Below are 56,131 nucleotides of genomic sequence, written 5' to 3' on the forward strand. Positions count from 1 at the left end.
CTTCCCCTTGCCGGGTGTGCAGAGGACTTTCACCCCCAAGTCATCCGGCTCGCCACCACAGCGGGTCGGACAGCGCCAGTCACGGCGCTACGCGCCATGCCTGGCGCACCAAAAAAGGCACCGGGAGGAAACTCCCGGCGCCTTTTGCATTCGTCGGCGGCGACGCTCCGCGGGGCAACTCAGCGCGAAAAGAGAGAACTGCCGCTCACAGGCAAACTGGCTCCGCCTCCAGTTCCACGCCGAATCGCTCGAACACGTCGTGCTGGATCGCCCGTGCCAGCGCCAACACTTCCGTGCCGCTCGCGCCACCGCGATTCACCAGCACCAGCGCCTGTCGCTCATGCACGGCCGCCGCGCCCATCGCGCGGCCCTTCCAGCCGCATCGGTCGATCAGCCAGCCGGCCGCCAGCTTCACCCGCCCATCCGCTTGCACATACGACACGACTTCCGGCTCGCGACGCTTCAGCGCCTCGAACTGGGCGGCATCGATTACCGGATTCTTGAAGAAGCTCCCCGCGTTGCCCAGTTCGAGCGGATCGGGCAGCTTCGCACGCCGCACGGCGACGACCGCATCGAAAATGGCTTGCGCGGTCGGCTGCGTGGCCGCACCCTCGGCTTGGCCAGCGCTCGCCGCAGGACCGCGCGCCGCCAGCTCGCGCGCGAGATCCGCGTAGCCCGCGCGCGGCTGCCACGCCTTCGGCAAACGGAACGTCACCGACGCAATCACGAAGCGCTCGCGCCCTTCCCGCTTGAAAAGGCTGTCGCGATAGCCGAACCGGCACGCATCGCCGTCGAGTTCGACGGCCTCGCCGGTCACGAGCTCGATCGCCCGCAGCGACGCGAAGCGTTCGCACATTTCGAGCCCGTACGCGCCGATGTTCTGGATTGGCGCCGCGCCGACCGTGCCAGGTATCAGCGCGAGATTCTCGAGGCCGGGCATGCCCTGCGCCAACGTCCACGCGACGAACTCGTGCCACGGCTCGCCGCCAGCCGCCTCGACATACCACGCATCCTGATCCTCGCGCACCACGCGGCGCCCGCGCAGCGCCACCAGCAGCACGAGCCCGGCGAAGTCGCCGGTCAGCATGACGTTGCTACCACCGCCCAGCACGAGGCGCGGCAGGCCCTCGACGCGCGGATCGCGCACCGCGGCGAGCAACTGTTCCTCACGCTCGATCCGGCACGCGAACTGCGCGCGCACGTCGAAGCCGAACGTGTTGTGGACCTTCAGCGGATAGCCGGCCATGAGGGACGCGACGGCGGGAGCGGCAAGAGCGGATTGGGACATCGGAATGGCAACAGGGCAACGACGGGAAGCAACAGGAAACGACAAAAACCACCAATGACGCGCCTGACGACACGAGCGGCGCCGCCCGACGCGGGATCGCCCGCCGTCGCGACGCCGCGCGGCGGCCTTGGGCAAAAGAGAGCGGCGTCGGTAAAATGACGTCCGGTCCGTGATTATAGCGAGTGCCTCGCGCTCAGCCGACCGGCTGTGTCGCGCACTGCCGCACTATTGGGAGAAAGCAATGCCATCGTTTGACGTCGTCTGCGAAGCGAACATGATCGAAGTCAAGAACGCGATCGAACAGTCCAACAAGGAAATTTCGACGCGTTTCGACTTCAAGGGGTCCGACGCGCGCGTCGAACACAAGGAAAACGAAATCACCGCGTACGCCGACGACGACTTCAAGCTCGGCCAGGTGAAGGACGTGCTGCTGTCGAAAATGGCCAAGCGCAACGTCGACGTGCGCTTCCTCGACTACGGCAAGATCGAGAAGATCGGCGGCGACAAGGTCAAGCAGGTCATCAAGATCAAGAAGGGCGTCTCGGGCGATCTGTCGAAGAAAATCGTGCGTCTGGTGAAGGACAGCAAGATCAAGGTGCAGGCGAGCATTCAGGGCGATGCGGTGCGCATCACCGGTGCGAAGCGCGATGATCTGCAAAGCGTGATGGCGATGCTACGCAAGGACGTGACCGACACGCCGCTCGACTTCAACAACTTCCGCGACTAAGCGGCACGGCGCGCCTGGCTTGCAACGAGCCTGCCGCCGGACCCGGAAGCGCTTCGCATCGGGCCATCGGGCCGGGCGAAGCGCTCAGCCCACTTCAAAGATCGTTGCCCGCCGCCGGACCGGCTGCCTTCTTTTTGTCGCCGATACGGCTCTCCTGCCCCCGCATCAGCTTCGCAATATTGCCGCGATGCCGCCACACGAGCAGCAGGCTCATCACCAGAACCGCGAGCGCGACGATGCGCGGCCCGAACAGAAACACGTAGAACAGCGGCGCGAACAGCGCCGAGCACAGCGCCGCGAGCGACGAGTAGCGCGTAAAGAACGCGACGATCAGCCAGGTTAGCAAGGTCGCGACGCCGAGCGTCGGGTTGATCGCGAGCAGCACGCCCGCGGCGGTCGCGACGCCTTTGCCGCCCTTGAAGCGGAAGAAAATCGGATACAGGTGACCGAGAAACACCGCAAGCGACGCAATCGCGATCGCGCGCTCGTCGAGCCCGTAATGCGCGCCGAAATGCACGACCAGCCATACCGGCAGCCAGCCCTTGAAGGCGTCGCCGATCAGCGTCAGAATCGCGGCCTTCTTGCTGCCGCTGCGCAGCACGTTGGTGGCGCCCGGGTTGCCCGAGCCGTACGAGCGCGGGTCGTCGAGACCCATCGCGGCGCTCACGATCACGGCAAACGACAACGAACCGATCAGATAGGCAACGACAGCGACGATCAGGTTTTGCATCTGGGACTCTTATAAGGATCGCGGTCTGACATTCGATACCCCAACCGCAACAGGGCATGCCCGTCGAATCAGGGCGGCGCACATTTTACCGAACGCGTCCGCGCGAAAAACATTCAGGCAAACGTCAACCCGCTCATCGGCGTCAGTCCACGCTCGCGCATTGCACCGGCTTTGCCGCGAGCAGATCGGTGAGCACCTTCGGCTCGATGCTGACGAGAAAGCCGCGCCGCCCGCCGTTCAACCAGATTTTGTCCATCTCGAGAATGGTCGACTCGACATACACCGGCATCTGCTTGCGCGTGCCGAACGGCGACGTGCCGCCGATCAGATAACCCGAATGCCGGTTCGCGACCTCGGGCTTGCACGGCTCGACGCGCTTCGCGCCGATCTGCCGCGCGAGGTTCTTGGTGCTGACGGTGCGATCGCCGTGCATCAGCACGATCAACGGCTTCGCGTGCTCGTCTTCCATCACCAGCGTCTTCACGACGTGATGCTCGTCGACGCCGAGCTGGCACGACGATTCCGCGGTGCCGCCATGCTCGACGTAGTCGTAAGGATGCTCGCCGAACGTGACGCCGTGACGGCGCAGCAACTGCGTGGCGGGTGTTTCCGACACATGTCTGGATTTGCTCATCGGCGCATTGTAATGGCGAGTTTGCACAACGGCTATTTGCCGGATGGCCAATTGTGCGGGTTCGACACTTGTGGCACGATCGTTCGAAAATATGCCGGCGCGGTGCGAGATACTGCGCGCAGGGCCACGAATTGGTAAAGAGGAGACAGTGTTGAAGCAGGCTTCATCCATCCGTTCCACGATCGATATCCCCGCGCTGCTCGCCGCCCTGCCCGCGCGCATCGGCGACATTCCGGCGCTCGCCGCCGCGCGCGATCCGCGGCATGTCGCGCTGATCGAAGATGCGCGCCGCCTGACCAACGCGCAACTGCGCGAGGCCGTCGAAGCGGCCGCCGCGCTGCTGCGCGACTGGGGCGTGCGCGGCGGCGATCGCGTGATGATCGTCGCGGAGAACAGCATCGCGCAAATCGTGCTGCTGTTCGCGACCGCGAAGCTCGATGCGTGGGCGCTCGTGTCGAACGCCCGACTGTCGGCCGCCGAACTCGATTCGATCCGCGCGCATGCGCAACCGCGCGTCGTCGCGTATGCGCTCGAAAGCTCGCCCGACGCACGCCAGCATGCTGAGCGGCATCGAGCGACACCCGCACCCACGCTGTCGCCGGACATCGGCGCATGGTCGTATGCGGTGGACAGCAGCGCGCAAGCCGAAGCCGTCGAAGCCGCCAGCGACCGCCAATGCGCGGCGCTGATCTACACGACCGGCACCACCGGCACGCCGAAAGGCGTGATGCTGTCGCATCGCAATCTGCTGTACATCGCGGCCGTGTCGAGCCGGCTGCGCCAGGTCGGGCCCGACGACGTCGTCTATGCGGTGCTGCCGATCTCGCATGTGTACGGCTTCGCGTCGGTGTGTCTCGGCAGCCTGCATGCGGGCGCGACGTTGCGGCTCGCGCCGCGCTTCGTGCCGGAAGCGGTGCGCCTCGCCCTCGCCGCCGAGCACGTCTCGATCTTCCAGGGCGTGCCGGCGATGCACGCGAAGCTGCTCGAACATCTGCACACGCACGGCCACGCATGGTCCGCGCCGCGACTGCGCTTCGCGTACTCGGGCGGCTCGCCGCTCGACGCCGCGCTGAAGGCGCAGGTCGAAGCCGTGTACGGTCTGCCGCTGCACAACGGCTACGGCATGACCGAAAGCAGCCCGACCGTGTCGCAGACGATGGTCGACGCACCGCGCGCCGATTGCTCGGTCGGCGAAGTCATTCCAGGCGTCGAAGTGAAGTTCGTCGGGCTCGGCGGCGCCGAAGCCGCGCCGGGCGAGATCGGCGAGCTATGGGTGCGCGGGCCGAACGTGATGCTCGGCTATTACCGCAACCCCGAGCAGACCCGCGCGACCGCCACCGAGGATGGCTGGCTGAAGACCGGCGACCTCGCGCGGCAGGCCGCGGACGGCGCGTTGCATATCGTCGGGCGCAGCAAGGAGCTGATCATCCGCTCGGGCTTCAACGTGTATCCGGCCGAGGTCGAGCACGTGCTGAACGCGCATCCGCAGGTCGTGCAGTCGGCGGTGATCGGACGCGCGGTCGAGGGCAACGAGGAGGTGATCGCGTTCGTCGAACTGGTTTCCGGCGCGACGGTCACGCCCGCGGAGTTGATCGCGTGGTGCGGCGAGCGGCTCGCGCCGTATAAGCGGCCAGCCGAGCTGAAGGTGCTCGCGGCGCTGCCGGCCGCATCGACCGGCAAGATTCTCAAGCACCGGTTACGCGAGTTCGTGTGAAGCGCGCGGGCACCCACGCGCTTCACGTCGTGCTCACCCGCGCGGATGATGCTGCGCATGCAGCGATTTCAGCCGCTCTCGCGCGACGTGCGTGTAGATCTGCGTCGTCGAAATATCGGTGTGACCGAGCAGCAATTGCACGACGCGCAGATCCGCGCCGTGATTGAGCAGATGGGTCGCGAACGCGTGCCGCAGCGTGTGCGGCGACAACGGCGCATGGACGCCCGCGGCCTGCGCGTGTCGCTTGATGATGTTCCAGAACTGCTGGCGCGTCATGCCTTCCGCGCGTGTCGTCACGAATAGCGCATCGGCCGCGCGCCGGCCGAGGAGCGCCGGGCGCGCCTCGCGCAGATAGCGCTCGATCCACGCGTGCGCCTCTTCGCCGAACGGAACCAGCCGCTCCTTCGAGCCCTTGCCAGTGACGCGCACGACGCCTTCGTTGAGTCCCACCTCGACGGTTTTCAGTGTGACCAGTTCGGTCACTCGCAAGCCGCTCGCGTACATCAACTCGAGCATCGTGCGATCGCGCAAGCCGAGCGGCGTGTCGATGTCGGGTGCGCCGAGCAACGCTTCGACCTGGACCTCGCTCAACGTCGAAGGAAATCGCGGCGGCTGCTTCGCCGAGCGGATGCGCAAGGTCGGATCGGCGGCCGCGCGATGCTCGCGCACCGCCCATGCGTAATAGCGGCGAAACACCGACAGCCGGCGGTTCGCCGAGGTCGCCTTGTCCTTTTGCCGCGCCGCGCTGTAGGCGCTCAGGTCGGCTTCGCTCGCGGTGTCGAGCGAAGCGTTGCGCGCGTGCGCGAGCCATTCGCAGAAGAGCCGCAAGTCGCGGCGATACGCTTCGAGCGTGTTGCGCGACAGGCCATGCTCGAGCCACAGCGCGTCGCAGAAGGCGTCGATCGATGCGGCGCTGGTCAGCAGCAGCGGTGATGCGGCGGCCGTGTCTTCGACGTGTACAGCGGTATTGGTGGTGGTGCTGGTGCTCATACGTACGGCACACCTTCATGCGCGAGCAACCAGCGCTTCACGTTGCGGAAGAAGCCGTCGCCGCCATCATGCGCGAAGCCGCCGATGCCGCTCGAACTCACCACGCGGTGGCACGGAATCACGATCGGAAAGAAATTGGCGCCGCACGCCTGGCCGACCGCGCGCGGCACGCTGCCGAGCTGCTTGGCGAGTTGTCCGTAAGTCAGCACGACGCCGGGCGGGATGTCGCTGATCGCCTGCCACACGCGCCGCTGGAACGCGGTGCCGCACTCGGCGAGCGGCAGCTCGAATTTCGCTGACGCGTGCTCGAAATAACGCTCGATCTGTTCGGCCACCTCGCGTGCGAGCGGCGTGTCGGGCGCGACGTTGGGCGTCGAGTCGGGCAGATAGACGATCTCGCGCACGGCTTCGCCTTCGAGCCGGATGCCGATCTTGCCGAACGGCGCATCGATCACTGCGTTGAACATGATTGCCTGCTCCTCTAGGGTCTGTTTACATATGGAACGCACGTGCGAATGCCCGCTATCGGCCGCAGGGCAAGGAGTAAGGAGCGCTGCGTGGCCGCGCCACGTGAGCGACGCACGACGCCGCCATGCGGCCGATAGCGGGCATTCCCCTGGAATGAAATTCAGAACTGGGGTTGCCGCGAGAAGGGCCGCTCGCTGCGTCATGCTCCTTGCGAATACGTCGAGTATTCGCGGCGTCGCAATCCTTGCGAGCGGCCCTTCTCGCGGCAACGCACGTGCGTTCCATATGTAAACAGACCCTAGCGTGCCAGATCGCCGGCACCGAATTGCCACGACTTTACGCCGCTTCGAGCGCCCACTCCACATGCTCGCGCACGACCGCCGACGGATCGTCGGCTCGCTGCCTCAAAGCCAGCACGATCGCGCCACGGGCATCGAGGTCCAGACTTCCGGGCGCGGCGCGCAACGCGTTACCCATGCCGACCGCGAGATTGCGCAGCCAGCTCTCGTAGCCGATGCGGCGAATCGCGCTGCCCTGCATGCGCGTATCGAACTCCTCGGCGCTCCACGCGAACAGTTCGACCAGCGACGCGCGATCGAGCCCGTGCCGCACGTCGAAATCGGCGACCGGTGCGGCCTGCGCGAACTTGTTCCAGGGACACACGAGCTGGCAATCGTCACAGCCGTACACCCGATTGCCGATCAGCGGCCGCAGGTCGAGCGGAATACTGCCCTTCAGCTCGATCGTCAGATACGAGATGCAACGCCGCGCGTCGACCTTGTACGGCGCGACGATCGCACCGGTCGGACAGGCGCCGATGCAGCGCGCGCAGCTGCCGCAATGCGAGCCCGGCGTTTCGGGCGCGGCCTCAGGTGAGGTTTCGGCGTCGGTAGGCAGCGGGACGTCGACATAGATCTCGCCGAGGAAAAACAGCGAGCCGGCGTCGCGCTGCAGCAGCAACGTGTGCTTGCCGCGCCAGCCGATGCCGGCCTTCTGCGCGAGCTCGACTTCGAGCACCGGCGCCGAATCGGTGAACACGCGATAGCCGAACGGCCCGATCACCGCTTCGATCCGGTCGGCCAGTTGTTGCAGGCGCTGGCGCATCACCTTGTGATAGTCGCGGCCGCGCGCATAGATCGACACGACCGCCGTCGACGGGTCCGCGAGCCGCGCGTGCTCGGCCGCGCGCCAGTCGCGCGCGCGGGGTGTCGCGCGTGAGGCGGGTTGCGTTACGTCTTGCGGCATGCTTTCAGGCGCGCTTTCATGTCCCTCTTCATGCGCCCCTTCAGCCGCCTCTGCTTCCAGCGTCTGCGCAGGCAAATAGGCGATGCGCGCGGTGATCACACGTCGCGTGCCAGCCACAAGCTCGGCCGGCCGCGCGCGTTTCATGCCGTGTTTGGCCATATAATCCATCTCGCCGTGGCAACCCGCTTCGAGCCACGCTGCAAGCGGCGCTTCGGCGGCCGACAGATCGGTATCGCTAATGCCGATCGCCCCGAAACCGAGTTCACGGCCCCACGTCTTGACGTCGAGCGCGAGCGCACGAAGCGCCGCCTCGTCGAAACGGGACGTTGCGCCAGAAGCTCGCGCGGCATCATCGGCCGATGCGGGCGTGCAGAAAACAGGGGACTTCGGACTTCGGTTCATCACGCCATTTTACGAGAATGCCTGTCAATCCCGATCACGCGCCCCTACCGTCCGCTCCCGTGCTGCTCGAACGCTCTGTCGCGCTCGCGGACGAAGCCGCCACGCAGGCGTTCGGCGCGCGCTTCGCACAGGCGATCGAAAGCGTGCGCGCGGCCTCGCATCAGGCACAGCCAGCCCAGCCTGGCACCGCAAGCGGCCCCGCGTTCCACGGCCTGCAAGTCCAACTGGTCGGCGACCTCGGCGCCGGCAAAACCACGCTCGTGCGCGCGACCTTGCGCGGCCTCGGCCACACCGGCCGCGTGCGCAGTCCGACCTACACGCTCGTCGAACCGTATGTGCTCGAGCGGCCCGCCGGGGAACTCGCGCTCTATCACTTCGATCTGTACAGATTCACCGATCCGGCCGAATGGGCCGACGCGGGCTTTCGCGAATATTTCGACAGCGGCGCGGTCTGCCTCGTCGAATGGCCGCAACGCGCGGGAGCGCTGCTCGGCGTGCCGGATCTCGTCTTCTCGCTCGGGCTCGTCGGCAACACAGACGCAAACGCGGACGCACGCGTACTCGTCGCACGCGCTTATAGCGAATCAGGAAAGGCATGTCTCGAAAGATGTTAATCAAACCATTCCATTCGATCGAATCGGCGGCGGGCGCAACGCATAACTGGCGGCGCCGGCAGATCCTGCGCGCCGGTGCGTCGACGCTGGTGCTCGGCCTCGTCGCCCCGCGTCTCGCGTTTGCGAGCTCGGTGCTCGGCGTGCGCGTGTGGCCCGCGCGCGACTACACGCGCGTGACGATCGAATCCGATCAGCCGCTGCAGAACACGCAGCAACTGCTGCAGGGACCGGACCGGCTCGTCGTCGATCTGAACGGCCTCGACCTCGATCAGGCGCTGAAGGAGCTGGTCTCGAAGATCACACCGAACGATCCGCAGATTTCGTCGGTGCGGGTCGGGCAGTATCAGCCGCACGTGGTGCGCATGGTGTTCGACCTGAAGGGCTCGGTGAAGCCGCAGGTGTTCGCGCTGCCGCCGGTCGGCGCGTACAAGTACCGGCTCGTGTTCGACCTGTATCCGGCTGTCGCGCCCGATCCGTTGATGGACCTGCTCGCGCAGACCGAGCGCAAGCAGCAGGCGCTCAACGAAGAAAACAGCGCGCCGCCCGCGACGCTTGCCGGCCCCGGCACGGCGCCGCCGGTCGACAACAGCGAAGCGTTCTTCGAGCACTACGCGCAGAGCGGTGGCGCCGGCAATGGCGCCGCGGGCGTACCGCATGCGCCCACGCATGGCACGACGGCGCCGTCCGCGCCGGTCATTGCCGGCAGGCAGGCGGCGCCGTCCGCGCCCTCCGCGCCGCCTGCCACACTGGCGCGCAACAAGGGTGGCAACGCCAACAGCAACAGCACCGCACGCGGTCTCGACAGCAACGACGACAACCTCGGCGACAGCGGCGACACCTACGCATTCACCACACCGAAGTCGAGCCGCAGCAACACCGTGCGACTGCTCACCGTCGCAATCGATCCGGGTCATGGCGGCGAGGACCCGGGCGCGATCGGCGGCGCAGGCACCTACGAGAAGCACGTCGCGCTCGACATCGCGAAGAAGCTGCGCGCGAAGATCGACGCGCAGCCGAACATGCGCGCGATGATGACGCGCGACGCCGACTTCTTCGTGCCGCTGAACGTGCGCGTGCAGAAAGCGCGCCGCGTCGGCGCGGACCTGTTCGTGTCGATCCACGCGGACGCGTTCACGACGCCCGAGGCGAAGGGCTCCTCGGTGTTCGCGCTGTCGGAGCACGGCGCGTCGAGCGCGGCCGCGCGCTGGATGGCGAACAAGGAGAACTCGTCGGATCTGATCGGCGGCATCAACATCAAGTCCGACGACGCCACCGTGAACCGCGCACTGTTCGACATGTCGACCACCGCGCAGATTCGCGACTCGATGCGCTACGGCAACTTCGTGCTCAAAGAGATCGGCGACATCAACAAGCTGCACAAGGGCTCGGTCGAGCAGGCCGGCTTCGCGGTGCTGAAGGCGCCGGACATTCCGTCGATCCTCGTCGAGACCGCGTTCATCAGCAATCCGGACGAAGAGCGCCGCCTCAACGACGACGCGTATCGCGACAAGATGGCCAGCGCGATCCTGACCGGCATCAAGCGCTATTTCGCGGCGAATCCGCCGCTCGCAAAGAGCCGCATGACGTGATGTCGGCACACACGAAGCAATCACAAAACGGCCCTCCGGCCGTTTTGTGATTCACGCTCGCAACCCGTGGCGCAACGGTTGCTCAGCGTGCCGGTATCAAGCGCTGCACGACCCAGCCGCCGAACACGTTGACCGCGAGCCCCGCCATCACGAGCAACGCGCCCGCCACCTGCATCGCAGACAGTTGCTCGCCGAGCAGCAGCGACGCCGACGCGAGTCCGACGATTGGCACCAGCAGCGAGAACGGCGCGACCTGGCTCGCCGGATAGCGCGACAGCAGACGGCTCCACAAGCCATAGCCGAGCAGCGTCGCGATAAACGCCAGATAGACAATCGCGAAGATCGACAGCGCGCTGATACCGGTCAGCGCGGCGGCGATCTCGCGCGGCCCTTCGAACACGAACGACGCCGCGAAAAACGGCAGCGGCGGAATCAGGCTCCCCCACACGACGAGTCCGACCAGATCGACCTTGCCGACCTTCTTCGTAACGATGTTGCCGAGTGCCCACATGCACGCGGCGCACAGCGTCAGCAGGAAACCAGCGACGGACATCGTGTGGCCGCCTTGCAGGCCGATCACCGCGAGCCCCGCCGCGGCGACCAGCAGACCCGCGACGTTCGGCAAACGGAAGCGCTCGTGCAGAAACAGCGCCGCGAAGATCAGCGTGAAAAACGCCTGCGCCTGAAGCACCAGCGATGCAAGCCCCGCCGGCATGCCGACGTACATCGCCGAGAACAGGAACGCGAATTGCCCGAACGAGATCGTCGCGCCGTAGGCGAACAGCCACCGCCACGGCATCTGCGGCCGCTTGACGAAAAACACCGCCGGCACCGCAGCGAGCGTAAAGCGCAGCGCGCCGAGCAGCATCGGCGGCACGCCGTGCAGGCCGACCTTGATCACGACGAAATTGACGCCCCACGCGAGCACGACGATCAGCGCGAGCAGCAAGTCCCTGGGCGACATCCGGGTCTCCAAAGAAATGGTTCGATCTGGCAGTGTAACGGAGGCCGCAAATTCGCTTCGGTGCGCCCGCTCATGGCGAGCGTGCGCCGATGCCGTCGGCAGCGCGCGCGCGCAGTAGAATCGACCATTCGAGTCTTCTCCTTCCACTTTCCCGTCGAGCCTGCCCATGACTTCCTCGATCAAAGCCGTCCTCAAACCGCACTTACGCGACATCGGCAATCTGACCGTGCGGCGTGTCCTGCCTGCGATGGCGGCGCGCCTCGTCGGCCCGTTCATTTTCTTCGACCACATGGGCCCCGCGACCCTCGAACCCGGCAGCGGCCTCGACGTGCGCCCGCATCCGCATATCGGCCTCGCGACCGTCACCTATCTGTTCGACGGCGCGATCATGCATCGCGACAGCCTCGGCTCCGAGCAGAAGATCGTCCCCGGCGACGTCAACTGGATGACGGCCGGGCGCGGCATCGTCCATTCGGAGCGAACGCCGCCGGAAGACCGCGCGCGCGGCCAGACGATTCACGGCATCCAGACCTGGGTCGCGCTGCCGCTCGCCGATGAAGACGCCGAGCCGTCGTTCGCGCATCACGCGGCCGCGACCTTGCCGGTCGTCGAGCGCAACGGCGTGACGCTGCGCGTAATCGCGGGCACCGCGTTCGGCGCGGTGTCGCCGGTCGCGACGTTTTCGGGCACGCTGTACGTCGCCGCCGACTTCACGCCGGGCAGCGCGTTCGCGCTCGAACCGGAGCACGAGGAGCGCGGTGTATATCTGGTGGAAGGCGATCTGGAGATCGACGGCACGCCGCTCGAAGCGGGCCAGATGGCCGTGCTCGCGCTCGACGAAACCGTCACGCTCGCGAGCACGCACGGCGCGCGCGCGATGCTGCTCGGCGGCGAGAAGCTCGACGGCGAGCGCTTCATCGAATGGAATTTCGTCGCGAGCTCGCGCGAGAAAATCGAAGCCGCGAAGCTCGCGTGGACCAATCAGGAAATGGGCCACGTGCCCGGCGAAACCGAATGGATTGCGCTGCCGCAGCGCAAGTGACGGCGCTGGGCCGCGCGCGAATCACCGCATTGAATTCGCGCGATTCGGCCCCACGTAGCGCCTGTTCACAAACCGTTTCTATCGACGAGGACGCAATGGACACCACTCTGGCCACTTTCGAACAGGACGTCATCAAGGCGTCGATGCTGGCCCCCGTGCTGGTCGATTTCTGGGCGCCGTGGTGCGGCCCCTGCAAGAGTCTCGGCCCGATGCTCGAAAAGCTCGAAGCCGAAGCCGCCGGCAAATGGAAGCTCGTGAAGGTCAACGTGGACGAGAACCACGAGCTGGCCGCGCACTTCCAGGTGCGCAGCATTCCGCACGTGATCGCGTTCGCCGACGGCCAGGCCGTCGATCAGTTCGTCGGCGTGCTGACGGAAGGACAGCTGCGCGAGTTCCTCGACCGGCTCGTGCCGCAAGGGGCGCCGGCCGCGCGCATCGAAGCGCAGACCGCGCTCGCCGAAGGCCGCCGCGACGACGCCTACGACCTGCTGCAAGCGGCGCTCGCTTACGACCCGGGCTTCGACGACGCGCGCATGGACCGCATCGAGTTACTGCTCGAAGACAACCGCATCGATGAGGCCCGCAACGAAGTCGATCTGCTGTCGCCGAAAACCACGCAAGGCATCGACGCGCGTTTCAACGCGATCAAGACGCGGCTCGACGCGGTGGACGCCGCCGCGGACCTGCCGCCCACCGATGCGCTCGAAGCGCGTGTCGCCGGCCACCCCGACGATCTCGAAGCACGCTTCGATCTCGCCAATGCGTTTATCGCGCGACGCAAATACGCGCAGGCGCTCGAACATCTGCTCGCGATCGTGCAACGCGACCGCGCGTTCCGCGACGATATCGGCCGCAAGACGATGTTGTCGGTGTTCGATCTGGCCGCGCATCAGCCGGAGCTGGTGTCGCAGTGGCGGCGCAGGCTGAGCGCGTCGTTGTATTGATCGATTGTGATGTTTTGCCCGATGGCAGCCTGGGTCAGCGCGGTTGAAACCGCCGCCCGGGCTGCCATCTAAACCGTCGCCTTCTTCGCCAGCTCCCGCAACACGTACGCTGCGGCCGCAAAACCAAAGCTCGCGGTCACGCACACGCTGGAGCCAAACCCCGCGCAGTTCAAGCCGACCGGCCCCGTATGCCCCGGCGACGTGCTCACGTGCTCGGCTTCTTCATCGATATCGCAGACGGCCGCTTCCGGATAGATCAGCGGCTCGTCGGAATACACGGCGTTCACCTTGAACTTCGCCTTAGGCCCGCGCGGAAAGCCATGCTGCTTGCGCAACTGCCCGCGCACCTTCGACAGCAGCGGGTCCTGGATCGTCAGCGCGAGATCGTCGATGCGGATCCGCGTCGGGTCGAGCTGACCGCCCGCGCCGCCGACCGTGATCAGCGGCTGCTTGCGCTCGACGCACCATGCGATCAGCGCGGTCTTCGTGCGCACGCTGTCGATCGCGTCGATCACATAGTCGAAGCCGCCGCCGAGCGTGGCCGCGAAATTGTCCGGCTCGACGAAGTCCTCGATCAGCCGCACCTCGCAGTACGGATTGATTGCCGCGATGCGTTCGGCCATCGCTTCGACCTTCGGTTTTCCGTAGTTGCCGTCGAGCGCGTGAATCTGCCGGTTCGTGTTGCTTTCCGCGACGTTGTCGAGATCGATCAGCGTCAGCGTGCCGAGCGCGCTACGCGCAAGCGCCTCCGCGACCCACGACCCCACCCCGCCGATGCCGATCACCGCGACGTGCGCACCCTCGAATGCGGCGAGCGCGGGCGCGCCATACAGACGGGCGATGCCGCCGAAACGGCGCGCGCGGTCGGCGGTTTCGTTCGCGTCGAGGCTGGTAGTAAGATCGGATTGCGCGGCGGTGCTGGACATGATGGCAGGGCTCGAAAACACAGGCGGAACAAAGCAGGCGGCGGCGCTTTGGCAAATCGCCTGGGCAAATTGCTTTGGCAAATGGGGCGCGCAGCCCGTATTTTGCCTGAACACGTGAAAACAGCCGCGCAGGACCACGAGCAGCGACGCAATATTGCAGGCTTGCGCCGGCGCAACATGCGCCGCGCCATACGTTGCTCCGCTCGCGCGCAAAAACCTGACGCCTTAGCTATACTTGGCCCACACTGTAGCGTTCGCATAAGAATATGATCTCACTCGCCGAGCTTCGAAAAAACTACTCGCTGGGCTCACTGGACGTTGCCGACGTCAACCACGATCCGTTCCGTCAATTCGACACGTGGTTCCAGCAGGCCATCGACGCCAAGCTGCCCGAGCCGAATGCAATGACGCTGGCCACGGTCGACGCGCGCGGCCGGCCTTCGGCACGCATCGTGCTCATCAAGGGCGTCGACGAACGCGGTTTCGTATTCTTCACCAACTATGAAAGCCGCAAGGGCCGCGAACTGAACGTGAACCCCTACGCGAGCCTGCTGTTTCACTGGATCGAACTCGAACGCCAGGTGCGCATCGAGGGCCGCGTCGTCAAAACGAGCGAGGCAGACAGTGACGCGTATTTCGCGTCTCGTCCGCTCGGCTCGCGGATCGGCGCATGGGCATCGAATCAGAGTCAGGTGATTGAAAGCCGTTCGCAGCTCGAAGTACGCGAACGCGAAATCAGCCTGCAATATGGCGAAAATCCTCCGCGTCCGCCGCACTGGGGTGGCTACCGTCTGGTGCCCGACGCGATCGAATTCTGGCAGGGGCGGCCGTCTCGGCTGCACGATCGTCTGCTTTACACGCGCGCGGAAGAAAGCGCCAACTGGCTGATCGCACGCCTGTCGCCCTGACCGGTCGATGACCGGACGAATGAGGCCGGCGGCGGCGCCAACGTAGCGGCGCGCGTCGGCGGGATTGCGTTGCGCGGCCCGCGGAATGCGCCGCGCCATGTCGCGATCCACATAGCTTTGCTTTAAATCAACGAACACGGAGAGATCACATGTTCTGGGAGAAAAAGCTGGCGCAGTGGGTTGAAGATGTCAAAACCACAGCTAACCTGCCCGCACGCCTCGTGCTGTGGGACGGTCAGCAACACGACTTCGGGCAGTTCGCCGCGCCCCGGGTCACGCTACACGTGAAGAGCGCAACCGCGCTGCCCTATCTGCTCGAACCGAGCCTCGACAATCTTGGCGAAGCCTATGTCAAAGGCAAGATCGACATCGAGGGCAAGCTGTCGGACATCATCAATATCGGCTATCAGCTCGCGCGCAGCACCGTGACGAGCGCCGGCAAGCTCGCGCGCGTGCGGCGCTACTTCAATCACTCGAAGACGTCGGATAAGAAAGCGATCCAGTATCACTACGACGTGTCGAACGAGTTCTACAGGTTGTGGCTCGACGAGAACATGGTCTACTCGTGCGCGTACTTCGAGACCGGCACCGAAGACCTCGCGACCGCGCAACTGAAGAAAATCGATCACATTCTGACCAAAATCCAGCTGCAGCCCGGGCAGCGTCTGCTCGACATCGGCTGCGGCTGGGGCGCGCTCGTGCTGCGCGCCGCGCAAAAGTTCGGCGCGAAGTGCGTCGGCGTCACGCTGTCGCAGAACCAGTTCGATCTCGCCACCGCGCGCGTGAAAGCGGCGGGCCTCGAAAACCAGATCGATATCCGCCTGCAGGACTATCGCGACGTCAAGGGGCAGTTCGACCGCATCACGAGCGTCGGCATGTTCGAGCACGTCGGCCGCAAAAACCTGCCCGGCTATTTCCAGAAGATGCACGATCTGCTCGCCGACGACGGCATCGCGATGAACCACGGCATCACGTCGAGCGACGCCGATAGCGGCGAAACCGCGCTCGGCGGCGGTGAGTTCATCGACCGCTTCGTGTTCCCGGACGGCGAGCTGCCGCACATCAGCCTCGCGCTCGAATCGATGCAGCGCGGCGGGCTCGAACCGGTTGACGTCGAAAGCCTGCGCCGTCACTATGCGCACACGCTCGACATCTGGGCGGAAAATTTCGAAGCCCACGCAGACCAGGCGCGCAAGCTCGTCGACGACGAAAAATTCCGCATCTGGCGCGTGTATCTGGCCGGCTGCGCGTATGCGTTCGAAAACGACGACGTGTCGATTTTCCAGGTGGTGTGCCGCAAAGCCGGCCGCAGCGCGAAAACCCTGCCGTGGTCGCGCCGCTACATGTACGAAAAACCGCTGTGACCCGGCTGTGACCCGGGTTGTGACCGGTCGCGCCGCGGCGGCGTGCATGGAGCGCGCGCCGCGGCGCAATTCTGATGAACAGCAGGCCGGACATTGATGGACCAGAGCAGGACGAGTGACGTTGAAGAGCCGTTGAACGGCAAGGACGGCAGCACGGACGATGCGGCGCATCAGGCCGCGCAGCAGTTCGATCTGTTCGGGATGCCGGTGGAGGCCGCGGCAGAAGCGCCGGCCATATCCGCACGTGAAGCCGATTCGGCCGCAAGCGCTGCCGCGCAGCCAGAGCACAAGCGCACGCCGAAGACCACAATATCCAACGCCGCCGCGTCGCTGTTCGAAGACGACACCCGGCCCGACAGCCCCGCTCCTGAACCAGACTGCGCCCCGGCCTCCGCCGACGCCCCGAAAAAGCGCCGCAGCCGCGCCGTGCTCGCTGCACCGCCGTCGCCGGAGCTGCTCGCGCTCGCGGCGCAATTGCCGCCGCAGATCCACCTCGGCACGTCGACATGGTCGTTCCCGGGTTGGACAGGCATCGTCTACGGCGACGACTACAGCAACAGCAAACTGTCGCGCGAGGGCTTGAGTGCGTACGGCGCACATCCGCTGCTGAAGACGGTCAGCATCGACCGCTCGTTCTACCAGGCGTTGACGGTCACCGAATACCTGCGCTACGCGCAGCAGGTGCCCGAGCACTTCCGCTTCATCGTCAAGGCGCCGATGACGATCACCGACGCCACCGTGCGCGCCGAGCGCGGCGAGCCGGTGTCGCTGAACCCGTGCTTCCTGAACGCGCGGATGGCGATCGACGATTTCGTCACGCCCTGCCTCGAAGGCCTCGGCGCAAAGGCCGGCGCGCTGGTGTTCCAGTTCTCGCCGCTGCCGGACCAGATGCTCGCGCAGCCGGCGGTATTCATCGAACGACTGGGAGAGTTTTTCGACGCGCTGCCCGGGCTGCCCGACGGCAGTTGCTACGCGGTCGAGATTCGCGACGCGAGCCTGCTCACGCCGCGCTTCATCCGCATGCTGAAGACGGCTGGCGTGCGCTACTGCGTCGGCGTTCATGCGCGGATGCCCGATCCGCTGCGCCAGGCCGCGGCGCTCGCGCTGCTCGATGGCGAGCCGGCCGGTCCGCTGATCGTGCGCTGGAGCCTGCACGGCGGTTTCAAGTACGAACAGGCGAAGGCGAAGTACGAGCCGTTCAACCGGCTCGTCGACGAAGATCCGGCGACGCGCGCGTCGCTCGCCGAACTGGCCGCGCGTTACGCGCTCGCTGGTCAGCCGGTCGTGATCGCGGTCAACAACAAGGCGGAGGGATCGGCGCCGCTCAGCTGCGTGAAACTGGCCGAAGAAATCGTCGAAGCCTGCGTGCGTGTCACGCAGGGACGCGGCGATAACGGCGACGAGGTGCCATCGCGAGCACAGGAACCGCAGTGACGAACAGCAGCGGGCGGTCTTACGCATCCGCCCGTTGCCGACTCCAATCCCCGCGCTGCGCCGTTAACCCGCCTTGATCCGATGCGCGAACTTCTGGCGGAATTTCGCGACTTTCGGCGCTACCACGAACGAGCAGTAGCCCTGATTCGGATGCTGCGCGAAATAGTTCTGGTGGTAGGCCTCGGCGGGCCAGTAGTTGTCGCCGAGCGGCAGCACCTCGGTCACGAGCTTGCCGTCGTAGATGCGCTGTTCGCCGATCTCGCGAATCGCCTGCAGCGCGGTTTCGTGCTGCGCGTCGGAATGCGTGAAGATCACCGAGCGGTATTGCGTGCCGACATCGTTGCCCTGCCGGTTCAGCTGGGTCGGATCGTGGATCGCGAAAAAGATGTCGAGAATCTCGCGATAGCTGATCTTGGCCGGATCGAAGTCGACCTTGACCACTTCCGCGTGACCGGTGTCGCCGTCGCAGACCTGCTCGTAGCTCGGATGGCGCGCGTGACCGCCCGCATAACCCGACTCCACCGCATTGACGCCCTCGACGCCCAGATACACCGCTTCGAGGCACCAGAAACATCCACCGCCGAGCGTTGCTATCTCGTTCATAAGCTTCACCCCAGGATCAGATTCACACAATGATCGGCAGCCGGCCTGCGTAGCGCCGCCGTATCTGCCACCGCATCCGAATATATGGCCGAACACGCGTTCTGAAAGGCGCAGTCAGGCACGAGTCAGGCACCCGTCGCGCAATGAGCGCAAATCCGGCCGTGCAGATATCGAGTATAGAAACGCCGGCACGCGACGTGTGAATAACCGTGCCTCACTCACGCAAGCGCCGCGCCCGCGCCTCGATCCAGCACGATCGGCAAATTTTCGGGTGCAGCCTTTCGAGGAGATCGTCGATGCAACCGCCCGGCTGCCACGCGCCGCACGCATTGTGCTGCGGCGCGCGCGGCGATTGCAGTTAAAATTGGCGGAAATCAACGATTTTCACCATGACTTTCGAAACATCCGCTTCCCGCCGCGCGGGTATACGCTTCAATTCGCGCTTCAATTCGCGCCTTGATTCGCGCTGCAGTCGGTCTTTCACACGGCGCGCGACGGGGGCCTCGCCCCGATGAAGCGCGCGAGCCCACCCAACTTCGACCCGTCCGCGTTCAAACAGGCGCTCAGCCAGTTCGCGACCGGCGTCACCGTGATTACGACGCGCGCCGCGTCCGGCCAACTGATCGGCATCACGGCCAGTTCGTTCAACTCGGTGTCGCTCTCTCCGCCGCTCGTGCTGTGGAGTCTCGCGACGCGCTCTGCGTCGATGCCGGTGTTCCGCGCCAACAGTCACTACGTGATCAATGTGTTGGCCTCGACCCAGCTCGATCTGTGCAAGCGCTTCGCGACCGTGAAGGGCGACCGCTTCGAGGGCGTGTCGCACGCGGCGGGCGACAGCGGCATGCCGGTGCTCGACGGCGCACTCGCGTGGTTCGAATGCCATAACCGCAGCCGCTACGAGGAAGGCGACCACGTGATTTTCGTCGGCGAAGTGGAGCGCTGCGGTGTGCATGAAAATGCCGCGGACATGCTGCCGCTCGTGTTCCAGAGCGCGCAGTTCCACGGCCTGAAGCCGCTTTGAGCGGCGCGGCGCTTCCTTGGCGTCTGTAGCGCCTGTCGCTCGGACGCGTCGAAAACGGCGCGCCCCGCCCTCATCATCCTGAACGGTCGCTATGCGTGGCTCCGTGCCCGCTGTTCTTCTTCACGAGCGACACCGGCACGCCCGAATCTTCCTTCAGCGTTTCGAGCACGATGTTCGAGCGGATGTCCATCACCCCCGGCGCCTTGTACAGGCGATTGAGCACGAAGTCCGAATAGTGCTTGAGGTTGTGCGCGAGCACGCGCAGCAGATAGTGGGTTTCGCCGGTCACGACGAAAGCGCCGACCACTTCGGGCCAGTCGCGCAGCGCTTCGGCAAAACTCTCGTGCCAGTTCTGCTGATCGTTGCGCATCGATACCTGCACGAACGCTTCCAGCTCGAACCCCAAAACTTCGCGGTTCAGGCACGCTCGGTAGTGTTCGATGACGCCCTGCTCTTCCAGCAGACGCAGGCGTCGCAGACAGGCCGATGGCGAGAGCGAGATGCGCTCCGCCAGGTCGAGATTGCTGATCCGTCCTTCCTGCTGAAGCACCGTCAAGATACGGCAATCGGTGGCGTCGAGCGAGATCGCGTTCATATTCGGTCTCCCTTTCCTGTTTGACTCAAATTATGTTCCAAGACACGGCTGGTAAGGAGATTTTTTCGCAATCACATTTCACAGCTTGACCTCTATCATTTAGAGATCGCTACCAACCGCCGACACCGCCATGCGAGCACTCTGGGACATCACCCCCGCCGTCGATACCGCCACGCCCGTCTGGCCGGGCGACACGCCGGTCGGCATCGAGCGCGTCTGGCGCATGGAGGCTGGCTCGCCGGTCAATGTCGCGCGTCTGACGATCTCGCCGCACACCGGCGCGCATACCGATGCGCCGCTGCACTACGACGTCGACGGCGCCGCGATCGGCAACGTGCCGCTCGACGCATATCTCGGTTTATGCAGAGTGATTGACTGTATCGGCGCGTCGCCTGTTGTGACGCCACAACATCTGGCCGGCTCGCTCGACGACTTGCCGCCGCGAGTCTTACTGCGCACTTACAGAAAAGCGCCGACGCGCGAGTGGGATAGTGCGTTCTGCGCGGTCGCGCCCGAGACCGTCGACCTGCTCGCCGCGCGCGGCGTGACGCTGCTCGGCATCGATACGCCGTCGCTCGATCCGCAGGAATCGAAGACGATGGATGCGCATCACCGCATTCGCGCGCACCGGATGGCGATTCTCGAGGGCATCGTGCTCGACGCGGTCGAACCCGGCGACTACGAGCTGATCGCGCTGCCGCTGAAGCTGACCACGCTCGACGCGAGCCCGGTGCGCGCGGTGCTGCGTGCACTGCCCGGCTCGCGCTCAGCCACGCTCCCCGGCGAGCGATCAACCCGACAACCCAACCCATCGAACCACCATGAACCATCGTGATGAAGCCGTGGCGCTCGACAGCGCCGACCCGCTCGCAGCGCTGCGCGAACAGTTCGCGCTGTCGCCGACGACCATCTATCTCGACGGCAACTCGCTCGGCGTGCCGCCGGCCGCCGCCGCGCAGCGCGCGCAGACCGTGATCGCCGCCGAATGGGGCGAAGGACTGATCCGCAGCTGGAACAATGCCGGCTGGTTTGCGCTGCCGCGCCGACTCGGCAACAAGCTCGCGCCGCTGATCGGCGCGGCCGAAGACGAAGTCGTGATTACCGACACGATCTCGATCAACCTGTTCAAGCTGCTGTCGGCCGCCGTGCGGCTCGCCAATGCGCGCGATCCGAAGCGTCGCGTGATCGTGTCCGAGCGCTCGAACTTCCCGAGCGATCTGTATATCGCGCAGGGCCTGATCGAGCAGCTCGATCGCGGCTACGAGCTGCGCCTCGTCGACGATCCATCCGAACTGCCCGGCGCGATCGGCGAGGACACCGCGATCGCGATGATCACGCACGTGAACTACCGCACCGGCTACATGCACGACATGGCCGCGCTGACGAAGCTGATACACGACAGGGGCGCGCTCGCGCTGTGGGATCTCGCGCATTCGGCGGGCGCGGTGCAGGTCGATCTGAACGGCGTCGGTGCCGACTACGCGGTCGGCTGCACGTACAAGTACCTGAACGGCGGTCCCGGTTCGCCCGCGTTCGTGTGGGTGCCCAGGCGTCACCAGAACGGGTTTGCGCAACCGCTGTCGGGCTGGTGGGGGCATCGCGCGCCGTTCGAGATGAACCCGACGTATCAGCCCGACAACGGCGTGGGCCGCTACCTGTGCGGCACGCAGCCGATGGTGTCGATGGCGCTCGTCGAATGCGGGCTCGACGTGTTCCTGCAAACGTCGATGCAGGCGGTCCGCCAGAAGTCGCTCGCGCTGACCGATCTGTTCATCGAACTCGTCGAGACACGTTGCAGCGAATTTCCACTGAAGCTCGTGACGCCGCGTGAGCATGCGCAGCGCGGCTCGCACTTGAGCTTCGAACATCCGCACGGCTACGAGGTGATGCAGGCGCTGATCTCGCACGGCGTGATCGGCGACTATCGCGAGCCGCACGTGCTGCGCTTCGGCTTCACGCCGCTGTACACGCGCTTCGTCGACGTATGGGACGCCGTCGAAATCTTGCGCGACGTGCTCACCCGCGAGGCCTGGCGGGCCCCTGAATTCGCCCAGCGCGGCGCCGTTACCTGAGGACGACAGAATGACCGATCACATGCACACGCCGGGCTTGCCAGAAGAACCGGCGGCACAAGGCTGCCCGTTCGGGCACGGACGGACGGCGTCGGCGCCGTCCGCGAGCGCGGCCGACAGCGGCTGGCACGACGCGCAGCTCGACTTCTCGGAGTCGATGAGCTACGGCGATTATCTGTCGCTCGGCACGGTGCTGGACGCGCAGCATCCGTTGTCGCCGGATCACAACGAGATGCTGTTCATCATCCAGCATCAGACGAGCGAGCTATGGATGAAGCTCGCGCTGTACGAACTGCGCGCGGCGCTCACGGCCGTGCATCGCGACGACCTGCCGCCCGCGTTCAAGATGCTTGCGCGCGTGTCGCGAATCATGGAGCAGCTGGTGCAGGCGTGGAGCGTGCTCGCGACGATGACGCCGTCCGAATACACGGCGATGCGGCCGTACCTCGGCAGTTCGTCGGGCTTTCAGTCGTATCAGTACCGGCAGATCGAATTCCTGCTCGGCAACAAGAACGAGCAGATGCTGAAGCCGCACGCGCATCGCGCCGACGTGTACGCGCAAGTGAAGGCATCACTCGAAGCGCCGTCGTTCTACGACGAAGTGGTGAGGCTGCTCGCGCGCCGCGGCTTCAGGATTTCGCCCGCGCGGCTCGAACGCGACTGGACGAAGCCGACCGAACATGATGCATCGGTCGAAGCGGCGTGGCTCGAGGTGTATCGCAATCCGTCCGAGCATTGGGAGCTGTACGAGATGGCCGAGGAACTCGTCGATCTGGAGGATGCTTTCCGCCAGTGGCGCTTCCGCCACGTGACGACGGTCGAGCGCATCATCGGCTTCAAGCAGGGCACCGGCGGCACGAGCGGCGCGCAGTATCTGCGCAAGATGCTCGACGTGGTGCTGTTTCCCGAGCTGTGGCACGTGCGGACGATGCTGTAGCGGTTAGCGCGCGTAAGGCACTTCCCGGGCAAACCTGGCATCCTGGCGGGGAACAAAGAGCAAGCCAACACTATTACGCGAGTTCGGAGTTATCCGAATCTTGAGAGATGGTCAGCATGGCAGCATCGGAACCCCATAAAAACATCAGAGGGTTTCGATATGCCCGGTGCCGATGACGACGAAGGACTGAAGGTTGTACTGAGTGCTCAGCAACTCGCGGCTGTGCTATCCGGCCAGTCGATCAATCTGAGATACGAAAATTTGTATCAATTGATTGGTGGCCGCTTCCATGAAGATTTCGACTTGTTCGGAAACACAATTGAGGAATTGGTTTTGTCTTTTACATGCGAATGCACACCGGAAGAGATTAACGCGACGGTGGCCGAGATAGACCGGTTCAAGAGCGATCATGCGGGGAACCTTGACGCAGCATTTGAGGAAAATTTTGGCTACCAGTGCAATCCGACCGTGTGGGAGCAGACCACCGAGGCTTTTCTCGACAAGCTTAAGCGTCTTCTTCTGAGCGAGTAGCCCGCACTTCCACCCACCGGACGGCCCCACACCGTCTGGTAGGGCCTCCGCCTACTTCCATTTCACCCGGCAACCGACAATGCCTGACACCCGCTAGCGCGCCGTGTAACCACCATCGATCGGCAAACACACCCCGCTGATCATCGACGCCGCGTCGCTCAACAGAAACAGAATCGGCGCGGCGACTTCCGCCGATTCGGCAAAGCGCCTGAGCGGAATCGCCTGCAAAGCGGGATCGCGTTTGACAGGATCGCTCCACGCCAGCACCGCCATCGGCGTCAGCGTGACCGTCGGGTTCACGCTGTTCACGCGAATTCCGTACGGCCCCAGCTCGATGCACAACGCGCGCGTGACCGCATCGAGCGCGGCCTTCGACGCCGAATAGCTCAGATGATCGTCGAGCGCGACGAGCGCGGCCTGGCTCGACACGTTGACGATGCTGCCCGCGCGCCCCGCGTCGAGCATGCCACGCGCGACGTGCTTCGCGACCAGCACCGCCCCGCGCGCATTCACCGCCATCACGCGATCGAAGCTTGCGGCCGTCGTTTCCACCGCGCGTTCGAGCAACGCGATGCCCGCACAATTCACCAGACCGTCGAACGGTGCGAGCGAGGCCATTGCTTCGTCGATCACGGCTTCGTCGCTGATGTCGAGCCTCAACGGCTCGCAGCCGGTTTCCTCGGCGAGCCGCGCGAGCTCGTTCACGTTGCGCGCGGCCGCGACGACCGACGCGCCGCTCGCGCACAGCGCCTCGACCGTCGCGCGGCCGATGCCGCTGGAGGCGCCCGTCACCAGAATCGAGCGGCCGGAAAAATCGAAAGTAGCGTTCATGATGATTGCAAGCGATGCATGACCGGCTTCAACGCCGGATAGAGGTCCGTGTACACACCGAAGCGCTCTTTGTATAGCGCCATGCGCCGTGCCTCGGGCTGCGCGCGCTCGATCAGCGTGACCCAGCCGCCTTGCGCCGCTTCGCGCGACACGAGACCGACGCCGAGCGCGGCGAGCAGCGCGGCGCCCATCGCGGCTTCGACGTCCTGCTCGATCGTGTAGACCGGATAGCCGGTGACGTCGGCGATGATCTGCATCCACAGGTCCGAATGCGCGGCGCCGCCGACCACGATCAGCTTGTCGTCGAGCGATTGCGCGCCTTTGCGCCCCGCCTCGATGTTGTGCTTCAGCGCGAACGACACGCCTTCGAGCACGGCGCGATACAGATGCGCGCGCGTATGAAACAGCGACAGCCCGACGAACGCGCCGCTCGCTTTCGCATCCCACACCGGGCTGCGCTCGCCCATCAGATACGGCAGGAACAGCACGCCGTCGGCGCCGGCCGGCACTTGCGCGGCGCTCTCTTCGAGCAGCCGATGCGGATCGCCATGCGGTGTCGCGCGCGCGGCCTCGATCTCCGCGTGACAGAACTGCTCGCGATACCACGTGACCGACGCGCCCGCGGTAATCGCGCCGCCGAATACGTAGATGTCGTGCTGCCCGTTGAAAACGTGCGGCATGCTGATCAAACCGTGCCGTGCGTCGACACGCTGATTGATGTAACCCCAGCACATGCTGGTGCCGATCATCGCGACGTGCTGCCCCGCGCGCGTGACGCCGGCCGCGAACGTCGCCATTGCCGCATCGACGCCACCCGCGACGATCGCCGTGCCCGCGTCGAGCCCGAGCTGCGCGGTCCATTGCGACAACAGCCCGCCCACCACCTCCGACGATTCGACGAGCCGCTCCGGCATCATCGTCGCGGGAATGCCGAGCATGTCGAGCGCTTCGTCCGACCAGTCGCGCCGCGCGATATCGTAGACGCCGCCGATATTGCCGGCCGAGCTGTGATCGACGGCGACCTCGCCGGTCAGCATGTAGATCACGTATGCGTTCGGCGGCAAAAAATAGCGCGTATGCGCCCACACGTCCGGCTCGTTTTCGCGCAGCCACAACATCTTCGTGTAACCGTAGTAGCTATCGACGCCGTTGCCGGTGATCGTATAGAGCCGTTCGAGATCGACGTTCTCGCGCACCCAGTCGACCTGCGCGGTCGCGCGCCGGTCCATCCAGATCAGGCACGGCGCGAGCGGCCGCATGTCGTTGTCGACCGCAATGCCCGAACCGCCGTACAGGCTACTCACGCACAGTGCCTTGATCGCGCCCGGCGCGATGCCGGCCGCCTTCGCCTCGCTGACGCACGCGGCCACGCATTCGACCACGGCCTTCAGCCACACCGCGGGCCACTGCTCGGCCCACAATGGCTTCGGCGTATCGGGCTGATAGCTCGACGCATGCTGCGCGACGATCGCGCCGTGCTCGTCGACCAGCAGCGCCTTCGTGCTCTGCGTGCCGATATCGACGCCGATGACGTAGTTCATAGAGTCTCCGTTGAAACGCCGCGCCCCAGATTCACGCGCGCGGCTTCATCAGCACTTTGATCGAATCGAGCGAGTTCGCGATCCTGATCGCTTCGTCCCATTCTTCCAACGAAAAGCCGTGCGTGACGATGCCCTTCGACGTAACGAGTCCGCGCGCGAGCAGATCGATTGCGATCGGATAGCAATAGGGCCCAAGATGCGCGCCGCGCACGTCGAGTTCCTTGCGATCGCCGATCACCGACCAGTCGAGCGTCGTATCCGCGCCGAACACCGAGAATTCGACGAAGCGCCCGAGCTTGCGGATCAGGTCCATCCCCTGATTCACCCCAATCGGCGCACCCGTCGTTTCGATATAGACGTCGCAGCCGTAGCCGTCCGTCAGTGAATGGATGATCGCGAGCGCGTCGTCCTTCCGAGGATTGATCGTCACGTCCGCGCCATATTCGCGCGCGAGTGCGAGCCGTTCTTCGACGAGATCGATCACGACGAGCCGCTTCGGCGTCTTCAGATGCGCGACCTGCGTCATCATCAGACCGAGCGGCCCCGCGCCCGCGATCACGACCACATCGTCGAGTTGCAGATCGCCGCGATTGACCGTGTGAATCGCACACGCGAGCGGCTCGATGATCGCGGCGTCTTCGAGCGAGATGCCGTCGGGAATCTTGTGCACGATCGCGGTCGGGGGAATGCGCATGTATTCGGCCATGCCGCCGTCCGCCACCTCGCGCTGAAAGCCGAAGATGTTGTGCACTTCGCACATCCAGTACTGGCCGGATTTGCAGTAGCGGCACTTGCCGCACGGCACGATCTGCTCGGCGATCACGCGCTCGCCCTTCTGCACGCCGAAATGCTCGGCCGCGCCCTCGCCCAGTTCCTCGACATAGCCGAAGAACTCATGACCCGGAATCACCGGTGCCTTGACCCACGGGCTCGGGCCGCCCCAGAACATCTTCGCGCCCGAATGGCATTTGCAGTCGCTCGCGCAGATGCCGCACGCGGCGATTCGGATCACGAGTTCGTGCGCGCGCGCGCGTGGTTTCTGTACCTGCTCGACTCGATAGTCTTTCGGTGCATGACAGACGATGGCGGTCATGTTCTGCTGGTCGGATTGAGTCGTCATTGCATGGTCCTGCGAAATGAGGGACGTGGGGAAGCGAGCGTTACTTTCTGCGGTCGCGGCTGATATAGATTGCGAGCAGAATGATTCCGCCCTTGATCACGTTCTGCACGTACGGATTCACGCCGACCATGTTCAGGCCGTTATTCAGGACGCCGAGTAACAGCGCGCCGATCAGCGTGCCGATGATCGAGCCGCGCCCACCGGAGATCGACGTGCCGCCCATCACGACGGCGGCGATCGCGTCGAGTTCGAAACCGACGCCCGCGTTCGGCTGGCCGCTCATCAGGCGCGCGGTCAGCACGATCGCGGCAAACGCGGACGTCAAACCCGCGATCGTGTAGACGATCAGCTTCACGCGCGCCACACGCACGCCGGACAATCGCGTCGCCTGCTCGTTACCGCCGATCGCATACACATAGCGGCCAAACGGCATCCGTTCGAGCAGCACCCACGCGATCAGATAGATCACCGCCATGATCACGACCGGCGCCTGGACGCCGAGAATCTTGCCGCTGCCGAAGAAGCTGACCCAGTCGGGCAGACCGTCGATCGGGTAGCCGCCCGTGTAGATCAGTGCGAGGCCGCGCGCGATACCCATCGTCGCGAGTGTGACGATGATCGGCGGCATGCCGGCGAACGCGACGAAAAAGCCGTTGGCCGCGCCAAAGCCGAGACCGACCGCGAGGCCGACCGCAAGCGCGGCCACCCCATTCATGCCGGCGACCATCAGCCCGGCCGACAGCGTGCCCGAGAGCGCCATCACCGAGCCGACCGACAGATCGATGCCGCCCGTCAGGATCACGCAGGTCATGCCGACCGCGATGATCGCGTTGATCGACACCTGGCGCAGCACGTTCTCGATGTTCGCGGCCGACAGAAAGCTGTCGCTCGCGAACACCATCACGATGCAGACGACCAGCAGGCCGATGAACGGATAGAACAGCGTCGAGCGCTTCAGCGCGGCCCAGGTGAAGCGCACCGGCGCACCCGGCGTGTCGCTGTTGACACTCGATGTTTTCGGCGCAGAGAAAGGATTAGGCATGTTCATGAGAGGCTCCGAGCGAACCGGCGGTCGCATAGGTCATCACGGCGTTCGAATCGATCGCGTCGTCTTCGAGCAGCGCTTCGATGCGGCCCTGCCGGAATACGGCGACGCGGTCGCACATGCCGACGATCTCCGGCAACTCGGACGAGATCATGATGATCGAGTAGCCGCGCGCGGTCAGTTCGCGCATCAGCAGATAGATTTCGGCCTTAGCGCCGACGTCGATGCCGCGCGTCGGTTCGTCGAAGATCAGGATGTTGGTGTGGTGATTGAGCCAGCGCGCGATCACGACCTTCTGCTGATTGCCGCCCGACAGCGTCGCGACTTCGGTGTGCATGGTTGGGGCCTTCACGCCGACGCGCTTCATGATGTCGGCGGTGGCGCGCGCTTCGCTACGTTGGTCGATGAAGAAACGTAGCGACCGGTACTTGCCGAGGTTGTTGATCGAGATGTTCTGCTTGATCGAGAACTCGGTAATGAGCCCTTCGGTCTTGCGGCTCTCGGGCAGAATGCCGACGCCCGCGCGCAGCGCATCGGCCGGGTCGGCGAGCTTCGCGGCCGCGCCGTTGACGCGAATTTCCTTCGCGTATGCACGGTCCGCGCCGATCACCGCGAGGGCGGTCTCGGTGCGCCCCGAACCGACGAGTCCCGCGAAGCCGAGAATCTCGCCCTCGCGCAGCGTGAAGCTCAGCTCGGGGCTGTCTTTGAACAGCTGCAAGCGCACGACGTCGAGCACGACCTTCGCGTCGGCGCGCGGCGTCGGCTTCGGCGGAAAGCTGCTTTCGATGCGGCGTCCCACCATCATCTGCACGAGCCGGCTCACGTCGGATTGCGCGACCTCGGTCATGCCGACGTACTGGCCGTCGCGCAGCACCGTGATGCGGTCGCACACCTCGAAAATCTCTTCGAGGTGGTGCGAGATGAAGATCATCGCGACGCCCTGCTGCTTCAGCTCGCGCATGATCGTGAACAGATGCGCGGCCTCGGCGGGCGTCAGCGTCGCGGTCGGTTCGTCGAGAATCAGCACGCGCGCATCGAGCGACAACGCCTTGCCGATTTCGACGAACTGCTGCTGCGCTACCGACAGTTCCCGGATCTGCACCGACAGATCGATCGCTACGCCAAGCCGCTCAAAAATCCGCGCCGCCGCGCGCCGCATTCTGCCGCGTTCGAGCAGACCGAAGCGGTTGCGCAATTCACGGCCGAGAAACATGTTCTCCACCGCGTTCAGATACGGAATCAGGCTGAACTCCTGAAACACGATACCGACGCCCGCGGCCACCGCGTCGTGATAGTTCGCGAAGTGGCGTTGCTCGCCGTCGAGCGTGATCGTGCCTTCGTCGGGCTGGTAGATACCGCACAGAATCTTCATCAGCGTCGACTTGCCCGCGCCGTTCTCGCCGAGCAGCGCGTGAATCTCGCCGCGCGCGATCTCGAGGTGAATGCCTTGCAGCGCCTTCACGCCGGGAAAGCTCTTGCTGATGTTGTCGAGCTTCAGAATCGTGTCCATCGCATGTTCCTGTGCCGCGCGCCACCGCGCATGATCCGCACGCGCGGCAGCCTGCGCTTGCGTTACCAGCTGAAGCCCTTAGCGTTGCTCTTGTCGATCATCTTCACGTCGACCGGAATCGCTTTCGGCACATTGGCGCCCCACTTCTTCGCGAGCGCGATGCCGAGCGCGATGCGCACCTGGTCGGCCGGGAATTGCGCGGACGTCTCGACGAATTTCGAATTCGGCTTCTGGATCGCGGCGATCGCTTCCGGTGCGCCGTCGACGCTCGTCAGCTTGATGTCCTTGCCCGACGATTCGATCGCCGACAGCGCGCCCATCGAGCCGCCGTCGTTCACGCTGAACACGCCCTTCAGATTCGGATGCGCCTGGATCATGTTCTCGGTGACGGACAACGCGGTCGCGCGTTCCTGCTTGCCGTTCTGCGTATCCACGAGCTTCACGCCCGGCGACTTCGCGAGCGCCGCCTTGCAGCCGCGCACGCGTTCGAGAATCGGCACGACCGGAATGCCGTCGAGAATCGCCACTTCGCCGCTGCCGCCGATCGACTTCGCGAGGTAGTCGCACGCCATCACGCCCGCGTCGTAGTTCTTCGAGCCGACGAACGAATCGACCGGACCGTTCGCGTTCGCATCGACCGCGACCACGACGACGCCCGCCTTCTTCGCCGACATGACCGCCGACTGGATGCCGGTCGAGTCGGTCGGATTGACGAGCAGGATGTCGATCTTCTTTTGCAGCATGTCTTCGACGTCGCTGACCTGCTTGCTGACGTCGTGATGCGCGTCGGTGACGATGACCGTCGCGCCAGTCGACGCGGCCGCGTCGTTCAGCGCTTTCTGCATCGTCACGAAGTACGGGTTGTTCAGTTCCTGGAACGTCATGCCGATTTTGAGCGGCGCGGCCTGCGCAGTCTGCGCGGCCGACACAGCGACTAGCGAGAAACCGAACGCGAGCGCGGCGACACGGCGCGCGAACATCATCGAAGGGTTAAGTGAAAGAGTAGACGGCTTCATGGTTGTCTCCATTTTTTTGAAGTGAGCACGCCCCCTCGCGCTGTGGGCGCACAGCGCGATCGATGCGTGTTGAAACGCGGGTGGAATAAAGCTGTGAACTACCGGATGGGCACTATGTGACCGGGTACGCGACGCCGCTACGCGAGAAGCCCGGCGCGAGCACGATCGCCGGCGCGTTGTCGATGCCCCTGCCATGCGCGGCCGCCTGCTCGGAAGCATCGCGGCTCGCATCGTTCAGTTGCTGATAACGGCGAAACGTCGACGGCGCCATGCCCTTCATCGCAAGAAACTGCCGGTTGAAATTCGACAGGTTGTTGAAGCCCGCCTTGAAGCAGATGTCGGTCACGCTCAGTTCGCCATCGGTCAGCAACTGGCACGCGAGATTGATGCGCATGCGGTTCACGTACTGCACGAACGGCAGCCCGGTATGGCGACGGAAATAACGCGAAAACGCGCTGACGCTCTGGCCGGCGAGTTGCGCAAGCTCCGACTCGCGCAACTCGTTCGCGAGGTTCTTGCCGATATACGCGAGCACGTGATTGATGCGGGTCGCCGCGAAGCTGGTCGGATCGGCCTGATAAGCGGGACTCGCGAGCGTGTCGCGATCCGGCGCGTTGATCAGGATCTCGAGCATCGACATGAACAGCACGAGCCGGCGCAGCCCGCGCGCCGCGAGCAGTTCGAGAAAGAGCGGCTTGATCTGCGCGGACGTCTCCAGCCCGAACGACAGGCCGCGACGCGCATCGGCGAGCAACGCCTCGACCTGACGCCACTCCGGAAAACTCTCGAGACAGTTCGATACGAACTCCTGGCCGAATTGCACGACCAGATTGCGCTGCACGACGCTCTCGCCTTCGGGCACGTCGCTGACCCAGTTGTGCGGCAGGTTCGGCCCCATCAGCACGAGGTTGCCGGGCGCGAAGCTGCCGATGTGATCGCCGACGAACATCTTGCCGGTCGTCGCGACGATCAGATGGATTTCGTACTCCGGATGAAAGTGCCAGCGCACTGTGCGATACGGATAGCCATGCGACCACACTTTGAACGATTCGTCGTGGCGTACGGCCACGATTTCGAGATCAGGTTGCACTTGTCTGCCTCCATGAAGCGGCGCGCGGGAGGCACCGCCGATCTTGATCTTGTAAAGCGAAAAGTAACCGCCAAACGCGTTGGCGACCACTTTAAAAGAAACCGCGGACCGATACTTTTTTGTATTCGGGTTAGCCCCGACGCGTGCGCGGTCAAATTTGATGCAACGCAATATGAGTGGCGCGACCCGTTTTCTCTCCTCGGGCCCTCGTCGCTGCCGCCGGCGCATCGCCCATGCCGCGCTGCGCCATCAAAAGCCCGCCCCCTTGCCTTGACTTTCGTTTCTCCGGGTACGATCATTCGCTCACATACAGAGCAAATGCTCTGCACGCACAGAACGCGCGCCGCGAGCGCCGCGGACAAGTTTTTGGAGACACAACATGAACAGCGGGCAAGGCAGCGGCGCGGCCGCACACGTGATCCTGCACATCGGCGCGGGATCGTTTCATCGCGCGCATCAGGCGTGGTATCTGCACCGGCTGAACGAAGCGAGCACGGCCGGCGAGCCGCGCTGGTCGCTGAGCGTGGGCAATATCCGCGGCGACATGAACCCGGTGCTCGAAGCGCTCGCCGCGCAGAACGGCGCCTACACGCTCGAAACCGTCACGCCGCAAGGCGAGCGCGCCTACGAGACGATCCGCTCGATCGAGCGCGTGCTGCCATGGAGCGAAAGCCTCGACGGACTGATCGAAGCGGGCGCCGATCCGGCTTGCAAGATCATCGCGTTCACCGTGACCGAAGGCGGCTATTACCTCGACGAACACGACCGGCTCGACACCGCGAATGCCGATCTCGCCGCCGACCTCGCCGGCGGCCACACGACGATCTACGGCGCGCTCGCGGCGATTCTCGACGCGCGCGTGAAGCGCGGCGCGGGACCCGTCACGCTGCAGACCTGCGACAACCTGCGCAGCAACGGCGAGCGCTTTCATGCGGGCATGAGCGAGTTTCTCGAACGACGCGGCGCGAACGAACTCGCGCAATGGTTCGACGACAACACGTCATGCCCGTGTTCGATGGTCGATCGCATCACGCCGCGTCCGACGCCCGACGTGCGCGAGCGCGTGAAGGCCGCGACCGGCGTCGACGATGCGAGTCCGGTGATGGGCGAGGCGTTCATCCAGTGGGTGATCGAAGACCGCTTCATCGCGGGACGGCCCGCCTGGGAGAAGGTCGGCGCGGAACTCGTCGATTCGGTGCTGCCGTACGAGGAAGCGAAGATCCGCATTCTCAACGCGACGCATAGCTGCATCGCGTGGGGGGGCACGCTGGTCGGCCTGAACTACATCCACGAAGGCACGCTCGACGCCGACATCCGCCAGTTCGCGTACGACTACGTGACCGAGGACGTGATCCCGTGTCTGACACCGAGTCCGCTCGATCTCGAACGCTATCGCGACGTCGTGCTCGAGCGCTTCAGCAACCCGCATATCCTCGACACGAACCAGCGCGTCGCCGCCGATGGCTTCTCGAAGTTGCCCGGCTTCATCGCGCCGACACTCGCCGAATGCTTCGAGCGCGGCGTCACGCCGGCGGCGAGCGCGATGCTGCCCGCGTTGTTCTTCCGCTTTCTGGAACGCTGGCACACGGGCAAGCTGCCCTACGCGTATCAGGACGGCGTGATGGAAGAGCGCGTCGCGCACGCCTTTTTCACGGCGCCCGATCCGCTGCGCGCGTTCGCGGCCGACCGGCTGCTGTGGGGCGGCATGGCGCAGACGCCCGAGCTCGAAGCGGCGCTCGCGGGCGCGCTCGCGCGGGTCGACGCATGGCTCGTCGAACGCGGCGCGACTAGCCAGGCTTAATGCGCATGACAGCGCGCGCGATGAACCGCTAAAGTAGCGCATCCCCAACGACGAAGGTTTCGCTCCCATGTACCTAGGCATCGACCTCGGCACGTCCGAAGTGAAAGTTCTGCTGCTTGCCTCCGACGGCCGCGTGATCGGCACCGCAGGCTCGCCGTTCACCGTTTCGCGTCCGCACCAGCGCTGGGCCGAGCAGAATCCCGAAGACTGGTGGGCCGGCACGCGCACGGCGCTCGCCGCGTTGCGCGCGCGTCATCCCGACGAATTCGCGCAGATTCGCGGCATCGGCCTGTCGGGGCAGATGCACGGCGCGGTGCTGCTCGACGCGGAAAACCGCGTGCTGCGGCCCGCGATCCTGTGGAACGACATGCGCAGCGACAAGGAGTGCGCGGAGCTGACCGAGCGCGCGCCGGAACTGCACAGCGTCGCCGGCAATCTGGCGATGCCCGGTTTCACGGCGCCGAAGCTGCTGTGGGTCGCGCGTCACGAGCCGGAGATTTTCGCGAGGACTGCCTGCGTGCTGCTGCCGAAAGACTATCTGCGCCTGCAACTGACGGGCGGCAAGGTGTCCGATCCATCGGACGCGGCCGGCACATTGTGGCTCGACGTCGCGAAACGCGATTGGTCCGATTCGCTGCTCGCTGCCTGCAACATGACGCGCGCGCAGATGCCGGCGCTGCGCGAAGGCAGCGCGCCGGCCGGCACGCTGCTGCCGGAACTCGCGCGCGAATTCGGCCTGCGCGACGACGTGATCGTCGCGGCCGGCGGCGGCGACAACGCGACCAGCGCGATCGGCATCGGCGCGACGCAACCGGGCGACGGCTTCGTGTCGTTGGGCACCTCGGGCGTGCTGTGCGTGGTCGGCGACAGCTTCCGCCCGAACCCGGCCTCCGCCGTGCACGCGTTCTGTCATGCGATCCCGGACCGCTGGCATCAGATGAGCGTGGTGCTGTCGGCGGCGAGCTGTTTGCGCTGGGTCTGCAAGCTGACGTCGACCGACGAGCCGACGCTGCTCGCCGAAATCGAGGCGCTGCCCGCCGAGGCCTTGACCACCGCGCCGCTCTTTTTGCCGTATCTGTCGGGCGAGCGCACGCCGCACAACGACCCCTATGCGCAAGGCGTATTCTTCGGCATGACTCACGCAACCGACCGCGCGCTGCTCGGCTACGCGGTGCTCGAAGGCGTGACGCTCGCGCTGACCGACGGCCTCGACGCGCTGCGCGCGGCCGGCACCGAGGCGAAGGTGTTGTCGCTGCTCGGCGGCGGCGCACGCAGCGACTACTGGGCCCAGTTGCTCGCCGATGCGCTCGACACCGTCACCGTCAAGCACGGCGGCGGCGAAACCGGCGCGGCGCTCGGCGCGGCGCGTCTCGGCTGGCTCGCCGCCGGTGGCGAGCCGGCCACCGTGCTGACCAAGCCGCCTGTCGAAAAGGAGTTCACACCGAATCCGCGCCGCCACGCGCAATTGCGCACGCGGCTCGAAGCGTATCGCGCGCTGTATCGCCACGTACGGCCGCTGTTCGATCCCGCGCGCGCACCGCTCGCCTGAGCGTCAACCGCGGCCGGCGCGCGCGACAGACGCGCCGCCGGCCGCTATCATCGGCGCACTTCAACCGAAACCTCATCGTGCCCAGGTCCACAGAAAAACTCGATCTCGCCACACGCGCCGCGTGGCTTTATTACGTCGCGGGCAATACCCAGAACGAAATCGCCGAGAAGCTGCAGGTATCGCGGCCGGTCGCGCAGCGGCTCGTCGCGTTCGCGGTCGAAAAGAACCTGATCCGCGTGCGGGTCGATCACAAGCTCGCTGATTGCCTGTCGCTCGCCGATCAGTTGTCGAAGCGCTATGGCCTCAGCCTATGCGAGATCGTGCCGATCGACGGCGATACGCCCGAGGAAGTCGACCGCAAGCTTGCGGTGGCCGGCGCGCAGGTAATGGAACGCTATCTGAGCGAGGAAAAGCCGATGGTCGTCGCGGTCAGCAGCGGCCGCACCCTGAAGGCCGCGGTCGATCAGATCGCGCAGCTAGACCGTCCGCAGCATCGGCTGGTATCGATGGTCGGCGCGATCGCGCAGGACGGCTCCTCGAACCGCTACGACGTCGCGCTGCACATTTCCGAAAAGACCGGGGGCAAGCATTTTCTGCTGCCCGCGCCGCTGCTCGCCGACAGCGAGGCCGAGCGCGCGCAGTGGTGCAATCACCGTCTGTACCGGATCGTCGAATCGCTGTCGGCGCAGGCCGATGTCGCGTTCGTCGGCATCGGCAACATTGGGATGACCTGTCCGTTGCACGAGGACGGCTTCATCACGGAAGGCGAGGTGAAGGAGTTGATGCAGAACGGCGCGGTCGCCGAAATGCTCGGCCTGCCAATCGATGCGGCCGGCGCGCACGTCGAATCGCCGACCGGCCGACGCGTGACGAGCATCGCGCTCGACACGCCGCCGCGCCGGCCGACCATCGGCTTCGCGGGCGGGCTGCGCAAGCGCGAGGCGCTGATCGCGGTGCTCAAGGGGGGGTGGCTGTCGGGGCTCGTGACCGACGAGGTGTGTGCGCGGGCGGCGTTGGAGGCGTGAAACGGTGCCCGCAGTGGATAAGTTGACTGGTTTCATGACTTAACTGAAGACATCAAATTAATCTTCATCTTCAAGCCAGATACAGAAATATCGCCCATCCCCACTACTTATCACAATACCTGAGTCAAAGGTCGAGCCCGTAAGACCATTCCACGAATCCGATGATGGTGATTCCTTGTTTGAAAAATACCTACTTTCTTTTGATTCATTTTCAGAAATTATTTTTTCAGCAAGCTCTTCCGCTTTACTCCTGCCCATGCATTCACAATCATAAGCCTGCCCTTTCCATAGCAGGTTCGTGAGAATAGCAATGGCCCCGGCTCTATCATGGCGCACAAGCATCGCCTCATCTTGAGTCAGGCCGAATTTGGACAGTACCAGGGACAGGTCATTTGAATAGTCCAGTACATTGGAAATTCTAACCATCGTTGGGCCTCTCGCCGCGAGGATATCCGCGATTAAACTCATTTTCACTTCCCTAAATTAGGCATCCAGATAAGCGGTGAGAATATAGTGCGGCATTCCATTGTATGCCTGATGTCGAAGAATAACAGTGACCTTGCTCGAACTTATCAAGTTTTCTGATTTTTTGAACAAGGTGTAGCCAACATTTTTCCCGACATCTTTCTTTAAAGCCAAATCTCGTGATGGTGAAGCAACCCACGACTTTATCGCAATGGCGTTCGCCTGCATCGTCTCCGAGATGGCCCATTCCGCCGCAACAATATTCGCAAATGACGAGACCCGATCTCGCCACGGTTCCTTCAACAATCTCTCTGACAATTGTGCCTCAGTGCGCCCCACATGTTTCAGCAGCGTGTGCCCGCCAATCCCGCTGCCCGCCTTCGCTTCGTGCATCATCAAGTTGATCCGGCCCAATGTGATCTCGGACGCCCGCACTGCCTTGATCGATCCCGCCACGCCTGCCGACACTGCGATATCGAGCGACAGGCCCATATTGTTGGCCATGTCGGGGCTGGCCTTCATAGTTTCGGCCAGCTTCGCCGTACCGCGTTGGATCAGCGTGGAGGAATCTCGCCCGGTCCAAACCTGTCGCAGACCTGCTGCTGCGGTATCCGAGCCATGCACGCCAAACACAATGCACCCGGCCTTGCTTGCCATCGTCGGCTCTGGCAGCACGCATAACGCACCCGCGCCGACCATTTCCAATACTCCGCCGACAACCTGCAAACCGCCCCATAAACGGTTCGAAAGCATCTCAGTCTGGCTAATCGACTGACGAACCAGAACGGCCGCCATTTGCGGGGCGCTCAGTACGACGCGGACGCCGTCTGACTCATTCACCTGTGACATGCAAAAAGTCCCCTTCTCTTTTTTCTCGGACTTTCACATTAACCGGTGGATTCACTGTCCGGCTATGGGCGAAGGATGATTCGGAGAGAAGGGGAAAGTCTGGTGTAGCGGCCCGCTGGAGTGATGCAGGACAGGATATGACCGGAAAATCGCGGCGTGCGTGATGTTGCGCCTGGTCCGGCCCGATGCAGAACAGGCACCGTGCATCGGGCTACGGAAAATTCGGAGTCGTCCGAATCTTGAGAGACGGTCAGCACGGCAGCATCGGAACCCCATAAAGACATAAGAGGGTTTCGATATGCCCGGTGCTGATAACGCCGAGGGAGTGAAGGTCGTACTGAGTGCTCCGCAACTCGCGGCCGTGCTATCCCGCCAGTCGATCAGCCAGACGGAGATGCTTTCCAACCGGCTGTGGGGCGGGTTGCAGGTCGTCGGCGGCGTGCTGGAAATGGTTGGTGCGGGTGCGCTGTGCGTCTTGCCCGACCCGACGATGGCGAGCAAAGCCGGGTGTGTCGTGTTCGGAGTACATGGTTCGGACTCGGCGGCGGCGGGCCTGCGGCAGGTCTGGACTGGTCAGGACACGGTCACGCTGACCCAGCAGGGCACGACGAAACTCGCTGAAGCGATGAAGGCGAGCCCCGACATGGCGAACAATATCGGCCTGTCCCTCGATATCGCCGTGCCATTCGGCTTTGCTGGCTCGATCAGGGCGGCACGCGCTGCGCGCGTCACGATGGGCCGGATCAAGCTGGACATGCATGAGGCGAAGGCGGGCAGCTCGATTGGCGGACATACGCTTTTGAAACATGTCGGTCGGACTGAAGCGCAGTTGCGGGAGAGGCTCAGGCTGGAGCCGGAAAAGAAAGTAGTTTCGTCTTTCGTAAATCTTGAGGAGGCGGAGTGGGCTATATCGGAAACAATGCGCGCAAATGCCTTGCAGATTCACGCATGGACAAAAGCAGCACCAAATCGGGTTTTGACGCTGAGAAAGGACGTTGCAAGAAAAGTTGGATACGCATTGGTCAGGAAGACCGACAGGTTGGTAGATAGCAGTAAAGTGGAGGTTGTTTTGAAGTACGGGGCGTATAACGGGATGCCGTACTACATCCTCACAGCTATGCTCGATAAGTGATTGGTGGGTATTGATGCATGAAATATTACGATCTGGGGCAATTGATCCTTGGCTACTTCAATGAAGATTTCGACTACTGGGGAAACACAATTGAAGAGTTGGTCCGGGCTTGTGCAAGCGGATGCACGCCAGACATGATCAACGCGACGGTGGCCGACATAGACCGGTTCAAGAGCGATCATGCGGGAAATCTTGACGCGGCCTTCGAGGAGGAATTTGGCTACCAGTGCGATCCGACGGCGTGGGAGCGGACCACTGAGGCTTTCCTTGACAAGCTTAAGCGTCTTCTTCTGAGTGAGTAGCCTGCGCTTCCTCGCACCGGAGGGCTCCCCGCCGTCCGGTAGGTTTTCCGCGCTTTCATTTCACCTGGCAACCCAAAGCGCCTAACGCCTTCTAGCGACAGCGCTTTGCGTGCGCCTCACGCACCGCCAAGGCGCGCCAACGCGCGTGCGGGCTCGCCGCCCGCCATCCTGAAAGCGCAAACCTTGCCCGCAACAGACGGCGCGTGCGCCGCCTGCTTATGCAATGCGTCATCGCGCGATCACGCCGCCAGCACCTCAACAATCTTGCGCTGGAACGCCTTGCCTTCGCTATCAAACAGATGGCAATGCTCGGGCGTCGCGCCCAGCTTCTGCGTATTGCCCTTCGCATGCCGTTCGAGCGGCGGAATCCGCGCGATCAAACCCTCGGGCGCGACGCTCGACTCCGCGTACAGATACGCGGCATCGCCGAGCGATTCGACCGTCATCGTGCGTGCCTCGATACCATCCTCGGTCGTGCTGACGTGCAGATGCTCGGGGCGGATGCCGACCGTCACCTTGTCGCCCTGCTTGGCCGCGCCCGGCTCGACCAACACGCGCTGCGTCTCGCCGGTCTCGTAACGCACCGAGACGCCGTCATGCGACACCGACTGCACGACGCCTTCCATGAAGTTCATCTTCGGCGAGCCGATGAAGCCGGCGACGAAGCGATTCGCCGGCGCGTGATACAGCATCGTCGGACTGCCGACCTGCTCCAGATTGCCCGCCGACAACACGACGATCTTGTCGGCCAAAGTCATCGCCTCGACCTGGTCGTGCGTCACGTAGATCATCGTCGTCTTCAGCTCGTCGTGCAGGCGCGCGAACTCGAGGCGCATCTTCACGCGCAGCGCGGCGTCGAGATTCGACAGCGGCTCGTCGAACAGAAACACCTTCGGCTTGCGCGTGATCGCGCGGCCGATCGCGACGCGCTGACGCTGCCCGCCCGACAGCTGCTTCGGCTTGCGATCGAGCAGATGGTCGATGTGCAGGATCTTCGCCGCGTTGCGCACGGCTGAGTCGATCTCCGGCTTCTTCGCGCCGGCGAGCTTCAGGCCGAACGCCATGTTGTCGTACAGCGTCATGTGCGGATACAGCGCGTACGACTGGAACACCATTGCGATGCCGCGCTTGGCCGGCGGCACGTCGTTCATGCGCACGGCGTCGATGTTCAGATCGCCGCCCGTGATGTCCTCGAGGCCCGCGATCATCCGCATCAGGGTCGATTTGCCGCAACCGCTCGGCCCGACGAACACGACGAACTCGCCATCGGCGATGTCGAGATTGATGTCGCGCATCACTTCGTTTTCGTCGTAGGCCTTTCTGATGTTGCGCAAGGTTACGCTTGCCATGATGTGTCTCCGTGTAATGCTGTTCGATGCTGCTCGTTACTTCGTGCTGCTACCTGATGCCGTGTCACGTCGCGTGCATTCGTGCGCTCATGGCGCCGCGGCCGTCGCGGCCGTCGCGGAGAGCGTCCATTGCGCGACGAGGTCGGGCAACTGCCGCATGTCCTCGAACACATGACGCGCGCCCGCCGCGTGCAATCGATCGATCTGCGCATCGCTCGCATGACCGCCGCCGATAAACCCCAGCACCGCCATGCCCGCCGTGGCCGCCGCCGTGACGCCGGTCACGCTGTCCTCGACGACGAGGCACGCACCCGGCGCGAGCCCGAAGCCTTGCGCCGCCGCCAGGTACACGTCCGGCGCGGGCTTCGGATTCGGCACCGCGTCGGCGCAGAACAGCCGCTCGCCGAAGAAACGCTTCAGGCCCGTGCGCGCCAGCACCGTCTCGACGTAGGGCCGGAAGCTATTGCTCGCGCAGCCTTTGACGAGCGGCACCTGGGTCAGCGCCATCTCGATGCCGTCGACGGCGGGCGCCTCGATCGCCGCCGCTTCGACCGCGCGGCGGATCGCATCGATATCGTCGGCGCCGAGTTGTTTGCCGAGCTGAGTCGCGGTGTCCTGCAACACGCGCTCGATGCGCAGCCCGAGCAGCGGCAGCACGACCGGCGCGGCGTCGATGCCGGGCCAGCGCGCCTCGAGTTCGCGCACCAGCATGCGCGCGGCCACCGCTTCGCTGTCGATCAGCACGCCGTCGCAATCGCAGATCAACGCATAGCGCGCGATGCCCGGGCCAGCCGTCATTTGACGGCCCCGAACGTGAGCCCGCGCACCAACTGCTTCTGCGACAGCCAGCCGACGATCAGGATCGGCGCGACCGCCAGCAACGAAGCGGCCGACAACTTGGCCCAGAACAAACCTTCAGGACTCGAATACGACGCGATGAACACGGTCAGCGGCGCCGCGTTCGAGCTCGACAGGTTGATGCTCCAGAACGCCTCGTTCCACGACAAGATCACGAGCAGCAGCGCGGTCGACGCGAGCCCGGGCAGCGCCATCGGCATCAGCAGATAGACGATCTCCTGCCACGTCGCCGCGCCGTCGATGCGCCCGGCTTCGAGAATGTCGCGCGGAATCTCGGCGAAGTAGGTGAACGCCATCCAGACCGCGATCGGCAGATTGATCAGCGTGTAGACGATGATCAGGCCCGACACGGTATCCAGAAGGCCGGTGTTTTTCCACAGCAGATAGATCGGCACCAGCACGCCGACCGACGGCATCATCTTCGTCGACAGCATCCACAGCAGCACTTTCTGCGTGCGGCGCGTCGGGAAGAACGCCATCGCGTACGCGCACGGCACCGCGAGGATCAGGCACAGCAGTGTGACGCCGACCGAGATCAGTATCGAGTTCCACGCGAACGCGAAGTAGTTGCTGCGCGCGAACACCTCGCGGAAGCTGTCGAGCGTCGGCACGAAAAACAGCGACGACGCATAGGCCTGCTGCTCGGTCTTGAACGCGGTGATCGTCATCCAGAAGATCGGGAAGAACAGCAGCAGCGCGACGAGCCACGCGATCACGCCGGGAATGCCGCGACGAATCGTGTCGAACGGCGATTTGGTCGGCACCGCGACCGGCTGCGTCGTCGATGCCGTAGTGGAGGCAACGTGGCTCATTTTTCGTACTCCCCTTTCAGGTTCTTCGCGAGCATCCGCACGAGGAAGATCGACACGATATTTGCCAGCACGACCGCGAGAATACCGCCCGCCGAGGCGAGACCGACGTCGAACTGTTGCAGGCCCAGCGCGAAGATCAGGTACGACAGGGTGGTGGTCGCGTTGCCCGGACCGCCGCCCGTGGTCGTATAGATCTCGGCGAAGATCGACAGCAGGAAAATCGTCTCCATCATCACGACGACCGCGATCGCACGTCGCAGGTGCGGCAGCGTGATGTAGAAGAACATCGAGAACGGACCGGCGCCGTCGATCTTCGCGGCTTCCTTCTGCTCCTGATCGAGCGACTGGATCGACGTGAACAGGATCAGGAACGCGAACGGCAGCCACTGCCACGCGACGATCATGATCACCGCGGTGAGCGGATAGTCGGCGAACCAGTCGATCGGCTGCATGCCGAGCGCGCGCATGCCCTGCGCGACGAGGCCGTACACCGGGTGCAGGATCATGTTCTTCCAGATCAGCGCGCTGACAGTCGGCATCACGAAGAACGGGCCGATCGCGAGCAGGCGGGCCACACCCTGCCCGTAGAACTTGCGGTCGAACAGGATCGCCATCAGCACGCCGCCGCCCACGGTGATCACGAGCACCCACACGATCAGCTCGATCGTATGCGCGATCGACGGACCGAACGACGGATCGGTCGCGAGATAGCGGTAGTTGTCGAGACCTGCGAAGCCGCGCAGATCGGGATTGAGCAGGTTGTAGTGCGAGAACGAGAACCAGATCGTCATCGCGAGCGGAATGACCATCCACAGCACGAGCACGCCGACCGACGGCGCCACGAGCCAGCGGGCCGAATTGGCCTTACGCTCCTCGCGTTCTTTTTCTGTCTGGGGATGGGTTTGCATCAGAGGTAGGCGCAAAGGACGCATGATGGACCACCTGTTCGGTAACGCGCGGAGCGTTCGCCGGAGCCGCGTATGTGCGACGCGGCGTGCCGTGCCTGAATGGCGCACGACACGCGCCGCATCGCATCGGGCGCAGACGAACGGCCGCCCCGCTGCATGAGCCGCATCGGTCGATGCGGCGGGCCTGCCGGGTTACTTCTGATAACCCGCCTGCTTGACCGCGCGATTCGCGGCCGCGTTGCCGGCCTCGAGTGCCTGGTCGACCGTCATCTGACCGGCGATCGCGCCGGAGATGCTCTGCCCGACCACCGTGCCGAACGACTGGAATTCGGGAATTCCGACGAACTGCACACCCGTGTACGGGACCGGCTTCAAGGTCGGATGATCCGGGTCGGCGGTCTGGATCGCCTTTAGCACGAAGTCGCCGAACGGCGCGGCCTGCTTGTACTCGGGGCGCGCGTAGGTGGACTCGCGCGTGCCCGGCGGCACCGAGGCCCAGCCCTCATCCTTCGCGACCATTTCAATGTACTCCTTCGAGGTCGACCACTCGATGAACTTCTTCGCCGCATCTTGCTGCTTCGACGACTTCGGAATCGCGAGCGCCCACGCCCACAGCCAGTGCGAGCCCTTCGGCGTGACCTCGATCGGCGCGGCCGCGAAGCCGACCTTGTCGGCGATCTGCGACTGCTGCTTGTTGTACAGCATGCCGGCCGCGACCGTCGCGTCGATCCACATCGCGCACTTGCCCGACGACATCAGCGTCAGGTTTTCGTTGAAGCCGTTCGAGCTCGCTCCCGGAGGACCGTCCTTCCTCAGCAGATCGACGTAGAACGTTATCGCCTTCTTCCATTCCGGCGACGTCAGCTGCGCGTGCCACTTCTCGTCGAACCAACGGCCGCCGAAGGTGTTCACGACCGTCGTAGCGTACGCCATGTTCTCGCCCCAGCCCGCCTTGCCGCGCAGGCAGATACCGTATTGCTCCTTGGACTTGTCGGTGAGCTTGTCGGCGAATTGGGCGATCTGGTCGTAGGTCGGCTGGTCGGGCATCTTCAGACCGGCCTTGTCGAACAGATCCTTGCGGTAATAGGTCATCGAGCTTTCGACGTAGAACGGCAGCGCGTACAGCTGGCCGTTCGCGGACAGGCCGTCGCGGGCCGTCTTCACGACGTCGTTGAGGTCATAGCTCGCCGGCAGGTTGGTAATCGGCGCGAGCCAGCCGCGCTTGCCCCATTGCGGGGTTTCATACGCGCCGATCGTCATTACGTCGAACTGGCCGCTGCCGGTCGTGATGTCGGTCGTCGCGCGCTGACGCAGCACGTTTTCCTCGAGGATCACCCAGTTCAGCTTGATGTCCGGATTCGCTTTTTCGAACGCGGGCGACAGCTTCTTCAACTCGATCATGTCCGGATTGTTCAGCGTCGCGATCGTCACCGTCGCCGCCGATGCGCTCAGCGCGAAGCAGGTGGCAGCGCCGGCACCGGCCGCCTTCAGCGCGAATTTGAAAGCTGGTTTCATCGTTGTCTCCTTTCTCGTACGTTATGTGATGCTGCGTTCGTTTGACGGAATGACGCGCCGCTCAGAGCAGTCAACGTGCCCGCTCCCTGCTCTTTATTCAGCTCATCCAGTTACCGCCGTCGACGTTCAGCGTCTGCGCGGTGATGTAGTCGGCATCGGCCGACGCGAGGAACAGCGCGGCGCCGGTCAGGTCGTCGGGCACGCCCATGCGGCCGAGCGGCACGGCCTCGCCGACGAGGCGCTTCTTCTCGCCGAGCGGCCGGTTCTCGTAGCGCGCGAACAGCGCGTCGACCTCGTTCCACATCGGCGTGTCGACGACGCCCGGCGCGATGCCGTTCACATTGATCTTATGCGGCGCGAGCGCGAGCGCCGCGGACTGCGTATAGCTCAACACCGCCGCCTTGGTCGCGCAGTAGTGCGACACGAGCGCCTCGCCGCGCCGCCCGGCCTGCGACGACATATTGATGATCTTGCCGCCGCGGCCCTGCTCGACCATCTGCCGCGCGACCGCCTGCATCAGGAAGAACATGCCCTTCACGTTGACCGCGAACAGGCGGTCGAACACGTCCCAGGATTCGTCGAGGAGCGGGCGCATGTCGAACAGCGCCGCATTATTGAACAGGATGTCGATCTGGCCGAAGCAGCCGAGCGTGCTCGTGACGATGCGCTCGATGTCCTCGCGGCGCCGGACGTCGGCGCTGACGCTTAACACGCGCTCGCCGTAGATGCCGCGCAGCGCGCCGCCGATGCTGTCGGTCGGCTTCACGTCGACCAGCACGCAGCGCGCGCCCTCGTCGAGATAGCGCAGGGCTACCGCTTCACCGATACCGCTGGCCGCGCCCGTCAGAATGGCGACTTTGTCCTGCAATCGTGCCACTGCCTGTCTCCGCTTCGTTTTTACATTTTGGCGCGCGGTGAGCGAACGCTCGTCACGCGAACAATTGCTCGGCTGGTGATCGAATGATCGGATACGGACCGGATCATGTCAAGGCACGCGGACGAATTTCGATGGTGCAGCGCGGCAGGAGCAAGCCCATTGCGCCATGGGTCGCCACGACGCGTTCGCTGCGTGCCGCCGTGCAAAGATTCGCACCGCTGACAAAAAATCGCGCTACGTTATATCATTTCGACCTTGCAGCCCGCTCGGGGGCCGCCATGTCAGGAGATTCACGCCGATGACTACCTCGCTCGCCGAACAGCACGCCATGCGGCTCGCGCATGCGGACGCGCACGCCGCGGCGCAGGGGCTCGCGCTGACGCCGCTGCGCCGCCAGGTGTACGCGGCGATCGTCGCGAGCGAGCGGCCGGTCGGCGCGTACGAGTTGCTCGACGCGCTCGCCCCCGAGCGCGGTCGCATGCCGCCGACCACCGTCTATCGCGCGCTCGACTTCCTCGTCGCGCACGGCTTCGTGCACCGGATCGAATCGAAGAACGCGTTCGTCGCCTGCTGCGAAATCGGCGTGCCGCATCGCAGCCAGTTCCTGATGTGCGACGGTTGCGGCGCGACCGTCGAGATTCCCGGCGACGAACTCGCCGACCGCCTGTCGCACAGCGCACCCGCGCATGGCTTCGAGGTGCATCGTCAGGTGATCGAGCTAAGTGGACTGTGCGGGCCATGTGCGCGAGCGGCGAAGCCTGACGGCGCCGGCGGCGCAGCAGGCAATTCGTCGTGATCAGAGGCGCGGCGCCGCGCTAAGCGCCACCCCGTGCCACCCCGTATTTGGCCTTGCCACCGCGAGTGGCTGATTCAACTCTCACCCAGCAGGAAACAACGATGAAAACAATCGGTTCGATGTTGTCCAGAGCGCACCGCGCGCTGAAGCGTTCGACGTCTGTGCGCACCCATCTGTGCACCTGCCTGCTCGCGATCGCGGCGCTCGGCTTCGGCCACAACGCGTTCGCCGCCGACGCGAAAATTCCGGTCGTCGCCGCGGAGAACTTTTATGGCGACGTGGTCCGGCAACTCGGCGGCGATCGCGTCGACGTGACCAGCATCCTCAGCAACCCGGACCAGGACCCGCATCTGTTCGAAGCGAGCCCGGCCACCGCGCGCGCGTTGCAGCATGCGAGCCTCGTCGTCTACAACGGCGCCGACTACGATCCGTGGATGGTGAAGCTGCTGGCCGCGTCGAAAGGCGCGCATCGCACGGTGATCATCGCGGCCGACCTCGTCGGCAAAAAAGGCGGCGACAATCCGCACCTGTGGTACGACCCGGCGACGATGCCGAAAGTCGCGCGCGCGGTCTGCGACGCACTCAGCGCTGCTGACCCGGCGCACAAGCCGGCGTACGATGCGAACCTCGCGAAGTTTCTCGATTCGCTGAAGCCGATCGACGCGAAGGTCGCCGAGCTGCACGGCCGCTATGCGGGCTTGCCGGTCACGGCGACGGAGCCGGTGTTCGGCTATATGTCTGACGCGATTGGCCTCGCCATGCGCAACCAGCGCTTCCAGCTCGCCACGATGAACGACACCGAAGCGAGCGCGGCCGATATCGCCGCGTTCGAACGCGATCTGCGCGAGCGGCGCGTGCGCGTGCTGATCTATAACAGCCAGGCCACCGAGGCGCTGACCAAACGCATGCTGAAGCTCGCGCAACAATCGAAGGTACCGACGATGAGCGTCACCGAAACCCTGCCGGCCGGCAAGACCTATCAGACGTGGATGCTGACGCAGCTCGATGCGTTGCAGAAAGCGCTCGCGGCGGGTGACACGAACGGCGCGATCGGCGCGACCAGCGCGAGCGCGAAAGGCAAGGCTCCATGATTCCGACTGGCCATCAAACGCCAGCAGGTGCGCAATCAGGCGCACCCACCGCGCGCGGCGACCGGCCCGTGCTCGAACTCGACAACGTGACGCTCGATCTGGGCGGCCGCACGATCCTGCGCGACACCAGCTTCGTCGTGAACCAGGGCGAGTTCATCGGCGTACTCGGGCCCAACGGCGCGGGCAAGACGACGCTGATGCGCGCGGTGCTCGGCCTCGTGCCGGCCGTGGGCGGCGCGATCCGCGTGCTCGGGCAGACGGTCGAGCGCGGCAACGCGTCGATCGGCTATATGCCGCAGACGCGCAGCGCGCTCGCCGGCCGTCGCGTGCGCGGCCGCGATCTGGTCGCGATGGCAGCCGATGGTCATCGCTGGGGCTTGCCGCATGCGGATGCAAAAACGCGCACGGACGTCGATCGGGTGCTCGAGCTCGTCGGCGGGACGACTCTGTCGAAGCGGCCACTGTCGGAGTTGTCGGGCGGCGAACGGCAGCGGCTCCTGCTCGCGCAATGCCTGCTCGGCAATCCGAAACTGCTGCTGCTCGATGAACCGTTGATCAGTCTCGATCCGCATCACCAGAAGAGCGTCGTCGAACTGGTGCGGCGCGTGCAGCAGGAACTCGGCATCGCGGTGCTGTTCTCCGCGCACGAACTCAATCCGCTGCTGAACTCGATCGATCGCGTGCTGTATCTCGGCAGCGGCGTCGCGGCGCTCGGCACCGTCGACGAAGTGATCACGCGGCCGGTGCTGTCGCGTCTGTACGGCTCGCCGATCGACGTGATGCGCGTGAACGGCCGCATCTTCGTGATGTCGGGCGGCGTCGAAGTCGAGAAGCACGATCACGATCACGAACACGACGAGGACGGCGGACATACGCATTCGCACAGCCACTCACACAGTCACCCAGACCCGCACGACTCACGCGACGGACACACGCACGATGTTTGAATACGATTTCATGGTGAACGCATTCGCGGCCTCGGGGATCGTCGCGGTGCTGGCCGGCGTGGTCGGCTATTTTCTCGTGATGCGCGGACAGACGTTCGCGGGCCACGCGCTGTCGCACGTCGGCTTCACCGGCGCGACCGGCGCGGTGCTGATCGGCATCTCGCCTATCTGGGGGATGATCGGCTTCACGCTCGCGGCCGGTGTCGGCATGGGCGCGCTCGGCGAACGGCTCGCCGGCCGCGACGTCGCGATCGGCGTAATCCTTTCCTTGTCGCTCGGCTTTGGGCTGCTGTTTCTGCATTTCTTCACCGCCTACGCGACGCAGGTGACGGCGCTGCTGTTCGGCAACGTGCTCGGCGTCAATGCAGCGACGCTCGGTGTGCTCGCGGCGTTGGGCGTCGTCAGTCTGGCCGCGCTCGCGGCCATCATGCGGCCGCTGCTGTTCGCGTCGCTGCAACCGGAGCTGGCCGAAGCGAAGGGCGTGTCGCTGCGCCGCGTGTCGGTGCTGTTTCTCGCGATCGCCGCGCTGGCCGTCGCCGCTTGCACGCAGATCGTCGGCGTGCTGCTCGTGTTCACGCTGATGGTGGGGCCGGCCGCCGCCGCGCAGAACCTGAGCACGCGGCTGTCGACGGGTCTCGTGCTCGCGGCCGTGTTCGCGCTCGCGCAGGCGTGGCTCGGGCTGACGCTCGCGTTCTATACCGATTGCCCGACGAGCTTCTGGATCACCGCGTTGTCGGCGGTGGTGTATGGCGGGAGTCTGTTGAAGCGGCATTGAGCGGCGCTTACGCCAATCAAATGAAAAAACGGCGGCACATGAAGTGCCGCCGTTTTTTTTGCCCCGCGTTTTACAACGTTGTTCAGCCGAGCAACGCCTTCGCGTGATGCGCGAGATGATCCTCGACGAACGTCGAGATGAAGTAGTAGCCGTGGTCGTAACCCGCATGCCGGCGCAACGTCAGTGGCTGACCCGCGGCCTTGCACGCCGCTTCGAACACGTCGGGATTGAGCTGCCTGGGCAGGAACTGATCCGCGAGCCCCTGATCGACGAGAATCCCTTCCGCGAACTTGTGCGTCGCGTGCGAAACCAGCTCGCTCGCGTCGTACTGCTTCCACGCTTCACGGTTCTCGCCGAGATAACCGCTAAACGCCTTCTCGCCCCACGGACAACGCATCGGCGCCGCGATCGGCGCGAACGCCGACACCGACCGATAAATGTCCGGATTGCGCAGCGCGAGCATCAGCGCGCCGTGCCCGCCCATCGAATGACCGAAGATGCCGAGACGCGCGCCATCGATCGGCAGGTTCGCAAGCGCCGTTTCGCGCAGCTCGTCGCGCACGTACGAGTACATGCGGTAGTTCCGCGCCCACGGCTGCTCGGTCGCGTCGACATAAAAGCCCGCGCCGACGCCGAAGTCCCACGCATCGCTCTCGCCTGGCACGCCCGCGCCGCGAGGGCTCGTATCCGGCGCGATCAGCGCGATGCCGTGCCGGGCCGCGAAGCGCTGCGCGCCGGCCTTGATCGCGAACGTCTCTTCGGTGCAGGTCAGCCCCGCGAGGTAGAACAGCGCGGGCACCTTCGCATTGCCCCGCAGCGCCTGCGGCGGCAGATAGACCGAGAAGCGCATCGGCAGACCGATGGTGCGCGACTCGTGCCGGTAAAAGCGCTGCTCGCCGCCGTGGCAGGCGTGCGACGATAGTAGTTCGAGCATCGCGACGCTCCTCGCTTAGTAGAGCACGACCGAGCGGATCGACTCGCCCTTCTTCATCAGCTCGAAGCCCTCGTTGATGCGCTCGAGCGGCAGACGGTGCGTAATCAGATCGTCGATATTGATCTTGCCTTCCATGTACCAGTCGACGATCTTCGGCACGTCGGTGCGGCCTCGCGCGCCGCCGAATGCCGAGCCCTTCCACTCGCGGCCCGTCACCAGCTGGAACGGCCGCGTGCTGATCTCCTCGCCCGCCGCCGCGACGCCGATGATGAACGACTGCCCCCAACCCTTGTGCGTGCATTCGAGCGCCTGGCGCATCACCTTCACGTTGCCGATGCATTCGAACGAGTAGTCGGCGCCGCCGTCGGTCAACTGCACGATGTGATCGACGACGTTCTCGACTTCGTTCGGGTTGATGAAGTGCGTCATGCCGAACTTCTTCGCGAGTTCGACGCGGCCCGGGTTGAGATCGACACCGATGATCTTGTCCGCGCCGACCATCTTCGCGCCTTGAATCACGTTCAGCCCGATACCGCCGAGCCCGAACACCACCACGTTGGCACCCGCCTCGACCTTCGCCGAATACACGACCGCGCCGACGCCGGTCGTCACGCCGCAGCCGATGTAGCAGATCTTGTCGAACGGCGCGTCTTCACGCACCTTCGCGACCGCGATCTCCGGCACGACGATGTAGTTCGAGAACGTCGACGTGCCCATGTAGTGGAACAGCGGCTTGCCATCGAGCGAGAAGCGCGAGGTCGCGTCGGGCATCAGGCCTTTGCCCTGCGTCGCGCGGATCGCCTGGCAGAGATTCGTTTTGCGCGACAGGCAGAACTTGCACTGACGGCATTCGGGCGTGTAGAGCGGAATCACGTGATCGCCCTTCTTCAGCGTGCCGACGCCCAGCCCGACATCGACGATCACGCCCGCGCCTTCGTGGCCGAGAATCGCCGGGAAGATGCCTTCGGGATCGGCGCCCGACAGCGTGTAGTAGTCGGTGTGGCAGATGCCCGTCGCCTTCACTTCGATCAGGACTTCACCGGCGCGCGGACCTTCGAGATCGACTTCCTCGATCGTCAACGGGGCGCCGGCTTTCCATGCGATTGCTGCTTTGGTCTTCATCGTCAATGCTCCTGTGAGTCCGTGAGTGCGTGAATGCGAAATGGCACCGCGTGCCGGCGACTGCGTGGCGCGCGAAAAGCGTCATGGTATTGCATAGTGCGTGAAGGCTGCCTCGCCGATGGCTGCGCTCGGCACCGTGTTCAACGCCGTCGCTGTCACTTCGCTTCGCCCGGCGCGCGACCACCGAACCACGGCTCGACCCGGCCATACAGATCGACGAAGCGCGCATAGCGTTCAGCAAGCGCCGCATCGCCTCGTGGACCCGCGACGCGCGTCGCGCCCGGCGCGAGCGCGGCGAGATCGCGCGTCTGCCAGTGGCCGCACGCGAGACCGCCGAGGATCGCCGCGCCGCGCGGCGCCGCGTTCGGGCAATCGACCGCATGCAGGTCGACGTCGAGCGCATCGGCGAGCAGTTGTCGCCAGCGCGCATCGACGGAGCCGCCGCCCGCGAGCTTGAGCGCCGTCACCGGCGCGCCGCTCGCGCGAATCGCGTCGAGCCCCGCGCGCAACGAGAACGCGACGCCCTCGAACGCGGCACGCATCATCGCGCCGCGCGTATGCTCGAGCGACAAACCGAGCCAGCCGCCGCGCGCCTGCGGGTTCAGCCACGGTGTGCGCTCGCCCGTCAGGTACGGCAGGAAGCTCAGCGTCGACGCCGCATCGGCGGCGGCATGAGCGCTTGCATCAGCCGCATCGTCAAATGCCTCTCGGTAAGCCTCCGCCCACCCAAACGACAGCCACCCGCGCACCCGCTCCAGCGCGATGCCGACGTTCTGCATCGCCGCCATCCGATACCAGTGATCGCTCGCCGCGCGATAGCGATGCAAGCCCTTCAGCGGCGCAGGCTCGTCGTTCGCGAGCACGACGATCTGTCCGCCGGTGCCGGTCGTCAGCAGCGCGTCGCCGTCACGCACGAGTCCGCTGCCGAGCGCCGCGCACGGCGTATCCGCGGCGCCGGTTGCGAGCACGATACCGGCCCGTAAGCCAAGTGCCTGCGCGGCCTGCGGCGACAGCGCGCCCGCCGCCGCATACGACGGCGCCACAGGCGCGAACCACTCAGACGGAATCTCGAGGCGTTGCAGCAGCGCCGTGTCCCACGCGCCGGCGGGATCGGCGAGCGCGGTCGCGCACGCGTCGGACGCATCGGTCACGCACGCGCCGCCGAGCGCGACGCGCAGCCAGTCCTTCGGCTGCAGCGCCCAGCGCGTGCGGCGCGCGGCATCCGGTTCTTGCAGCACAAGCCAGCGCAGCAGCGGTCCGGCCATGCCGGGCGCGACCGGATTCGGTTGCGGCTCGGGCCACGCGTCGAGCATGGCGAGCGCGCGCGAGTCGGGCCACAGCATGGCGCGCCGCACCGCTGCGCCGTTTGCATCGAGCAGCACGACGCCGTGCATCTGGCCAGAGAAGCCAATCGCGCGCACGCCGTCACGCAGCTCGCGCGGCAGGCCCGCCATCGCATGGACGAGCGCGTTCCACCAGGTCTCGACGTCGATTTCGGCCCAACCCGCGTGCGGCGTAACGAGCGCATAAGCGACGCTCGATACCGCCTGCTCGCGTCCATGTTCGTCGACGATTGCCGCTTTCAGGGAGCCGGTGCCGAGGTCGATGCCGAGAAAACTCATGAGCGCAGGGACGTTGAAACGAGGTGAAGAAGGAGCCAGCGAGACTGGCGACAAAGTGGGAAAGCGAAGCTCAAAGGCGAAGCTGCACAGACGCCGCGAACGTTGAACAAACGGCTCGGAAAACACGCGAAAAAAAACCATTCGCGGGTTAACCCCGTCGTGCTGCGAGCGTCATCAAAACAGGACTATGCGTGAAGCGTGATACACGTCATTGATTCTCACACATATCCCCTCGCGCGACGAACCCGCGCCGCGCACGCCATGCACCGCCCGCGGCCCCCACTGCATAGGGCTCTCTGGCGTCCGACGGCCGATCCGTCCCACGCGTGGCTTTAATTTGCCTTTCAAAACAGGTCTCTGCATATCGCCGCCGGGAATGCCGGAATAGCCACGTATGGTCTTGTTGCGACTTTTCGTCCCCGATACCTTGGAGTCATCCCAAAACGAGATGGTGGAGACAGACGATATGCAAGCGAACACGGTTCACCCGTGCGACGAGCGCCTACCGGCGGGCCAGTTGCTCACTCTCGGCATCCAGCACGTGCTGGTCATGTACGCTGGCGCGGTCGCGGTGCCGCTGATCATCGGCGCGGCGCTGAAGCTGCCTAAAGACCAGGTCGCCTTCCTGATCAGCGCCGATCTGTTTTCCTGCGGCATCGCCACGCTGATCCAGACGCTCGGACTGTGGATCTTCGGCATCCGCCTGCCGGTCATCATGGGCTGCACATTCGCGGCCGTCGGCCCGATGGTCGCCATCGGCACCAATCCTTCGCTCGGCATCCTCGACATCTTCGGCTCGACGATCGCGGCCGGCGTGATCGGCATTCTGCTCGCGCCCGCGGTCGGCAAGCTGTTGCGGTTCTTCCCGCCGGTCGTGATCGGCGTCGTGATTTCGGTGATCGGCCTGTCGCTGATGGAGGTCGGCATCAACTGGGCGGCCGGCGGTGTCGGCAATCCCGACTACGGCAATCCGATATATCTCGGCCTGGCGCTGCTCGTGCTGACGCTGATCCTGCTGATCAACAAGTTTGCCAGGGGGTTCGTCGCCAATATCTCGGTGCTGCTCGGCATCGTCGCGGGCTTCGCGATCGCGCTGATGCTCGGCCGCGTCAACCTGGACGGCGTCATGCACGCGCCGTGGGTCGGCTTCGTGATGCCGTTCCACTTCGGTCTGCCACACTTCGATGCGCTGTCGATCGCGACGATGGTCACCGTGATGTTCGTCACGTTCATCGAATCGACCGGCATGTTTCTCGCGGTCGGCGACATGGTCGATCGTCCGGTCGATCAGAAAACGCTGGTGCGTGGCTTGCGCGTCGACGGTCTCGGCACGCTGATCGGTGGCATCTTCAACTCGTTCCCGCATACGTCGTTCTCGCAGAACGTCGGGTTGATCGGCGTGACCGGCGTGAAGAGCCGCTTCGTCTGCGCGATGGGCGGCGTGATCCTCGTGCTGCTCGGCCTCTTCCCGAAGATGGCGCAGGTGGTCGCGTCGGTGCCGGCGTTCGTGCTCGGCGGCGCGGGCATCGTGATGTTCGGCATGGTCGCGGCGAACGGCATCAAGGTGCTGTCGCGCGTCGACTTCGTGAGGAATCAGCACAACCTCTTCATCGTCGCGGTCAGCATCGGGCTCGGCCTCGTGCCGGTCGTCTCGCCGCACTTCTTCTCGCAACTGCCGCCGGCGTTGTCGCCGCTGCTACATAGCGGGATTCTGCTCGCCTCGGTGTCGGCGGTCGCGCTGAACCTGATCTTCAACGGCGTGAAGGGCGAGAAGATGGCGAAGAGCGAGCTTCGCCGCGCCGGGCACGATCTCGACGCCAGCGCGGGCGGCGCACCGCAGAGCAACGAGATGCTGCGGGCGGCGGATCTGCATTGAGCTTTTGATGCAGCGATGATGCGGCGAGCGGCACCGAACGCCGCGAATCAACAAAAACGCCACGGCATGCCGTGGCGTTTTTGCTTTACTTCAGCGGTTCATCGAGCCGCAGCGCTTACCCTGCCGTCGCCGCCGAAGCCGCGACCGGTGCGCTCGCCGCACCGTAGTCGACCGGCGCGTCGGCGGGACGCGGCTGGTCGCCGTTGTGCTCGATCCAGCCGCCGCCGAGCGCCTGGTACAGCGTGACCAGGTTCTGCAGACGTTCCATGCGCGCGGTGACCAGCGCCTGCTGAGCCAAGTACAACGAGGTCTGCGCGGTCAGCACCGAAAGATAGCTGTCGACACCGCTCGTATAACGGAGGGTCGACAGATCCAGCCGGCGCTGCTCGGCCGCGACATCCCGCTCGAGCGCCGCGATCTGCTTGTCGTACGTGCCGCGCGCGGCCAGTCCGTCCGCCACTTCGCGGAAGGCCGTCTGGATCGCCTTTTCATACGTGGCGATCTGCACGTTCTTCTCGATGTTGGCGAGATCGAGGTTGGCCATGTTCTGACCGCCCTCGAAGATCGGCAGCGTGATCGACGGCGCGAAGCTCCACGCCGCCGAACCCGGCTTGAACAGCCCGCCGAGCGTCGGGCTCAGCGTGCCGGCGCTGCCGGTCAGCGTGACCTTCGGGAAGAACGCGGCGCGCGCCGCGCCGATGTTCGCGTTGGCCGCGAGCAGATTTTCCTCGGCCTCCATGATGTCGGGACGGCGCGTCAGCAGATCGGACGGCAGGCCCGCCGGAATATCCGTGAGCAGGCTCTGGTCGCTCAGCGGCAGGCCTGGCGCAAGATCAGCCGGCAACGGCTCGCCGATCAGCAGCACCAGCGCGTTGTCAGCCTGAGCCCGCAAACGCATCTGCGCCTGCAGGTCCGCGCTCGCGGTTTCGACAACCGTTTGCGACTGGCGCAGATCGAGTTCCGAACCGGTGCCGTTGTCGAACTGCAGCTTGGTGATCCGAAACGACTCCTGCGCCGTCTTCAGCGTGTTCTGCGTGACCTTCAGCAGATCGTCCAGTTCGAGCACCGTCATGTACTGGTTCGCCACCTGCGACACCAGCGCGATTTCCGCGGACTTGCGCGCCTGCGCGGTGCCGAGGTACGTGGCCAACGCCTGATCCTTCAGGCTCTGCACGCGCCCGAAGAAGTCGATTTCCCACGACGCGTTCAAGCCCACCGAATACGTGTTGCTAATCGTCGGGCCGTTGGGCAACGCCAGCAGATCGCGCGGCGTGCGCTGCCGGCTTTGCGAAGCCGCGGCGTCGAGCGTCGGGAACAGGCCCGCGCGCACGATACGGTACTGCGCCGCCGACGCCTGCATGTTCAGCACCGACACACGCAGATCACGGTTGTTCTTCAGCGCGATTTCGATCAGCTGCTGCAGACGCGGATCGACGAAGAAGTCGCGCCAGCCGATGTCGCCGGCAGCCAGGCCGTTCGCGCCGCGCGCGCCTTGCGCGCCCGGCTGCTGGTCGTACACGCCGCCCGTCGGGAAAGTCGCCGTCACGGGCGCGGCGGGCCGCTGGTAGTGCGGCGCCAGCGTGCAACCCGTGGCGAGCAGCGCGACCGCCACTGCAATCAAAGAGTGTTTT

The 56,131-nt window shown here is 64.8% G+C and carries 54 protein-coding genes (1 of these 54 cut by a window edge); 25 read left to right on the top strand and 29 right to left on the bottom strand.

Features of this window, described 5'->3' with window-relative positions:
- Positions 1-205 precede the first annotated feature (205 nt).
- On the bottom strand, positions 206-1,246 hold the full coding sequence (gene murB / locus HWY30_RS25025) for a UDP-N-acetylmuramate dehydrogenase (RefSeq protein WP_090801625.1): 1,041 nt from the start codon (positions 1,244-1,246) through the stop codon (positions 206-208).
- Positions 1,247-1,529: 283 nt separating this feature from the next.
- On the opposite strand from murB, the gene HWY30_RS25030 reads away from it, so the two are divergent.
- Positions 1,530-2,015, top strand: a complete 486-nt coding sequence (locus tag HWY30_RS25030) for a YajQ family cyclic di-GMP-binding protein (RefSeq protein ID WP_090801627.1) — start codon at positions 1,530-1,532, stop codon at positions 2,013-2,015.
- A 94-nt stretch (positions 2,016-2,109) separates the two neighbouring features.
- Here HWY30_RS25030 and plsY read toward each other — a convergent pair whose 3' ends face one another.
- Positions 2,110-2,745: a glycerol-3-phosphate 1-O-acyltransferase PlsY gene (gene plsY, locus HWY30_RS25035; RefSeq protein ID WP_090801628.1), complete on the bottom strand. Its 636-nt coding sequence runs from the start codon at positions 2,743-2,745 to the stop codon at positions 2,110-2,112.
- Between the two features lie 142 nt (positions 2,746-2,887).
- Positions 2,888-3,379, bottom strand: coding sequence for a Cys-tRNA(Pro) deacylase (gene ybaK / locus HWY30_RS25040; RefSeq protein ID WP_090801630.1), 492 nt, complete (start codon positions 3,377-3,379; stop codon positions 2,888-2,890).
- A gap of 151 nt (positions 3,380-3,530) precedes the next feature.
- Between ybaK and HWY30_RS25045 the strand changes: the two genes are divergently transcribed.
- Positions 3,531-5,093 (top strand): class I adenylate-forming enzyme family protein, encoded by a 1,563-nt coding sequence (locus HWY30_RS25045; protein WP_090801631.1) that lies wholly within the window; start codon positions 3,531-3,533, stop codon positions 5,091-5,093.
- Between the two features lie 33 nt (positions 5,094-5,126).
- On the opposite strand, the gene xerD is transcribed toward HWY30_RS25045, so the two are convergent.
- The 3 genes from xerD to queG all read right to left on the bottom strand — a co-directional run bounded on the left by xerD (position 5,127) and on the right by queG (position 8,198).
- Positions 5,127-6,083 carry a site-specific tyrosine recombinase XerD gene (xerD, locus tag HWY30_RS25050; RefSeq protein WP_090801633.1) on the bottom strand — a complete coding sequence of 319 codons (957 nt, stop codon included), beginning with the start codon at positions 6,081-6,083 and terminating at the stop codon, positions 5,127-5,129.
- A complete protein-coding gene (locus HWY30_RS25055) occupies positions 6,080-6,550 on the bottom strand; it encodes a methylated-DNA--[protein]-cysteine S-methyltransferase (protein ID WP_090801634.1) in 471 nt (156 codons plus the stop codon). The genes xerD and HWY30_RS25055 overlap by 4 nt, the downstream gene beginning before the upstream one ends.
- A gap of 337 nt (positions 6,551-6,887) precedes the next feature.
- On the bottom strand, positions 6,888-8,198 hold the full coding sequence (gene queG / locus HWY30_RS25060) for a tRNA epoxyqueuosine(34) reductase QueG (RefSeq protein WP_090801636.1): 1,311 nt from the start codon (positions 8,196-8,198) through the stop codon (positions 6,888-6,890).
- A 17-nt stretch (positions 8,199-8,215) separates the two neighbouring features.
- Between queG and tsaE the strand changes: the two genes are divergently transcribed.
- Positions 8,216-8,812: a tRNA (adenosine(37)-N6)-threonylcarbamoyltransferase complex ATPase subunit type 1 TsaE gene (gene tsaE / locus HWY30_RS25065; protein WP_090801637.1), complete on the top strand. Its 597-nt coding sequence runs from the start codon at positions 8,216-8,218 to the stop codon at positions 8,810-8,812.
- On the top strand, positions 8,794-10,401 hold the full coding sequence (locus HWY30_RS25070; RefSeq protein ID WP_090801639.1) for an N-acetylmuramoyl-L-alanine amidase: 1,608 nt from the start codon (positions 8,794-8,796) through the stop codon (positions 10,399-10,401). Before tsaE ends, HWY30_RS25070 begins: the two co-directional genes overlap by 19 nt.
- Before the next feature lie 82 nt (positions 10,402-10,483).
- Here HWY30_RS25070 and HWY30_RS25075 read toward each other — a convergent pair whose 3' ends face one another.
- On the bottom strand, positions 10,484-11,365 hold the full coding sequence (locus tag HWY30_RS25075; protein ID WP_090801640.1) for an EamA family transporter: 882 nt from the start codon (positions 11,363-11,365) through the stop codon (positions 10,484-10,486).
- A gap of 166 nt (positions 11,366-11,531) precedes the next feature.
- Here HWY30_RS25075 and HWY30_RS25080 point away from each other — a divergent pair, with 166 nt between their 5' ends.
- Complete coding sequence (locus tag HWY30_RS25080) at positions 11,532-12,407, top strand: pirin family protein (protein WP_090801641.1); 876 nt, start codon at positions 11,532-11,534, stop codon at positions 12,405-12,407.
- 95 nt (positions 12,408-12,502) lie between these two features.
- On the top strand, positions 12,503-13,351 hold the full coding sequence (trxA, locus tag HWY30_RS25085; RefSeq protein ID WP_090801643.1) for a thioredoxin: 849 nt from the start codon (positions 12,503-12,505) through the stop codon (positions 13,349-13,351).
- 68 nt (positions 13,352-13,419) lie between these two features.
- Here the strand turns inward: trxA and tcdA are convergent, their stop codons facing one another.
- A complete protein-coding gene (gene tcdA, locus HWY30_RS25090; protein WP_090801644.1) occupies positions 13,420-14,277 on the bottom strand; it encodes a tRNA cyclic N6-threonylcarbamoyladenosine(37) synthase TcdA in 858 nt (285 codons plus the stop codon).
- A 266-nt stretch (positions 14,278-14,543) separates the two neighbouring features.
- Between tcdA and pdxH the strand changes: the two genes are divergently transcribed.
- The 3 genes from pdxH to HWY30_RS25105 all read left to right on the top strand — a co-directional run bounded on the left by pdxH (position 14,544) and on the right by HWY30_RS25105 (position 17,983).
- Positions 14,544-15,185 (top strand): pyridoxamine 5'-phosphate oxidase, encoded by a 642-nt coding sequence (gene pdxH, locus HWY30_RS25095; protein WP_090801646.1) that lies wholly within the window; start codon positions 14,544-14,546, stop codon positions 15,183-15,185.
- A 149-nt stretch (positions 15,186-15,334) separates the two neighbouring features.
- Entirely contained in the window at positions 15,335-16,549 is a 1,215-nt protein-coding gene (locus HWY30_RS25100; RefSeq protein ID WP_090801647.1) for an SAM-dependent methyltransferase, read from the top strand.
- A 96-nt stretch (positions 16,550-16,645) separates the two neighbouring features.
- Positions 16,646-17,983 (top strand): DUF72 domain-containing protein, encoded by a 1,338-nt coding sequence (locus HWY30_RS25105; protein ID WP_090801649.1) that lies wholly within the window; start codon positions 16,646-16,648, stop codon positions 17,981-17,983.
- A 63-nt stretch (positions 17,984-18,046) separates the two neighbouring features.
- Here the strand turns inward: HWY30_RS25105 and msrA are convergent, their stop codons facing one another.
- On the bottom strand, positions 18,047-18,586 hold the full coding sequence (gene msrA, locus HWY30_RS25110; protein ID WP_090801650.1) for a peptide-methionine (S)-S-oxide reductase MsrA: 540 nt from the start codon (positions 18,584-18,586) through the stop codon (positions 18,047-18,049).
- A gap of 199 nt (positions 18,587-18,785) precedes the next feature.
- Between msrA and HWY30_RS25115 the strand changes: the two genes are divergently transcribed.
- Both HWY30_RS25115 and HWY30_RS25120 read left to right on the top strand, forming a co-directional pair.
- A complete protein-coding gene (locus HWY30_RS25115) occupies positions 18,786-19,046 on the top strand; it encodes a hypothetical protein (protein WP_090801652.1) in 261 nt (86 codons plus the stop codon).
- Positions 19,047-19,097: 51 nt separating this feature from the next.
- A complete protein-coding gene (locus HWY30_RS25120; protein WP_090801653.1) occupies positions 19,098-19,607 on the top strand; it encodes a flavin reductase family protein in 510 nt (169 codons plus the stop codon).
- Between the two features lie 73 nt (positions 19,608-19,680).
- Here HWY30_RS25120 and HWY30_RS25125 read toward each other — a convergent pair whose 3' ends face one another.
- Positions 19,681-20,202, bottom strand: a complete 522-nt coding sequence (locus HWY30_RS25125) for an Lrp/AsnC family transcriptional regulator (RefSeq protein ID WP_090801655.1) — start codon at positions 20,200-20,202, stop codon at positions 19,681-19,683.
- Positions 20,203-20,332: 130 nt separating this feature from the next.
- On the opposite strand from HWY30_RS25125, the gene kynB reads away from it, so the two are divergent.
- The 4 genes from kynB to HWY30_RS25145 all read left to right on the top strand — a co-directional run bounded on the left by kynB (position 20,333) and on the right by HWY30_RS25145 (position 23,742).
- The gene (gene kynB, locus HWY30_RS25130) at positions 20,333-21,037 is read left to right on the top strand and encodes an arylformamidase (protein WP_090801656.1); all 705 of its coding nucleotides are present in this window, start codon (positions 20,333-20,335) and stop codon (positions 21,035-21,037) included.
- A complete protein-coding gene (kynU, locus tag HWY30_RS25135) occupies positions 21,024-22,274 on the top strand; it encodes a kynureninase (RefSeq protein ID WP_090801657.1) in 1,251 nt (416 codons plus the stop codon). Before kynB ends, kynU begins: the two co-directional genes overlap by 14 nt.
- 10 nt (positions 22,275-22,284) lie before the next feature.
- On the top strand, positions 22,285-23,211 hold the full coding sequence (kynA, locus tag HWY30_RS25140; protein ID WP_090801659.1) for a tryptophan 2,3-dioxygenase: 927 nt from the start codon (positions 22,285-22,287) through the stop codon (positions 23,209-23,211).
- Positions 23,212-23,370: 159 nt separating this feature from the next.
- Entirely contained in the window at positions 23,371-23,742 is a 372-nt protein-coding gene (locus HWY30_RS25145; protein WP_244144989.1) for a contact-dependent growth inhibition system immunity protein, read from the top strand.
- Between the two features lie 93 nt (positions 23,743-23,835).
- Here the strand turns inward: HWY30_RS25145 and HWY30_RS25150 are convergent, their stop codons facing one another.
- The 7 genes from HWY30_RS25150 to HWY30_RS25180 form a co-directional block, all read right to left on the bottom strand.
- Entirely contained in the window at positions 23,836-24,573 is a 738-nt protein-coding gene (locus HWY30_RS25150; protein WP_090801660.1) for an SDR family oxidoreductase, read from the bottom strand.
- On the bottom strand, positions 24,570-26,114 hold the full coding sequence (locus tag HWY30_RS25155; RefSeq protein WP_090801662.1) for an FGGY-family carbohydrate kinase: 1,545 nt from the start codon (positions 26,112-26,114) through the stop codon (positions 24,570-24,572). The genes HWY30_RS25150 and HWY30_RS25155 overlap by 4 nt, the downstream gene beginning before the upstream one ends.
- Before the next feature lie 31 nt (positions 26,115-26,145).
- Positions 26,146-27,234, bottom strand: coding sequence for an alcohol dehydrogenase catalytic domain-containing protein (locus HWY30_RS25160; RefSeq protein WP_090801663.1), 1,089 nt, complete (start codon positions 27,232-27,234; stop codon positions 26,146-26,148).
- Between the two features lie 40 nt (positions 27,235-27,274).
- Positions 27,275-28,282, bottom strand: coding sequence for an ABC transporter permease (locus tag HWY30_RS25165; protein ID WP_090801665.1), 1,008 nt, complete (start codon positions 28,280-28,282; stop codon positions 27,275-27,277).
- Positions 28,269-29,789 carry a sugar ABC transporter ATP-binding protein gene (locus HWY30_RS25170; protein WP_090801666.1) on the bottom strand — a complete coding sequence of 507 codons (1,521 nt, stop codon included), beginning with the start codon at positions 29,787-29,789 and terminating at the stop codon, positions 28,269-28,271. The genes HWY30_RS25165 and HWY30_RS25170 overlap by 14 nt, the downstream gene beginning before the upstream one ends.
- A gap of 62 nt (positions 29,790-29,851) precedes the next feature.
- Positions 29,852-30,805: a substrate-binding domain-containing protein gene (locus HWY30_RS25175; protein ID WP_090801667.1), complete on the bottom strand. Its 954-nt coding sequence runs from the start codon at positions 30,803-30,805 to the stop codon at positions 29,852-29,854.
- Positions 30,806-30,917: 112 nt separating this feature from the next.
- Complete coding sequence (locus HWY30_RS25180) at positions 30,918-31,895, bottom strand: AraC family transcriptional regulator (protein ID WP_090805447.1); 978 nt, start codon at positions 31,893-31,895, stop codon at positions 30,918-30,920.
- 379 nt (positions 31,896-32,274) lie between these two features.
- Between HWY30_RS25180 and dalD the strand changes: the two genes are divergently transcribed.
- The 3 genes from dalD (at position 32,275) to HWY30_RS25195 (ending at position 36,270) form a co-directional block, all read left to right on the top strand.
- Positions 32,275-33,696, top strand: a complete 1,422-nt coding sequence (gene dalD / locus HWY30_RS25185) for a D-arabinitol 4-dehydrogenase (RefSeq protein WP_090801669.1) — start codon at positions 32,275-32,277, stop codon at positions 33,694-33,696.
- Positions 33,697-33,763: 67 nt separating this feature from the next.
- Entirely contained in the window at positions 33,764-35,245 is a 1,482-nt protein-coding gene (xylB, locus tag HWY30_RS25190; protein ID WP_090801671.1) for a xylulokinase, read from the top strand.
- Positions 35,246-35,322: 77 nt separating this feature from the next.
- Entirely contained in the window at positions 35,323-36,270 is a 948-nt protein-coding gene (locus HWY30_RS25195) for a sugar-binding transcriptional regulator (protein WP_090801672.1), read from the top strand.
- Between the two features lie 57 nt (positions 36,271-36,327).
- Here HWY30_RS25195 and HWY30_RS25200 read toward each other — a convergent pair whose 3' ends face one another.
- Together HWY30_RS25200 and HWY30_RS25205 are read right to left on the bottom strand one after the other, a co-directional pair.
- The gene (locus HWY30_RS25200; RefSeq protein ID WP_143037119.1) at positions 36,328-36,738 is read right to left on the bottom strand and encodes a hypothetical protein; all 411 of its coding nucleotides are present in this window, start codon (positions 36,736-36,738) and stop codon (positions 36,328-36,330) included.
- A gap of 15 nt (positions 36,739-36,753) precedes the next feature.
- Positions 36,754-37,584: an RNase A-like domain-containing protein gene (locus tag HWY30_RS25205; RefSeq protein ID WP_090801674.1), complete on the bottom strand. Its 831-nt coding sequence runs from the start codon at positions 37,582-37,584 to the stop codon at positions 36,754-36,756.
- Between the two features lie 298 nt (positions 37,585-37,882).
- Between HWY30_RS25205 and HWY30_RS25210 the strand changes: the two genes are divergently transcribed.
- Complete coding sequence (locus HWY30_RS25210) at positions 37,883-38,716, top strand: RNase A-like domain-containing protein (RefSeq protein WP_090801676.1); 834 nt, start codon at positions 37,883-37,885, stop codon at positions 38,714-38,716.
- 17 nt (positions 38,717-38,733) lie between these two features.
- Positions 38,734-39,018, top strand: coding sequence for a contact-dependent growth inhibition system immunity protein (locus tag HWY30_RS25215; protein ID WP_090801677.1), 285 nt, complete (start codon positions 38,734-38,736; stop codon positions 39,016-39,018).
- A 239-nt stretch (positions 39,019-39,257) separates the two neighbouring features.
- Here HWY30_RS25215 and HWY30_RS25220 read toward each other — a convergent pair whose 3' ends face one another.
- From HWY30_RS25220 to HWY30_RS25245, 6 genes are all read right to left on the bottom strand, one after another.
- Positions 39,258-40,367, bottom strand: a complete 1,110-nt coding sequence (locus HWY30_RS25220) for an ABC transporter ATP-binding protein (protein ID WP_090801678.1) — start codon at positions 40,365-40,367, stop codon at positions 39,258-39,260.
- A gap of 87 nt (positions 40,368-40,454) precedes the next feature.
- Complete coding sequence (locus HWY30_RS25225; protein ID WP_090801680.1) at positions 40,455-41,165, bottom strand: HAD family hydrolase; 711 nt, start codon at positions 41,163-41,165, stop codon at positions 40,455-40,457.
- Positions 41,162-42,037, bottom strand: coding sequence for a carbohydrate ABC transporter permease (locus tag HWY30_RS25230; RefSeq protein ID WP_090801681.1), 876 nt, complete (start codon positions 42,035-42,037; stop codon positions 41,162-41,164). Before HWY30_RS25230 ends, HWY30_RS25225 begins: the two co-directional genes overlap by 4 nt.
- Positions 42,034-42,969, bottom strand: a complete 936-nt coding sequence (locus tag HWY30_RS25235) for a carbohydrate ABC transporter permease (RefSeq protein WP_090801682.1) — start codon at positions 42,967-42,969, stop codon at positions 42,034-42,036. Before HWY30_RS25235 ends, HWY30_RS25230 begins: the two co-directional genes overlap by 4 nt.
- Before the next feature lie 168 nt (positions 42,970-43,137).
- The gene (locus tag HWY30_RS25240) at positions 43,138-44,460 is read right to left on the bottom strand and encodes an ABC transporter substrate-binding protein (RefSeq protein ID WP_090801684.1); all 1,323 of its coding nucleotides are present in this window, start codon (positions 44,458-44,460) and stop codon (positions 43,138-43,140) included.
- 97 nt (positions 44,461-44,557) lie between these two features.
- A complete protein-coding gene (locus HWY30_RS25245) occupies positions 44,558-45,337 on the bottom strand; it encodes an L-iditol 2-dehydrogenase (RefSeq protein ID WP_090801685.1) in 780 nt (259 codons plus the stop codon).
- A 298-nt stretch (positions 45,338-45,635) separates the two neighbouring features.
- Here HWY30_RS25245 and HWY30_RS25250 point away from each other — a divergent pair, with 298 nt between their 5' ends.
- The 4 genes from HWY30_RS25250 to HWY30_RS25265 all read left to right on the top strand — a co-directional run bounded on the left by HWY30_RS25250 (position 45,636) and on the right by HWY30_RS25265 (position 48,946).
- Complete coding sequence (locus HWY30_RS25250; protein ID WP_090801688.1) at positions 45,636-46,133, top strand: Fur family transcriptional regulator; 498 nt, start codon at positions 45,636-45,638, stop codon at positions 46,131-46,133.
- 101 nt (positions 46,134-46,234) lie between these two features.
- Positions 46,235-47,224, top strand: a complete 990-nt coding sequence (locus tag HWY30_RS25255) for a metal ABC transporter solute-binding protein (protein ID WP_090801689.1) — start codon at positions 46,235-46,237, stop codon at positions 47,222-47,224.
- Complete coding sequence (locus HWY30_RS25260) at positions 47,221-48,171, top strand: ABC transporter ATP-binding protein (RefSeq protein WP_090801690.1); 951 nt, start codon at positions 47,221-47,223, stop codon at positions 48,169-48,171. The genes HWY30_RS25255 and HWY30_RS25260 overlap by 4 nt, the downstream gene beginning before the upstream one ends.
- The gene (locus HWY30_RS25265; RefSeq protein ID WP_090801692.1) at positions 48,164-48,946 is read left to right on the top strand and encodes a metal ABC transporter permease; all 783 of its coding nucleotides are present in this window, start codon (positions 48,164-48,166) and stop codon (positions 48,944-48,946) included. The genes HWY30_RS25260 and HWY30_RS25265 overlap by 8 nt, the downstream gene beginning before the upstream one ends.
- A gap of 82 nt (positions 48,947-49,028) precedes the next feature.
- Here HWY30_RS25265 and fghA read toward each other — a convergent pair whose 3' ends face one another.
- From fghA to HWY30_RS25280, 3 genes are all read right to left on the bottom strand, one after another.
- Entirely contained in the window at positions 49,029-49,880 is an 852-nt protein-coding gene (gene fghA / locus HWY30_RS25270; protein WP_090801693.1) for an S-formylglutathione hydrolase, read from the bottom strand.
- 15 nt (positions 49,881-49,895) lie between these two features.
- Positions 49,896-51,002 carry an S-(hydroxymethyl)glutathione dehydrogenase/class III alcohol dehydrogenase gene (locus HWY30_RS25275; RefSeq protein ID WP_090801694.1) on the bottom strand — a complete coding sequence of 369 codons (1,107 nt, stop codon included), beginning with the start codon at positions 51,000-51,002 and terminating at the stop codon, positions 49,896-49,898.
- 155 nt (positions 51,003-51,157) lie between these two features.
- Positions 51,158-52,624, bottom strand: a complete 1,467-nt coding sequence (locus tag HWY30_RS25280; protein ID WP_090801696.1) for a xylulokinase — start codon at positions 52,622-52,624, stop codon at positions 51,158-51,160.
- A 466-nt stretch (positions 52,625-53,090) separates the two neighbouring features.
- Between HWY30_RS25280 and HWY30_RS25285 the strand changes: the two genes are divergently transcribed.
- Positions 53,091-54,500: a nucleobase:cation symporter-2 family protein gene (locus HWY30_RS25285; protein ID WP_090805449.1), complete on the top strand. Its 1,410-nt coding sequence runs from the start codon at positions 53,091-53,093 to the stop codon at positions 54,498-54,500.
- A gap of 115 nt (positions 54,501-54,615) precedes the next feature.
- On the opposite strand, the gene HWY30_RS25290 is transcribed toward HWY30_RS25285, so the two are convergent.
- A protein-coding gene (locus tag HWY30_RS25290; RefSeq protein WP_143037121.1) for an efflux transporter outer membrane subunit crosses the window boundary here: on the bottom strand, positions 54,616-56,131 show its 3' portion. It continues 5 nt past the right edge of the window; the window shows 1,516 of its 1,521 coding nt (coding positions 6-1,521); its start codon lies off the right edge, out of view; it ends in the stop codon at positions 54,616-54,618.

The organism is Paraburkholderia tuberum STM678 (genome assembly GCF_902833905.1).
GTDB lineage: Bacteria > Pseudomonadota > Gammaproteobacteria > Burkholderiales > Burkholderiaceae > Paraburkholderia > Paraburkholderia tuberum.

Coding starts and splice junctions, on each gene's coding strand:
- HWY30_RS25125 (WP_090801655.1), bottom strand. CDS start 20,202: ATGAACGCGATCTCGCTCGACGCCACCGATTGCCGTATCTTGACGGTG.
- HWY30_RS25225 (WP_090801680.1), bottom strand. CDS start 41,165: ATGACGGCTGGCCCGGGCATCGCGCGCTATGCGTTGATCTGCGATTGC.
- HWY30_RS25200 (WP_143037119.1), bottom strand. CDS start 36,738: ATGAGTTTAATCGCGGATATCCTCGCGGCGAGAGGCCCAACGATGGTT.
- HWY30_RS25075 (WP_090801640.1), bottom strand. CDS start 11,365: ATGTCGCCCAGGGACTTGCTGCTCGCGCTGATCGTCGTGCTCGCGTGG.
- tsaE (WP_090801637.1), top strand. CDS start 8,216: ATGCCTGTCAATCCCGATCACGCGCCCCTACCGTCCGCTCCCGTGCTG.
- HWY30_RS25080 (WP_090801641.1), top strand. CDS start 11,532: ATGACTTCCTCGATCAAAGCCGTCCTCAAACCGCACTTACGCGACATC.
- plsY (WP_090801628.1), bottom strand. CDS start 2,745: ATGCAAAACCTGATCGTCGCTGTCGTTGCCTATCTGATCGGTTCGTTG.
- HWY30_RS25280 (WP_090801696.1), bottom strand. CDS start 52,624: ATGAGTTTTCTCGGCATCGACCTCGGCACCGGCTCCCTGAAAGCGGCA.
- HWY30_RS25170 (WP_090801666.1), bottom strand. CDS start 29,789: ATGGACACGATTCTGAAGCTCGACAACATCAGCAAGAGCTTTCCCGGC.
- HWY30_RS25260 (WP_090801690.1), top strand. CDS start 47,221: ATGATTCCGACTGGCCATCAAACGCCAGCAGGTGCGCAATCAGGCGCA.
- HWY30_RS25145 (WP_244144989.1), top strand. CDS start 23,371: ATGCCCGGTGCCGATGACGACGAAGGACTGAAGGTTGTACTGAGTGCT.
- HWY30_RS25070 (WP_090801639.1), top strand. CDS start 8,794: ATGTCTCGAAAGATGTTAATCAAACCATTCCATTCGATCGAATCGGCG.
- HWY30_RS25240 (WP_090801684.1), bottom strand. CDS start 44,460: ATGAAACCAGCTTTCAAATTCGCGCTGAAGGCGGCCGGTGCCGGCGCT.
- HWY30_RS25265 (WP_090801692.1), top strand. CDS start 48,164: ATGTTTGAATACGATTTCATGGTGAACGCATTCGCGGCCTCGGGGATC.
- HWY30_RS25255 (WP_090801689.1), top strand. CDS start 46,235: ATGAAAACAATCGGTTCGATGTTGTCCAGAGCGCACCGCGCGCTGAAG.
- murB (WP_090801625.1), bottom strand. CDS start 1,246: ATGGCCGGCTATCCGCTGAAGGTCCACAACACGTTCGGCTTCGACGTG.
- HWY30_RS25235 (WP_090801682.1), bottom strand. CDS start 42,969: ATGCGTCCTTTGCGCCTACCTCTGATGCAAACCCATCCCCAGACAGAA.
- HWY30_RS25230 (WP_090801681.1), bottom strand. CDS start 42,037: ATGAGCCACGTTGCCTCCACTACGGCATCGACGACGCAGCCGGTCGCG.
- HWY30_RS25105 (WP_090801649.1), top strand. CDS start 16,646: ATGGACCAGAGCAGGACGAGTGACGTTGAAGAGCCGTTGAACGGCAAG.
- xerD (WP_090801633.1), bottom strand. CDS start 6,083: ATGAGCACCAGCACCACCACCAATACCGCTGTACACGTCGAAGACACG.
- kynA (WP_090801659.1), top strand. CDS start 22,285: ATGACCGATCACATGCACACGCCGGGCTTGCCAGAAGAACCGGCGGCA.
- HWY30_RS25220 (WP_090801678.1), bottom strand. CDS start 40,367: ATGGCAAGCGTAACCTTGCGCAACATCAGAAAGGCCTACGACGAAAAC.
- HWY30_RS25205 (WP_090801674.1), bottom strand. CDS start 37,584: ATGTCACAGGTGAATGAGTCAGACGGCGTCCGCGTCGTACTGAGCGCC.
- msrA (WP_090801650.1), bottom strand. CDS start 18,586: ATGAACGAGATAGCAACGCTCGGCGGTGGATGTTTCTGGTGCCTCGAA.
- HWY30_RS25275 (WP_090801694.1), bottom strand. CDS start 51,002: ATGAAGACCAAAGCAGCAATCGCATGGAAAGCCGGCGCCCCGTTGACG.
- HWY30_RS25210 (WP_090801676.1), top strand. CDS start 37,883: ATGCCCGGTGCTGATAACGCCGAGGGAGTGAAGGTCGTACTGAGTGCT.
- HWY30_RS25285 (WP_090805449.1), top strand. CDS start 53,091: ATGCAAGCGAACACGGTTCACCCGTGCGACGAGCGCCTACCGGCGGGC.
- trxA (WP_090801643.1), top strand. CDS start 12,503: ATGGACACCACTCTGGCCACTTTCGAACAGGACGTCATCAAGGCGTCG.
- HWY30_RS25120 (WP_090801653.1), top strand. CDS start 19,098: ATGAAGCGCGCGAGCCCACCCAACTTCGACCCGTCCGCGTTCAAACAG.
- HWY30_RS25150 (WP_090801660.1), bottom strand. CDS start 24,573: ATGAACGCTACTTTCGATTTTTCCGGCCGCTCGATTCTGGTGACGGGC.
- HWY30_RS25160 (WP_090801663.1), bottom strand. CDS start 27,234: ATGACGACTCAATCCGACCAGCAGAACATGACCGCCATCGTCTGTCAT.
- tcdA (WP_090801644.1), bottom strand. CDS start 14,277: ATGTCCAGCACCGCCGCGCAATCCGATCTTACTACCAGCCTCGACGCG.
- kynB (WP_090801656.1), top strand. CDS start 20,333: ATGCGAGCACTCTGGGACATCACCCCCGCCGTCGATACCGCCACGCCC.
- dalD (WP_090801669.1), top strand. CDS start 32,275: ATGAACAGCGGGCAAGGCAGCGGCGCGGCCGCACACGTGATCCTGCAC.
- pdxH (WP_090801646.1), top strand. CDS start 14,544: ATGATCTCACTCGCCGAGCTTCGAAAAAACTACTCGCTGGGCTCACTG.
- xylB (WP_090801671.1), top strand. CDS start 33,764: ATGTACCTAGGCATCGACCTCGGCACGTCCGAAGTGAAAGTTCTGCTG.
- HWY30_RS25055 (WP_090801634.1), bottom strand. CDS start 6,550: ATGTTCAACGCAGTGATCGATGCGCCGTTCGGCAAGATCGGCATCCGG.
- fghA (WP_090801693.1), bottom strand. CDS start 49,880: ATGCTCGAACTACTATCGTCGCACGCCTGCCACGGCGGCGAGCAGCGC.
- HWY30_RS25250 (WP_090801688.1), top strand. CDS start 45,636: ATGACTACCTCGCTCGCCGAACAGCACGCCATGCGGCTCGCGCATGCG.
- HWY30_RS25155 (WP_090801662.1), bottom strand. CDS start 26,114: ATGAACTACGTCATCGGCGTCGATATCGGCACGCAGAGCACGAAGGCG.
- HWY30_RS25100 (WP_090801647.1), top strand. CDS start 15,335: ATGTTCTGGGAGAAAAAGCTGGCGCAGTGGGTTGAAGATGTCAAAACC.
- kynU (WP_090801657.1), top strand. CDS start 21,024: ATGAACCATCGTGATGAAGCCGTGGCGCTCGACAGCGCCGACCCGCTC.
- HWY30_RS25030 (WP_090801627.1), top strand. CDS start 1,530: ATGCCATCGTTTGACGTCGTCTGCGAAGCGAACATGATCGAAGTCAAG.
- HWY30_RS25215 (WP_090801677.1), top strand. CDS start 38,734: ATGAAATATTACGATCTGGGGCAATTGATCCTTGGCTACTTCAATGAA.
- HWY30_RS25175 (WP_090801667.1), bottom strand. CDS start 30,805: ATGAAGCCGTCTACTCTTTCACTTAACCCTTCGATGATGTTCGCGCGC.
- ybaK (WP_090801630.1), bottom strand. CDS start 3,379: ATGAGCAAATCCAGACATGTGTCGGAAACACCCGCCACGCAGTTGCTG.
- queG (WP_090801636.1), bottom strand. CDS start 8,198: ATGAACCGAAGTCCGAAGTCCCCTGTTTTCTGCACGCCCGCATCGGCC.
- HWY30_RS25165 (WP_090801665.1), bottom strand. CDS start 28,282: ATGAACATGCCTAATCCTTTCTCTGCGCCGAAAACATCGAGTGTCAAC.